Below are 57,280 nucleotides of genomic sequence, written 5' to 3'. Positions count from 1 at the left end.
GACGTTTTCGAGGAGGCTCGCGCAGGTGCCGCCCAAGCGCTCGCTTTCTGCGGCGAAAGCAACGGATGGTTGGTTGTGGAATGATCGCTTGTAGCAAGGATGCAACGAGTTGTTGCAAAACACGCCAAGCGCCAGGTGCCGTCAGGCGGCCTGCGTCCAGCGGGGAGAGTCCTCGAAGTCGCGGGCAAGCGGCTCGAGCAGCAGGATGATCAAGAGGTGTGCCAGCAAGTAGGGCTTGGCGGAGCGCGGATCGGTTCCAGGTGGCGTCTTGAGACCAATCAGACTCTTCAGTCGCTTGAAGCCAAGTTCGATGCGCCATCGCAGTCGATAGAGCGCGAGTACATCCTTGGTGGAGAACTCGTCCCGCGCGAGCGACGTGACCAGAATGACCCAATCCGCGGCTTCCAGAGTTTCTTTGGAGATGACGCGGTTTTCGTCTTGTGCGTCGCGCCGGGCTTTACGGCGCGAAGCCGCGACTGCACCGGCGGGCTTCTTGACTGCGACCAGACGCATAGCCAGAGGCGCACCGTCCTTGCGTTTGATCCAAATCCTCCGATCGATCAGTCCGTGCGCCTTCGCCGCACGCAATTGGGCCATCAGATCGAACGGAAGGCCTTTGGCATCAAGCCAACGTGCGTTCTTCCAGCCCGCTCGGATCAAAACGTCTGCCCCGGCGTCGCGCACAGCGGCGATGCGGTCAGGTTGTAGATAAGCGCGGTCAGCAATGCGGATCTCGTTCTTGACCACCGGTATCCGGTCAAACGTTTCGCCTTCTTGCTGATCTGTCAGCTCGAAGTGACCAAAGCGCTCATATGGCAGATCGAATGCACTATGAACGCGCCAAAGCTCACTGTTCCTGCGCGCAGCCGGTCCTGCCTGAGGCACTGTCGTCGCATCGATAATGCGGATCAGGCGGCCTCGGCTCGCTTTCGGGGCTGCCGCAGCGAGCAAGCCCTCCACCAGCACTGCAAACCAATCGCCACATTGACGCAGGCGATAGAACAACGCCACGCTGCTGAGGTCGGCAAGGCCAACAGAAGCGGCCCACGCGGCTGTCGATCTCAACCCTCTTTCACCCAGACAATAGGCCAGCATCAGCCGAAGTAACGACACCGCATCTGGAATTTGGCGCCGCCGCACGAAAGCCTTCGTCTGGCGCGCACTTATTTCAAGCTGCGCAGCCCCGCCGAGCTGCGTAACCACTCTCGTCCAGTCCTCGTTCAGAAGCGATTCGTCTGCCATCCCGCCTTGGAATCACGTGTGATTCCAACACTCAAGAACAAACTTAACGCCTATGGGCCCAACCGGGGGTGCCGGGTGCTGCAGCGAGGCTCCCAAAGGTTCCGGGCAGCCAGAAGCTGATGCCGCCTTCGTCGGCCGAAGCGGGAGGCCGACTGGCGAGCAGCGCAAAAGCGCACAGACAGCCGAGCGCGATTAGTTTTCCTTTTTGACTCCTTGTCATGCCTGTCCCCTCCGATAGCTCGCTTCTTCTGACGCGATGAGATCCGTCTGAGTCGCGGCCGTTATGATGGGCCTCCTTGCCTCGCAGACAAAAGCTGGCTGTAGCGTATCGACCGATGACACCGGTTCCGGCAGCCGCCACATGAACAGGCGGAAGGTCACCTTGTTCGGCGTCACGTCAATGATCGAGAAGCCGTTCTTCTCGGTATCACGTCGGGGTCAATGTTGTTTCGCTCATCGAGTCCTCCATCCGCAATAAATTTCACATCGCTTTCGGCTCAATCGCGTGCCATGGCGCGCGAGGCCGTAGCTCCGAGTTCCGAGCCGCCACGGGTTACGGCCGCAAATTGACGTAGCTCGGCGGAGTTCAAGTCAGCGCTTGCCGCTGCTGCCCTCCTGTAGCTTTGCGAGCACCTGATCGAGCGAAAAGCTGCCTGGCTTCTGCCGCGGCGGAAACTCGACATATGATTTCAGGTGCTGGGCAACCACGTCCTGCGCGGGGACAAGGGCAAAAGCACGTTCGAGCCGCCAGGTGACATATTCGCCCGAATCGAACTGAGCCCGCTCGAAAGGATCCGCGCGAAGGTCCGTGAGTTTGGGGAGCCGAAGCGGTACCAGCGGATCCTGCCACACATCGATTCCGTTCGCTCGCTGCTCCAGAAACAGGAGCTTCCAGCGGTCATAGCGAAGAGCGGCAAGGTTGCCGTCATCGGTCCAATAGAAGAACTCCTTACGCTTGGTTGGCCCGCTACCGGCCAGCAGAGCACGCTGATCATAGCCGTCCAGGTGGACCTTGAAGTTCTTGCCGGCAGCTTGGTACCCGGCGAGCAGCTTCTCCTTCACGTTCGGCTCACCCGCAGCAGCTACCAACGTCGGAACCCAGTCTTCATGGGACATGAGTTCGTTGATTTCAGTCCCAGGTTTGACAACGCCGGGCCAGCGGATCATGCCGGGAACGCGGTAGCCGCCCTCCCAGCTCGCGTTCTTTTCCCCGTGAAACGGAGTCGTGCCGCCGTCCGGCCACGAGAAGACTTCGGCACCATTGTCGGTCGTATAAAGTACGATCGTGTTGTCGGCGATGCCAAGATCTTCGAGCTGCTTGAGCAACTGACCGACCATGCCGTCGTGCTCGACCATCCCGTCAGCCTCAAGTCCCAAACTGGTCTTGCCACTGGACGACGGCTTGAGGTGGGTGAACACGTGCATGCGCGTCGAATTGAACCAGCATAGGAAGGGTTTGTTGGCCTGGCTGTTCTTCTCAATGAATGCCATCGCGGCGGACAAGAACTCCTCATCCACCGTCTCTTGGCGTTTTTTGGTGAGCCGACCGGTGTCTTCGATCTTCTGCTTGCCGACCCGGCCAAACCGCGGATCTTCAGTCGGGTCATCCGCGTCCGTCGCGTATGTGTGGAGAACGCCGCGCGGACCATACTTGGCGAGAAACGCCGGGTCCTTGGGATAGTCTGGGTTCTCCGGCTCGTCTTCAGCGTTCAGGTGGTAAAGGTTGCCGAAGAACTCGTCGAAGCCGTGTACCGTGGGCAGAAATTCGTTGCGATCACCGACGTGGTTCTTGCCGAACTGTCCGGTCGCATAGCCGAGCGGCTTAAGCAATTCGGCAAGCGTCGGGTCTTTTTCTGAGAGCCCCTCCTTGGCGGCGGGAAGGCCAACTTTGAGCAGTCCTGTTCGGAAGCAACTTTGCCCCGTGAGGAACGCAGCGCGACCCGCCGTGCATGATTGCTGAGCATACAGATCAGTAAAGATCGCTCCTTCTCTCGCAATGCGATCAATGTTGGGTGTGCGATAACCCATCATGCCGCGGCTATAGGCACTGATATTCCAGTAGCCGATGTCGTCGCCGAAGATGACGAGAATATTCGGCTTGCTGCCCGAAGGTGCAGCGGCAGGTGCCGGCGAAGGCGCGGCCTTCTGCGCCTGCGCCAGTGCGTCGGAGGCAAGAGTTGCCGCGACCAGGGCAGTTCCACTCAAAGCACCGTGCGGCGATCAAGCGAGTCTCGCTTTGACTTCGAGGCCATCGTCAACTCCCATTTTTCTGACTACGCATCTGAATCCGACGTGACTTGTTGATGTATCGACCGGTTCGGCATGGCGGGCCGCGGGCCGGTAGCGGCGGCAATAGTTCGGCGCGCAAAGATGCGAGCCGCCCTTCAAGACCTTGCGCGGGATTTTTACGTTGGGCAGGGTCGGGTCGTAGCTCGCATTTTCCTGCCCCGAGCGCGGATTGCGTGGAATGCAACAGGCTTTTTGCGCAACGGCCTCATGCCGGGCCGACCACCAATCCGAGGTCCACTCCCAGACGTTGCCGATCATGTCGTAAACGCCGTAGCCGTTCGGCGTAAACGCGTTCACCGGCGATGTGCGCTCAAAGCCGTCCTCGCAGAGATTTTGGACCGGGAAGTTTCCCTGCCAGACATTCGCCATGTGTCTGCCGCCTGGCGCGAGCGCATCGCCCCAGGCAAATTCCTTGCCTTCCAGCCCGCCGCGCGCGGCGAACTCCCACTCGGCCTCGGTCGGCAGATCCTTGCCTGCCCATATCGCGTAAGCGAGCGCATCTGCATAGGAGACGTGGACGACGGGATGATCGTCCAATTCCCTAAGATTGCTCTTGGGGCCGTAGGGATGGCGCCAGTTGGCGCCCTTCATGAAGCTCCACCACTGGCTCCAATCCCTGGAGTCGGTGATGCGCTGCGGTGGCGAGAATACCAGCGAGCCAGCGTAGAGCATCTTCTTCAGCGCACCGGGATAGTCCTTGGGATTCGGCACCGTCTGGGCCGTGGTCACGTAACCGGTCGCGTTGACGAATTCCTTGAACTGTCGATTTGTCACCGGCGTGCGGTCGATCCAGAAGCCGTCGACCGTGACGCGATGGCTGGGCGCCTCCTCCGGATAATGATGATCCGAGCCCATGCGGAACGTGCCGCCGGGAACCCACGCCAGGTCCTCGGTTGCGACATCATCTCCCTGCCGCTTGTTATGTTCGAGAGCTTTCCGGAGCATCTCAAGGCGCCCGAGCGCGTGAGGAGCCGACCCCGGTGCAAATTCGTGCGCCAAACGGAGGCTGGATTGATCTAGATCAAAGTTTCGAATGCATCAGAGTTTGCCCTCTCGATTGAGAGAAAGAGGACGAGGCGAAGAATCCGCTCCTAGCCATCGCGTCGTTCCGCCTCTGTGCGGGATTCAATCGCTACCAGGGCGTAACGGACATTTGGCAAGCCTACTGCTATCGGCCGCCGCCGCCCTGCGATCTTCCGACGCAGGCAGGTTCAAGAGAAATCCTGCGTCAGGGTGGTGGCGAGCCGTTCCAGCGCCCAATCGACCTGGTCGCTTGTGATCACCAGCGGCGGAGCGATGCGGATCGTTTGCTCATGAGTATCCTTGGCGAGGATGCCTTTGCTCTGAAGCGCCTCGCAGTAGCGGCGGGCGCGGCCGGCCTCGGGATGCAGCTCGACCGCCAGCATCAGGCCGCGCCCGCGCACCTCGCGAATCGTATTGGCACGAATGTCTTTCAGGCCTTCGAGAAAGCGCGCGCCCTGCTTGGCCGCGTTCTCGACCATGCCTTCCTCGACCAGCACGCGCAGCGCCGCGCGCGCCACTGCGCAGGCAAGCGGGTTGCCGCCGAACGTCGAGCCATGCTGCCCGGGTCTCAAGGTCCCGAGCACGTCGTTGTTCGAGAGCACGGCCGAGACCGGGTAGAAGCCGCCGGACAGCGCCTTGCCGAGCAGCGTCACGTCCGCCTCTATGCCCTCGTGCTGTTCAGCGAGCAGCTTGCCGGTGCGGCCGAGCCCGGTCTGGATCTCGTCGAGCACCAGCATCACGTTATTGGCGGTGCAGAGCTGGCGCACCTTCGTGAAATAGCCGGCTGGAGGAATGATGACACCGGCTTCGCCCTGGATCGGCTCGACCAGGAAGGCGACCGTATTTGGCGTGATTGCCTGCTCCAGCGCCGCGGCGTCGCCGAACGGGATGATCTTGAAGCCCGGCGCGAACGGCCCGAAATGTGCGCGGGTCTCGGGATCGGTCGAAAAGCCGACAATGGCCAGCGTGCGCCCGTGAAAATTGTTGGCGCAGACGATGATCTCGGCCTGGCCGTCCGGCACGCCCTTGACCTCATAGCCCCATTTGCGCACCGACTTGATCGCGCTTTCGACTGCCTCCGCGCCGCTGTTCATCGGCAGCACCTTGTGGGATCCGGTGAGTGCCGCGATCTCCTCGTAGAACAGGGCGAGCTGGTCGTTGTGGAAGGCCCGCGAGGTGAGCGTCAGCCGGCGCGCCTGTTCGACCATGGCGGCCAGGATCTTGGGGTGGCAGTGGCCCTGGCTGACCGCCGAATAGGCCGACAGGCAATCGAGATAACGGTTGCCTTCGGTATCCCAGACCCAGACACCTTCGCCGCGCGACAGAACGACCCCGATCGGCTCGTAATTGCGGGCCCCAAAGCGTGCTTCCGTTGCGATGAAATCAATGACCGACGAGCTCATTTGTCGTCACTCCATTGCCGCGCACGGGGCGTCAACCGACGGCACCAGCGGCCTTCAGCTTGATTTGGGTATCAACCTGCCGCCTTGGAAGCCTGCATTCACCAATGGCGTGGTGCGGCCCGATTTATCCTTGATGTCAGATAGTTCTGCCGAACCGCAGGGCCTCGTCCGTCGACCCGGCCTCTACTGTGCATGGGGTTGTTTTCGCAATTTTTGTTTTGAGGCTTCATCCGATCGAGCAGGGCACGCTCGAGAACCCACGAAACCGCACCCGTCCGCCCCGCACCGGCTGGCCGCTGACGGCATAGTTCGGGAAGCGCGCCAGGAAGCGCCAGATCGCGATCGCCCCTTCCAGCCGCGCCAGCGCCATGCCGGCGCATTGATGTGCGCCTGTGGCGAAGGCGAGGTGCCGGTTCGGCGTGCGCGCGATGTCGAAACGTTCAGGATCGGGAAACTGCGCGGGATCCCGGTTGGCTGCCCCGATGCACAGCGTCACCGATGTGCCCGCCTCGAGCATGACGCCGCCGAGCTCGACCTTCTCCGTGGTCATGCGGTTGCCGAGCTGGTTCGAGCTCTCGTAGCGCAGCATCTCCTCGACCGCGGTCTTGATCAGGTCGGGGTTCTCGATCAGCCGCTGCTTCTGGTCGGGATGGCGGTCCAGCGCGACGAGGCCATTGCCGATCAGATTGGTGGTGGTCTCGTGGCCGGCATTGAGCAGGAAGATGCAATTGTGCAGCAGCTCCTTCTCGGTCAGCCGCTCGCCGTTCTCCTCCCCCTGAATGAGTCGCGTCAGCACGTCGCGCTCGGGATTGCCTGGCTTTGCACGCCGCCGCGCGACCAGCGTTTCGAGATAGGCAAGGAAGTCCGTCACCGCCTTGTTGCCGCGCGCAGCCAGGTCAGGCGACACCACGGGTTCGAGCGCGCCGAGGATCGCCAGCGACCAATCGCGCAGCGGCCCGCGTTCGCCATGGGGAACGTCGAGCAGATTGCCAATCACCTCGATCGGAATCGAAGCGGCGAAATCCTCGATCAACTCGCAATCGCCCTTGGCCGCGATGGCATCGAGCAGACTGTCGACGAGCTTGATAAGATCGCTCTCCATCCCCGCGATCGCGCGTGGCGACAGTGCGCCCATGATCAGGCGGCGCACCCGGGTATGAGCGGGCGGGTCGTTGAAGACCAGGCTGGTGGTGTGGTGCTCGTAGAGCGGGGTGTCGCCGTATTTCGGCGCGAACTCGCGCTTCTTGTCCGAGCTGAACGACTTCGTGTTCTTGTAGGTGGTGACGAGATCGTCATAGCGGGTCAGGAACACCGTGCCGTTCGGCAGGCGCTTGACCGGCTCGTTCTCCCGCAGTGCACGATAAGTCGGATAGGGGTTGTCGTAGAATTCCGGCGTCAGCTTCTCGAGGTCGAAGCTTGCCGCCAGCGCCTTCGCATCTGCGTTCATCCCGTTATACTCGCCGGTTAAAGCCGTTATGCCGTTTTTGTTGTTCTGGTCGGCGCGCGCATGCGCCTACAGTCTTTGCACCTTGCTAGCCGACCGGACGGGAAAATGCACGCACGCGCTGACGCTGCCGACACGGCGCCGAACTGGCCCGACGATATCTTCGCGACCTTGCAACGCTTCGACGTGCGACAGGTGCCTTACGTGCCTGACGCCGGTCATTCGAAGCTGATCCAGCGCGTGCTGGATTCCTCCACCATGCGCGGCATTCCGCTGACGACCGAGGAGGAAGGCGTGGCGCTGCTCGCCGGCGCGTGGGCCGGCGGACAGCGTGGCGTGCTGCTGATGCAATCGAGCGGCGTCGGCAATTGCATCAACATGCTTTCGCTGATCCCGATCCTGCGCTTTCCGTTCCTCACGCTGGTGACCATGCGTGGCGAGTGGGGCGAGTTCAATCCCTGGCAGGTGCCCATGGGTTCGACCACGCAAGGCGTGTTCGAGCTCTCCGGCGTCCAGGTATTGCGCGCCTCGCACGCAGCCGAGGTGCCGGCGGTGTTAGAGGCCGCCGCAGCCCAGGCCTACAACGCGCTTACGCCCACCGCCGTCCTTCTGTCGCAGCGCCTGATCGGCGCCAAGGTTTTCACCAAATGAGCAAGGCCAATCTCCTCGACCGCCGACAGGTGGTCTCCACCCTGCTTGCGAACCGCAAAGACGTCGTTGCGATCGGCGGCCTCGGTGCCTCCACCAACGACATGTGCGCGGCCGGCGACCATGCCCGCAACTTCTATCTCTGGGGCGGCATGGGCGGTGCGGCGATGATCGGGCTGGGTCTGGCGCTAGCGCAGCCGAAACTGCCGGTGCTGGTCATCACCGGCGACGGCGAGATGCTGATGGGCTTGGGCAGCCTCGCCACCATCGGGCTGCAGAAGCCCGCCAATCTCTCGATCGCCGTGCTCGACAACGAGGCCTATGGCGAGACCGGCGGCCAGACCAGCCACACCTCGGCTGCCGCCGACCTCGTCGGCGTCGCCCGGGCCTGCGGCATCGATGACAGCCGGGCCGTCACGACCATGGCGGAGGTCGAGGCCTTCGCCAAAGCCATCCATGAGGTGTCGGGGGGCCCGCGATTTGCCAATGTGAAGATCGATAGCGCCAATCTGGAGCGAATTCTGCCGACCCGGGACGGGACCTACGTCGTCAATCGGATCCGCGCCGACCTGGGCTTCCAGCCGATTTAGGCGGTCCGCCCCATCCTTTGCATCCTCTGCATCCTTTGGCATCTGTCCTGCACGCGTGCCGTGCAGGCTGGATATTCTCCACTAGCTTCACACCGCATGCAGGTTGCGATGCAACATAGTGCTTGACTTCTGCGTGGGTGAGTGCTTACTCACCCAGCATGAGCTCATTGCGTATGACGAGCGACCTGAGGCGTCAATTGATCCTCGGCGCCGCAAAGCGCTGCTTTGCCCGACACGGCTATAACGGCACCACGACGAAGAGCGTGGCGGCCGCCGCTGCCATTTCCGAGGCGTTGCTGTTCAAGCATTTCCCGTCCAAGGCGGCGCTCTACGCCGAAATCCTCAGCGACGAATGCGAGGCGGATCCGGCTTTGATCGAGCTGCTCGAGCGGGAGCCGTCGACCGCCACCCTCGTCGAAGTGATCCGTGGCATGGTCGAGCATTTCCTCGAGATCGTCGAGGGGCCGGACCAGGAAGAGGCGCAGCGCCTGCGACTGATGGCCACGAGTCATTTGGATGATGGCGAATTCGCCCGTCTGCTATATGCCAAGATCGAGAAGCTGATCGGGGCTGTCTTCGTCGCCTCGCTCGAGCGTGCGGTCGCCAGCGGTGACGCGCGGCCATTCAGCGGCGATCCGCTCAACCTGTTCTGGTTTGCACATCACACGGTGATGACGGCTGCGCTGACCAGGCTGCCGGCCACGCCTTGCCTCGCGTACGGCAAGGCTGGCGACCTCGAGCGGCAGCTCTGTGAGTTTCTCCTGAGGGGTATCGGACTTAACGACGCCGCAATTGCTTCGCATCTGGGCCGCAATCAGGCCGCAGGTGCTGGCAAGGCCGCGATTGCAGAAAGTGCATGACATGAACATCGTAGCCGAACACAAGATTTCGGGCGAACCGATCGACAACAAGGCTCCCAAGCGTCCGGTCCGGCCGGTGCGCTGGTTCATCATCGTCGGCACGCTGCTGGCCGTGCTCGTCGGTGGCCTCGTCTGGTTCAATTACTTCCGCGGCCAGATGATCAAGCAGTTCTTCGCCAACAACAAGCCGCCGCCGACGGCCGTCAGCGCAGCCGAGGCGAAGTCCGAGGTGGTGCCGAACCTGCTCACTGCGGTCGGCAGCCTTGTCGCGGTGCACCAGGTCGACGTCAGCGCCGACGTCAACGGTCGCGTCACCGAGATCAAGTTCGAGCCGGGCACGCATGTCGAGGCCGGCACGCCGCTGGTGCAGCTGTTCGACACGCCCGAGCAGGGCGACCTAGCCAGTTACAAGGCGCAGGCGACCGTCGCGCAGCTCTCGCTCGACCGCGCCAAGCAGCTGGCCTCTCGCCAGTTCGGCCCGCAGGCGACCGTCGACCAGGCGCAGGCCGCTTACGACCAGGCGCAGGCGGGCATTGCCAAAACCGAGGCGCTGATCTCGCAGAAGTTGGTGCGCGCGCCGTTCTCCGGCGATCTCGGCATGCGCAAGGTCGAGGTCGGCCAGTATCTGACGGCCGGCACGGCGATCGTCTCGTTGACCGACCTGTCGGAGCTGTGGGCCAACTTCACGGTGACCGAAAAGGATTCCGGCAGTCTCAAGGTCGGCCAGACCGTGCGGCTCAAGGTCGACGCCTATCCTGGTCGCACCTTCGAGGGCAAGATCACCACGATCGAGCCGCAGATCGCAGCCGACACCCGCAACATCCGCGTGCAGGCGACGATCGCCAATCCGGAGAAGATCCTGAAGCCCGGCATGTTCGTGACCACCACGGTGGTGCTGCCGGACAAGCCGGCGGTGATCACCGTGCCTGAAACCGCGGTCGACTACACGCTCTACGGCGACTCCGTGTTCGTGATCACCGAGAAGAAGGAAGCGGACGGCAAGACCAGCCTCTCGGCGGTACGCACCTTCGTGCAGACCGGCAACCGGGTCGAAGGCCGCGTCGAAATCGTCAAGGGCTTGAAGGCGGGCGACAAGGTCGTCGCCGTCGGTCAGCTCAAGCTGCAATCGGGCGCGCCGGTGTCGATCTCGACTGACCCGACCCCGGCAATCCCGGCGCAGGCGCCGCGGTACTGACACCTAACATTCGCGTGATCCGGCCAAGCCGGATCACGCTTCTTGAGACATAGAAATCGAGATCGCCGCGATGGCCTTTACCGATATTTTCATCAAGCGCCCGGTCCTGTCGGTCGTCGTCAGCCTGCTGATCCTGCTGATCGGACTGCGCGCGGCCATGGTGCTGCCGATCCGGCAATATCCGAAACTGTCGAACACGGTCATCAACATCACGACCGTCTATCCCGGCGCGTCCGCGGACCTGATCCAGGGCTTCATCACCACGCCGATCGAGCAGGCGGTCGCCTCTGCCGAGGGCGTCGACTACATCACCTCGTCCTCGGTGCTCGGCACCTCGACGATTCAGGTCTACATCAAGCTGAATTTCGATCCGAACCAGGCGCTCACCGAGGTGCTGGCGAAGACGAATTCGGTGAAGTACCTGATCCCGAAGGAGTCGAACGATCCGATCGTCACCAAGACAACGGGTCAGACCACGGCCGTGATGTATCTCGGCTTTTCGTCCGAGGAGCTGTCGGGCTCGGCCATTTCCGACTATCTGACGCGCGTGGTGCAGCCGGTGCTGTCGACCGTCGACGGCGTCGCCTCGGCCGACATTTTGGGCGGCCAGACGTTTGCGATGCGGCTGTGGCTCGATCCCGTGAAGATGGCCGGCCGCAACGTGTCGCCGGCCGACGTTGCCGCTGCCATTCAGGCCAACAACTTCCAGTCTGCGGCGGGTCAGACCAAGGGCTATCTGATCGTCTCGAACGTCTCGACCAATACGGGCCTGACCAATGTCGATCAGTTCAAGAAGATGATCGTGAAGGCCAAGGACGGCGGCTTCGTGCGGATGGAAGACATCGCCACCGTCGAGCTCGCGGCCCAGAGCACGGATGCCAGCGTCGCCTTCAACGGCGAGCACGCGATCTTCATCGGCGTGCAGGCAACGCCGCAGGGCAACCCGCTGACGCTGGTCAAGGGCGTTCGCGCGCTGTTCCCCGAGCTGGAGCGCAATTTGCCGCCCTCGATGAAGATGAAGGTCGCCTATGACTCGACCAAATTCATCCAGTCCTCGATCGACGAGGTGGAGAAGACGCTTGGCGAAGCCGTGATCATCGTGATCGTGGTCATCTTCCTGTTCCTGGCCTCGCTTCGCTCGGTCATCATTCCCGTCGTCACCATCCCGCTGTCGATGATCGGCGTCTGCACACTCATGCTGGCGCTGGGTTTCAGCTTCAACCTGTTGACGCTGCTCGCGATGGTGCTCGCGATCGGCCTCGTGGTCGACGACGCCATCGTGGTGGTGGAGAACATCCACCGCCATCTGGAGGAGGGCAAGTCGCCGGTCCAGGCCTCGCTGCAAGGCGCGCGCGAAATCGTGGGACCGGTCATCTCGATGACCATCACGCTCGCGGCGGTGTACGCACCGATCGGGTTCCTCGGCGGCCTCACCGGTTCGCTGTTCCGCGAATTCGCTTTCACGCTCGCGGGCTCGGTGATCGTGTCGGGCGTGATCGCGCTGACGCTGTCGCCGATGATGTGCTCGGTGCTGCTGAAGAACACCGAAGAGGGGCGCTTCGCCAAGCTCGTGAACCGGGTGTTCGGCGCGATCACGCGCTGGTACGGGCGCAAGCTCGATCGCTCGCTCGACTACAAGGCCATCACCGGCCTGTTCGCGATCACGATCCTCGGCCTCGTCGGCTTCCTCTACATGCACACATCGAAGGAGCTGGCGCCTGAGGAAGACCAGGGCATCGTGTTCGCGGTGACCAAGGCGCCGAAATACGCCAACATCGACTATCTCGATTTCTATGGCGAGAAGCTCGACAAGGAATTCGCAAAGTTCCCCGAGACCGATCTGCGCTTCGTGCTGAACGGCATCAACGGTCCGCAGGGCGGTATCGCCGGCATGCTGCTCAAACCGTGGGACGAGCGCAAGCGCTCGTCGATCCAGCTGAAGCCGCTGGTGCAGGCCGAGCTCTCCAAGATCGAGGGCGTGCAGGCCTTCGCGTTCAACCTGCCGCCGCTGCCGGGCGGACCGGGCGGCCTGCCGATCCAAATGGTGATCAACTCCACGGCCGGGTTCCAGACGGTCTATGAACAGATGGAGAAGCTGAAGGACGCCGCGCGCAAGAGCGGCATGTTCATCGTCTCCGACAGCGATCTCAACTTCAACCAGCCGAACGTGAAGGTGACGATCGACCGCACCAAGGCGCAGGACCTCGGCGTCAACATGCAGAACCTCGGCTCGACGCTCGCGGTGCTGCTCGGCGGCAATTACATCAACCGCTTCAATCTCGAGGGCCGGTCCTACCAGGTGATCCCGCAGGTGCCGCGCGCCAAGCGGCTGTCGCCGGAATCGCTCGGCGGCTACTACGTGACGACCAATACCGGTCAGCAGCTTCCGCTGTCGACCGTGGTGTCCATCGAGACCAAGACCGACCCGAATTCGCTGACCCACTTCAACCAGCTCAATTCGGCGACGTTCTCGGCCGTGCCGATGCCCGGTGTGACCGTCGGCGCCGCGGTGGACTTCCTCGAAGGCGAGGCCAAGAAGCTGCCGCAGGGCTTCAGCCACGACTATCTGGCGGACAGCCGTCAATACGTGCAGGAAGGCAACCAACTCGCGATCACCTTCGGTTTCGCCCTGATCATCATCTTCCTGGTGCTGGCGGCGCAGTTCGAGAGTTTGCGCGATCCGCTGGTCATCATGATCTCGGTGCCGATGGCGATCGTCGGCGCGCTGATCCCGCTGTTCTTCGGCGTGGCGACCATGAACATCTACACCCAGGTCGGTCTGCTCACTCTGGTCGGCCTGATCACCAAGCACGGCATCCTGATGGTGGAGTTCGCCAACGAGCTCCAGGTCAATGAACGGCTCGACCGCCGCTCGGCCATCGAGATGTCGGCCCGCATCCGCCTGCGGCCGATCCTGATGACCACGGCCGCGATGGTGACCGGCCTGATCCCACTCCTGACTGCAACCGGCGCGGGCGCCGCCAGCCGATTCTCGATCGGCCTCGTGGTTGTCGCCGGCATGTCGATCGGCACGCTGTTCACGCTGTTCGTGCTGCCGGCAGTCTACGTGGTGCTGGCGACCGACCATCGCGCGGCGGCCGATTCCGAGCGGAACAAACAGGTCAACGAACTCGACCTTGGCACAAAGGTGTTGCGGCCGACCTGAGGCGCAACGCAAACCGGTCCCGAGGGCGGCAGCGGTCATCCGCTGCCGCCCTTTTCGTCGTGTCCCTGTATGGGCGGCATGCGGCTGCAGCCTCAGCCGCGGGACGGTTCCTTAGCCCGCTTGCGAGAGGGAGCGGTTCTTCTTGCTGAAGCGCGAGATTAGGGTGAGTCGTCATTCGCGCTTTAGGTTATTGTCTTGGACATGGTCTTTTCGGAGAACCGCTGCGCACTTTTCGGGGGCATGCTCTAGGCTCACCGCGGACGTGAACACCAAGGCAGGTGTAGTTTCCAAATCATGACGCTGCCGCGCATGATCGCGGCGGGCCGAACTACTGGAGGCAAGACTTGAACGTTTACATCCTGGTCGTCGACGACGAGCCGGACGTCGAAGCGCTGTTCCGGCAGCAGTTCCGGCGCGACCTGCGCGCCGGCCGCTTCCAGATGGAGTTCGCGCTCTCGGCCCCCGACGCGCTCAAGCGCGCCGCCGAGGTCCGCGATCCCTCGCTGATCCTGATCCTGTCGGACGTCAACATGCCCGGCATGAGCGGGCTCGACATGCTGCCGAAGGTGCGCGCCGCGCATCCGGACGTACCCGTCATCATGATTACGGCCTATGGCGACGCCGAGACGCGCCGAAAGGCGATCGAGCGCGGCGCCGTCGGCCTTCTTACCAAGCCGATCGACTTCGCGCTGCTGCGACAGGAGATCGACACGAGGCTCGAGCAAGCCGCATGACTGCGACCATCCTTTTCGTCGACGACGAGCCGGACCTCGAGGCGCTGATCCTGCAGAAATTCCGCAGGCAGATTCGCGATGGGCAGCTCGCGCTCATCTTCGCGCGCGACGGCCTGGAGGCGCTGGAATCGCTCGAGGAGAACCCGCATGTCGACATGGTGGTCTCCGACATCAACATGCCGCGGATGGACGGGCTGTCGCTGCTGGCAAAGCTCCAGGAGACCGAGGACAAGAAATCGACCGTCATCGTCTCCGCCTATGGCGACATGAGCAACATCCGCACAGCCATGAACCGCGGCGCGTTCGACTTCCTGACCAAGCCCATCGATTTCGCCGATCTGGAAGCGACGATCGATAAAACCATTCGCCACGTGGAGATGCTGCGAGAGGTGCGGCGCCGCCAGGTGGCGGCAGAGCGCGCCCATGCTGCGCTGTCGCGTCATTTTTCGCCTGAGCTCGCCAAGCGCCTGGCGGCCGGTGGCGAAGGTGAGGGGATCGAAGTGCAGTGGCGCAACGTCGCGACCATCTTCACGGATATCACCGGCTTCACCTCGCTCGTCGAAAGCGCGCCGCCCGAGACGCTGGGCGAGCTTCTCAACGAGTATGTCGGCGGGATGACCGAGATCGTCTTCGCGCACGAGGGGACCGTTGCCAAGATCATCGGCGATGCGATCCAGGTGCTGTTCAATGCGCCCGGCGATCAGCCGGACTATGCGACGCGCGCGGTTGCCTGCGCCCATGATCTCGACGCCTGGGCACAGGATTTTTGCGCGCGGCAGAAGGCCAAGAGTGTGAACATCGGCACGACGCGCATCGGCATTCACGCCGGGCCGGCGCTGGTCGGCAATTTCGGCGGCAACCGCTTCTTCGACTACACGGCCTATGGGGACTCCATCAACATCGCGGCGCGTCTCGAAGCAGCCAACAAACATCTGGGCACCCGCATTTGCGTCAGCGCCAGCGTGGCCGAAGCGGCCGAGAATTTTCAAGGGCGTCCCGTGGGCGACCTGATACTCCGTGGCCGCAGCGAACCGCTGCGCGCGTTCGAACCGCTGCCGCGGGCCAAGTTCGAAGCGCCGGAAACCGCGCTTTATTCCGAGGCTTTCGCCAAGATGGAGGCGGGCGATGCCGGTGCCATGCCGGCCTTTGCCGCACTGGTCGGCATGCACGCCGACGATCCGCTGGCCGGTTTTCACCTGAAGCGCCTGCTCAACGGCGCCAAGGGCACTCGCATGCAATTGGAATAGGAGTCCGTCATGACGCGCGAATTCTCCGCCGGCAACTACCGTTTCATTCCTTCCGTGTTCCAGTATTCCGCGGGCGCCGTCGCGGATGAGGGCTACGAGATCGAGCGCGTCCGCTTCGATCGCCTGGTGCCGCTCGCGGAAGGTTTTGCGCTGGCCGCAAAATTCATCCAGGAGGCGGGGCGTCCGCTGACGGCGTTCTGCGCCTGCGAGCTGCGCTCACCGGCGGCCTTCAGCGAGGAAGGCTTCCGCGCGTTCAACCTGCACTATGTGAAGACGCTGTCGGAATGGGGTATCTTCGATGGTACCAGCAATCCGGTTGCGCGCAGCAATGTCTGTCCGGAAATCGATCCACCATCCGAGCCGTCCTTCTATGCGTTCTCCTTCACGCGCCCGACGCGGTCAAACTTGCCGAGCTTCGTCATCGCCGGCGGCGCGGAGGCACGCGAGGGCAGCGGCACCTATGTCGAGCGCACGGTGCGCTACCGCGACCTCAGCCCCGAGGGGCTGCGGGAGAAGGTGCGCTTCACCACGACGTCGCAGATGGAAAACCGGATGGCGGCCTTCGGCTTCGGCTGGAAGGACACGACCGGCGTGCAGGCCTATTCCGTGCACGACTTCCACCATGCGCTGGTGGACGAACTGGTCCGCCGCGGCGCGCTCCGCTCCGGCCTGACCTGGCACTTTGCGCGGCCGCCGGTGGTCGATCTCGAATACGAGATGGATTGCCGCCGCGTGATGCGCGAGTTGGTGATCTAGCGCTGCCTCGGGTCGAGCGCGTCGCGCAGGCCGTCGCCGAGCAGGTTCAGCGACAGCACGACAAGGAAGATCGCGAGGCCCGGCCAGATCGCCATCCAAGGCGCCTGGGTCAGGAAGCGTTGTGCCGCATTGAGCATGCTGCCCCAGGACGGCGCCGGCGGCTGCTGGCCGAGACCAAGGAAGGAGAGGGCGGCTTCGGCAATGATGGCGGCGGCGATCGAGAGCGTCGCCTGCACCAGCAGCGACGGCAGGATGTTCGGCAGGATGTGCGAGAACGCGATCCGCCAGGGCGGGTTGCCGAGCGCTCGCGCGGCCTCGACATAGTCTTCCGCCTTGACGCTCAGCACCTGGCCGCGGGTCAGCCGGATGAAGATCGGAGTTGCGGAGATGCCGATCGCAATCATGGCATTGCCGAGGCTCGGGCCGAGGAAGGCGGCGAGCGCGATCGCCAAAATCAGGAACGGGCAGGCCAGCATGGCATCGGTGATGCGGCTGATCAGCGCATCGGTGAAGCCGCCGCGATAGCCGGCGAGCAGGCCCAGCGGCACGCCGATGCCGAGCGCGATCGCGACCGAGATGAGACCCGCGAGCAGCGAGGCGCGCGCGCCGTAGACGACGCGGCTCAGGATGTCGCGGCCGAGCTCGTCGGTGCCGAACCAGTGCGCCGCGGTCGGCGGCTTGCGTACCAGGCTCCAGCTCGTCGCGATGGGATCGTAGGGCACAACGATGGGCGCAAAGACGGCAAGCGCGATGAACATCGCGATCACGACAAGCCCGAACACGGCTGCCTTGCGCTTGAACAGCCGCCGCCGCGCGCGGCGCGCCGGGCTGTCCAGCTCATAGACTGGCGTGGTGGGGTTGGCTGGGAGCGTTGTGTCCGTCATCGCCTAGCCCCTCAGCCGCGGGTTGACGAGGATATAGGCGACGTCGGCGACGAGGTTCAGCGTGATGTAGACGGTGGCGGTCACCAGCACCACGCCCTGGACCACGGCGTAGTCACGGTTGAAGACGGCATCCACGATCAGCTTGCCGAAGCCGGGAATGGAGAAGATCTGCTCGGTCAGCACCGCGCCGGACAACAAGGTGCCGAGCTCGAGCGCGCCGAGCGTGATGATGGGCGTGAGCGCGTTGCGCATGGCGTGCTTGAGGATCACCACGCGCTCGGAAAGCCCTTTCGCGCGAGCCGTGCGGACGTAGTCGCTTTCCAGCACCTGGAGCATCGCGCTGCGGGTATGTCGCATCAGGATCGCGGAGATCGCGTTGCCGAGCACGAAGGCCGGCATGATGGTGGCGGCGAGACTCGCGCGCCAGTCCTCGGTGAGCGGCACATAGCCCGACGCCGGCAGCCAGCCGAGCTTGATCGAGAAGAGGAAGATCAGGAGGATTCCCAGCCAGAAATTCGGCGTCGAGATGCCCCAGAGGGCGAACAGATTGGCACCATAATCCCATGCCGTTCCCTTCTTCACGGCGGAGACGATGCCGGCGGAAATGCCGATGAAGAACGCGATCAGGATCGCCATCGAGCCGAGCTGCAGCGTCACCGGCAGCTTCTGCGCGATCAGCTCGCGCACCGGCATCTTGTTGCGCAGCGACTCGCCGAAATCGCCCGACAGAACGCCCTTGAGCCAGTAGACGTACTGCACGGGAATTGGCTGGTCCAGCCGGTGTTGCCGGCGGATTTGCTCGATCACGGCGGGATCGCGCTCCTCGCCGGCCATCACCAAAGCGGGGTCGCCGGGCAGCAATTGTTGCAGCGAGAAGATCAGCACCGACACGAAGAACAGTGTCGGCACGATCTGCGCAATCCGGCGAGCGAGGAAGTTCAGCATGATGCCCCACGTGTGCCGGGCGCCGCGCAACATGCCATGTTGCGCCGCTGAACCGGGACCCAGCGGCCGCGGTTCGCCGTCGCCATGGGCCCTGGCTCACCGGTGCAGCGCTTGTGCGCTGCGCCGCGTCCGGGACGCGCGCACATCGCCAGCTCCATCACTTGAACTTCAGCCCGACCACGCGCACCAGCCCGTCGGGCATCTGCCGGTAGCGCTCGAGCTTCTTCGTGTGCGCGATCAGGAGTTTGCGGTGATAGATGTAGATGATCGGCAAGTCGTCGAGCAGGATTTTCGCCAGCTTCTCGTAGATCGCCTTCCGCTCCTCGACATTGGACGTCATGCGTCCGTCTTCCATGAGCTTGTCGGCGTCCGGGTTCGAATACACGCCGTCGTTCTGCGGCGCCTTGCTGCGCATGAAGATGTAGGAATTGCCGTCGGGATCGATGCGGCCGCTCCAGTTGATCTGGAATATCTGGAACTCACCGGCCTGCGCCTGCTTGAACGTGGTCGCGAACTCGACGGCGCGGATCTTGATGTCGAAGCCCGCTTCCGCAGCCATCGACTGGATGACCTGTGCGACGGCCTCGTTCTCCGCCCCCTTGGGAATCATGTAGTCCACCGTCACAGGCGTGGTCACGCCGGCTTCCTTCAACAGTGCCTTTGCCTTCGCGATGTCGCGACCGTGGACCGGAAATGCCTTCTGATAATATGGATGCGTTGGGCTGACCCATTGATTGCCGGGCGTGAATTCGCCGTTGAAGACCACCTGATTGAGCGCTTCGCGGTCGATCGACAGATCGAGTGCCTGGCGGACCTTGGCCGACTGGCTCAGCGGTCCCTTGCTCTTGTCGTTGCCGATGTTGACGGTGAGGCCGTAATAGCCGAGCTCGGGCGCGGTCGACAGCACGAGCCGGGAATCGGCGCGCACGTCCTTGATGTCGGTGGCGAGCACGCGCTCGATCAGATCAAGCGCACCGGATTTCAGATTGGCGAGGCGCACCGTCGCGTCGACGATCGGCAGGAAGACGACGCGGTCGATATGAATGTTGTCCTTGTTCCAATAGTCGGCGAATTTCTCGAAGACCATGCGGTCCTGCTGGACGCGCTCGACGAATTTGTACGGGCCCGCGCAGACCGGATGCAGGCCGAACTTGTCGCCGGCTTCCTTCGCCGCTTTGGGCGACACCATCATGCCGGACCGATCGGTGAGCTGGGCGATCAGGGGCGAGTAGGGAGTCTTGAGCACCAGCTTGATCGTGAGGGGATCGACCACCTCGACATGGTCGACGCTGGCAAGCTCCGACTTGCGGAACGAGGTCGGCAGCGTCATGTGCCGCTCGAGCGAGAATTTTGCGGCCTCCGCATCCAGCGGCTCGCCGTCGTGGAATTTGACCCCCGGGCGGAGCTTGATCGTCATCTCCTTGCCGTCGGCCGAGGTCTCATGGGAGAGCGCGAGCTGCGGCACGATGTTCAGCTTCTCGTCGATGTCGAACAGCTTGTCGCAGACCGCGGAGAACACGATGCGACCGACATAGGTGCGGCCGACACTCGGATCGAGGATGTCGGGGTCCTCGGCGATGCCGATGCGAAGCGTTGTCTGCGCCTGGGCCGTGCCCACGAGCGACGTCAGCAAAGCCGACGCCAGGATTGTCAAACGCATGAAGCTCATCGCTCTCAACCTCTGTTCTATGGCTGCCGGGTCTCGTCCTCTACGAACTAACCCCGCCGCTGCGTGCTGCTTCCGGGCCGCTGCTGAACGCGGCGACCAATTTTTCCAGAACCGGCGAGAAGCCGCCGTCGGACGGGACGATCGCCGCGGAAGACGGCAGTTCCGACGTTCGGTGGCAGGCCGTTGCATGTCCGGTGCCATCCGGTACGAGCTGCGGCATTTGAGTGCGGCAACGCTCGATCACATAGGGGCAGCGGGTGTGAAAGCGGCATCCCGTCGGCGGATTGAGCGCGCTGGGAATCTCCCCCTGCAGCACAATCCGGCTGCTCTTTGCCCGCGGTTTGGGCACGGGGATCGCGGACAGCAGTGCGCGGCTGTAGGGATGGCGCGGCGCGGCGAACAATGCGTCCGCCTCCGCGGTCTCGACGATCTGACCGAGATTCATCACCGCGACATGGTCGGCGATGTGCTTGACCACGGCGAGATCATGCGAGACGAAGATGTAGGCGAGACCAAGCCGGTCCTGCAGCGTGCGCAGCAGGTTGAGAATCTGCGAGCGGATCGAGACGTCGAGTGCCGAGACCGGCTCGTCGCAGATAATGAGCTTGGGTTCAACGGCGAGGGCGCGGGCAATCGCGATGCGCTGCCGTTGACCGCCGGAGAATTCATGCGGATAGCGCCGCGCCAGCCGCGGCTCCAGCCCGACCAGCCGCAGCAGCTCGGCGACCCGCGCGGCCCGCCGCGCCGCTGGAACGAGATCGTGCAGTACCAGCGGCTCGGTCAGGATCTGGCCGACGGTCATGCGTGGATTGAGCGAGGCGTAAGGATCCTGGAAGATGATCTGCGCTTCGCGGCGGAAGGCGCGCAAGCCGCCCGCGTCGAGCGAGAGCAGATCGCGGCCGCCGAAGCGAATCTTGCCGGCATCCGGCTCGATCAGCCGCAGCACCAGCCGGCTGACGGTCGACTTGCCGCAACCGGATTCGCCGACGAGCGCCAGCGTCTTGCCGGCTTCCAGCGAGAAGGACACGCCATCGACCGCTTTGACATGCGCCAGTGCCCGGCCGAACAGCGAGCGCTCGGCGACGAAATGCTTGACCAGGCTCTCGACCTCGAGCAGCGCGGTCATCGCGTCTGCTCCTTGCGGACCCAGGTCTCGTGTCCCGGGCGCGGCGCAACACGCCTGGAGATGCGAAGCATCGTCCAGTGTGTTGCGACGCTGAACCGGTACCCAGCCTGCCGCGACGTGGGCCCCGGTTCAGCAGCGCACCACGGCGCTTCGCTTGTGCTGCGCTGCGCCCGGCGCACGAGAGGAGAGAGCCGCGCCATCACGACACCAACGGTTCGAGCGGCGCGCGGATGCAGCGCGAGAGATGGCCCGGGCTGATCTCCACGAGCGGCGGCGGCGCCTTGGTGCAGGCGTCCAGCATGAAGGGACAACGCGCGGCGAAGCGGCAACCGGCGGGCGGCTGGGCCATGTTCGGCACCATGCCCTCGATCGTTGCCAGCTGCTCGGCGCGATGGTCGAGCCGCGGGATCGAGCCGAGCAGGCCGACCGTGTAGGGATGCTGCGGCGCGGAGAACAATTCATCCACCGGTGCGCGTTCGACGATCTCGCCGGCATACATCACCGCGACCTCGTCGCAGACCTCGGCGACGACGCCGAGATCGTGGGTGATCAGGATGATCGCAGCACCGCTTGCCGCCTTCAGCTCGCGCATCAGCTCCAGGATCTGGGCCTGCAGGGTGACGTCGAGCGCGGTGGTGGGCTCGTCGGCGATGAGGAGGCGAGGGTCGCAGGCGAGTGCCATCGCGATCATCACGCGTTGGCGCATGCCGCCGGAGAGCTTGTGCGGATATTCGTCGATGCGCCGCTCGGGCGAAGGGATGTGGACCCGGCGCAGCAGCTCGATTGCCCGCTCGCGTGCGCTCTTCCGCGACCCGCCACGATGACGCAAAATGGTCTCGATGATCTGGTCGCCGATCGTGAAGCTCGGATTGAGCGAGGTCATCGGCTCCTGGAAGATCATCGCCAGCCGATTGCCGCGCAGGTCGCGCAGCGTCTCGTCGGGCGTCGTCAGCAGGTCGAAGCCGTCAAAGCGGATCGCGCCTGATATCTCGGCGCTCTGTTTCGGCAGCAGGCCCATGATCGCGAGCGACGTCACGCTCTTGCCGCAGCCGGATTCGCCGACGAGACCGAGCGTCGCGCCATTGGCGACGCTGAGATCGACGCCGTCCACCGCGTGAGTGACGCGGCCGTCGTCGCCATGAAAGCGAATGCGCAGATCGCTGATCTCGATGAGAGGGCTGGCGCTCATGATCCTCTCGCGCGCGCCGCAGCGATGCTGGCGTCGATGACACTGCGATCGGTATTGCCCCCGGGATTCCGGCGCGTCGGCAGCGAGTCGCGAAAATGCACCCAGAGCTCGTGGCTGACGCGCTCGAGCCGTTCGAGCTCGCCGAGCGGATCGGGATGGTCGTCGGCGCGAATGTCGAGGGCCGGCCATTCCTCCTCGCGATGGATCACGAGCGCGGCCGATTGCTTGCCGCGCTTGTCGCCGCCGGCGGATTCGCCCGCGCGCATCGCCGCGAGCAGGCGGCGCGGGAAGGGCAGGCTGTCATTGGCGATATAGGTCTTCGCGGTCTCGTCCAGGACATCGCCGCCGGCGAGCATGTTGCCGGCGATCGAAAAGCCGCTGCCGGCGATATGGCCGCACCAGTCGATGCAGTCGCGCCCGGTGTGAGCCGCGATCTCGCCGCTCGCATCCATGATGTGGATTTGGCGGCTTTCGCGGCCGTCGTCGGTCGTCAGGAGCGTGGCGAGCACGTCGTGTGCGTTGAGGCCCTCGCGCAAGAGCTTGACGCCATCAATGCCGTAGTAGGGATTGACGAAGGCCTGCGTCGCGATCGCGCCGAGGCCGGCGGCGATGTAGGGCACACGCGCGCCGACCGCGAAGAACCGGGTCGCAACGGCGATGCCGAACTGGCCGGTGGCAGGATCGCGCGCGATGATCGACCAGGTCATGTGTTGCCTTCAGCGTCCCGCGGCGTAGCCCTGCATGCCGCGCGGATTGGCGGCAGCGCGGCGGCGGACCCCGACGCGCGAGGCCGCGGTGAGGCGGCCTTCCGACCAATCGGGGCCGACCTCGACGATATGCCCGCGCTCGCGCAGATTCTCGATCGTCGCCTTCGGCACGCGATTCTCGACCACGAGCACGCCGGGGCGCGCGGTGCGCGGCCAGAACGAGATCGGGAAATGCTCGGAATGCCAGGCCGGTGCGTCGATGGCTTCCTGAAGATTGAGGTTGCAATGGACGTGGCGCAGGAAGAACTGCGTGATCCACTGGTCCTGCTGATCGCCGCCGGGCGAACCCCAGGCGAGATAGGGCTCGCCGTCGCGTAGCGCCATGCTCGGCGACAGTGTCGTGCGCGGCCGCTTGCCCGGCGCGAGCGCGGCGGGATGGCCTTCCTCCAGCCAGAACATCTGGGCGCGGCTGCCCAGGCAAAAGCCGAGCTCGGGAATGATCGGCGAGGATTGCAGCCACCCGCCGGACGGTGTTGACGAGACCATATTGCCGGCCTTGTCGATGATGTCGAAATGCACGGTGTCGCCGCGCACCTCGCCAAAACGTCCCACGGTGGGCTCGCCGGCGCCGAGCGCGCCGACGGCCTCGCGTTGGCCTTCGGCACGGCGCAGCTTGATCTCGCCGCCAAAGCCCTCGACAGAGCCGGGCCGGAAATCGAGCGAAGCCTTGTCGGTGACGAGCTTGCGCCGCTCGTCGTTATAGGCATCAGACAATAGCGTTCCGATCGGAATCTCGGTGAACTTGGGATCGCCGTAGAACTTTTCGCGGTCGGCGAAGGCGAGCTTGGCGCATTCGATCTGGAGGTGGATGAACTCCGGTCCGGTCGGATCGAGCCCGTCGAGGGCAAAGCCCTTGAGCAGCGCGAGCTGCTGCAGGGTCACCGGCCCCTGGCTCCAGACGCCGGCCTTGCAGACGGTGTAGCGGCCATAGTCGTAGGTGAGCGGGGCCTCGATCGTCGGCTGCCAGCGTGCCATGTCGTCGGCGGAAAGCACGCCGCGATGCGGGGAGCCACTGACGTCCATCACCTCCTGGGTGCGGCAGAACTTGTCGATGGCTTCTGCGACAAAACCTTGCGACCAGGCTTTTCGCGCACGCTCGATCTCGGCGTCGCGGCCACCGCCGCCGCTCTCGGCTTCGCTGAGGATGCGGGCGTAGGTCGCAGCCAGCGTCTTGTTGGTGAAGAGAGTGCCGGGCTTCGGCACCTCGCCGTTCGGAAGGTACACCGCAGCCGAGGTCGGCCAGTGCTTGCGGAACAGCTGCTCGACGGTCTGGATCGTGGCGCAGGCGCGCTCGACCAGCGGATAGCCATCGCGCGCATAGGAGATCGCGGGCTCCAGCACGTCGCGCACCCGCATGGTGCCGTAGTCGCGCAGCAGCATCATCCAGGATTCGAACGTGCCGGGGACGCAGGCGGCGAGCAGGCCGGTGCCCGGCACCATGTCGAGACCCTCGCTCTTGTAATGCGCGATGGTGGCGCGTGCCGGTGCGGGGCCCTGGCCGCAGATCACCTCGGTGCGGCCACGCTTCACGTCGTGCACGATGATAGGCACATCGCCGCCGGGGCCGTTCAGATGCGGCTCGACCACCTGAAGCGTGAAGGCGGTCGCGACACCGGCATCGAAGGCGTTGCCGCCCTTTTCCAGAATGCCCATGCCGACGGCCGTCGCGATCCAGTGCGTGGTGGCGACGACCCCGAACGTGCCCTCGATCTCGGGCCTCGTCGTGAACGGATCGGGATTGATATTGCTGCCCATGGGACTTTCACCACCTTATTTTCGGCGCGCGCAATTGATCACAGCCGATGCGTCGCCGCCAATGCGCAGGTTGCATGGCACGCGCGCGTCACGCCGTGACCGGCGCGGTGTTGACCGCGTGGCAGGCAACGCCGTCGATCAGTTCCGGCGTCTCCTTGCGACAGAGATCGAACGCCAGCGGACAGCGCGGATTGAAGGCACAGCCGGAGGGCGGATTGATCGGGTTCGGAATCTCGCCCTTGACCGGAATGCGCTGGCGGCCAGACATCGCGAGGTCAGGCACGGCTCCCAGCAGCATCTTGGTGTAGGGCATGCGCGGGCGGGAAAACAGCTCGCGTCCCTCCGCGATCTCGACGATGCGGCCGAGATACATCACGCCGACGCGGCTCGCCATGTGGCGGACTACGGCGAGGTTGTGGCTGATGAACATGTAAGTCAGGCCGAACTTGTCCTGGAGGTCGCGCATCAGATTCAGGATCTGCGCCTGCACGGAGACGTCGAGGGCCGAAGTCGGCTCGTCACAGACGATGAACTCGGCATCCGATGCGAGCGCGCGTGCGATCGCGATGCGTTGGCGCTGACCGCCGGAGAATTCGTGCGGATATTTCAGCCGGTCGTCGGGGTGCAGGCCGACGAGGCTGAGCAGCTCGCCGACGCGGGCCTCGATGTCGCGCTCGCCCTGGATCAGGTCGAAGGCGCGGATCGGCTCGGAGATGATGGCGTCCACACGGAAGCGCGGGTTCAGGCTCGCATAGGGGTCCTGAAAGATCATCTGGATGCGACGGCGCAGCTTTCGCCGCGCTGGGGCCTGCCGCGGATCGGTCATGGAGATGCCGTCGATCAGGACGTCGCCGGAGCTCGGCGGCAACAGGCCGACGACCATACGCGCCACCGTGGTCTTGCCGGAGCCGGACTCGCCGACCAGAGCAAACGTCTCGCCCTTCCGGATATCGAAGGTGACGTGATCGACCGCCTTCAGATATTCGAGCTGCCCGCCTTCCAGCACACGGTTGAGCCACGGTTTCGAGACATCGAAGACACGGCGCAGATTCTTGGCCTGGACGAAGGGAACGCTCATGCCGCGCTCTCCGCCGGCACGGTGTCATAGAGATGACAGGCGACCGATTGCGCGCCGCGCGGCAGCGGCTCCGGCCGTTCGACACGGCAACGATCGAAAGCGAAGGCGCAGCGCGGATTGAACGAGCAGCCGCGCGGGATGGCCGACAGCCGCGGCATGGAGCCGGGAATCTGCACGAGGCGCTTGTCGTCTCCGGCGAGCGTCGGGATCGCGCCCATCAAACCTTTGGCGTAGGGATGCAGCGGGTTCTTCACGACGTCCTGCACCGGGCCGATCTCGGCGACGCGGCCGGCGTACATCACCGCCACCCGATCCGACGTCTCCGCGATCACGCCCATGTCGTGGGTCACCAGCATCACGGCGGTGCCGTGGTCGCGGCCGAGACGCTTGATCAGGGAGATGATCTGCGCCTGCACGGAGACGTCGAGTGCGGTGGTCGGCTCGTCCGCGATGATCAGCTCGGGCTCGGCGCAGATCGCGAGCGCGATCACCACGCGCTGGCGCATGCCGCCGGAAAACTCGTGGGGATAGCCGTCGATGCGCTTTTCCGGCGCGGGAATTCCAACCTCGGCCAAGAGGTCGATGGCGCGGCGCCGCGCGGCCGCTTCGGATAGATTGAGATGGGTCCGGATCGTCTCCACGATCTGGTCGCCGACCTTGTACAGCGGATTGAGCGAGGTCAGGGGATCCTGGAAGATCATTCCGATCCGCTTGCCCCTGACGCGGCGCATCTCCTCGGGCGGCAGATTGTCGATACGCAGGCCCGCCAGACGAACCTCGCCGCCGGCGATACGCCCGGGTGGATCGATAAGGCCGATGACCGAGAGGCCGGTCACGGATTTGCCCGCCCCGGATTCGCCGACCACGCCGAGCACCTCGCCCTTGGCGATATCGAAGGAGACGTCGTTGATGGCGCGCAGCGTGCCGCGGCGGGAGGCGAACTCAACCTGGAGATTGCGCACGGAAAGGACGGGTTCGGTCATGGGCGAGGCATACTCATCGAAGCTTCGGGTTGAGCGCGTCGCGCAGCCAGTCGCCGAGCAGATTGATCGACAGGATCAGCGCCGCGAGCGCGAGCCCTGGAAAGGCGACGATCCACCATTCGCCTGCGAAAAGATAGCCGTTGCCGATGCGGATCAGCGTGCCGAGCGAGGGCATGGTCTCGGGCATGCCGGAGCCGAGGAACGACAGCGTTGCCTCGGTGATGATGGCAAGAGCGAGGTTGATGGTGGCGATCACGAGGATTGGGCCCGTGGTGTTCGGCAGCACGTGGCGCAGCATGATCACGGGTGCGGGCAGGCCAATCAATTGGGCGGCGGCGACGTAATCTTTGTTCTTCTCGACCAGGACCGAGCCACGCACTGTGCGCGCATACTGCACCCAAAAGCTCAGACCGATCGCAAAGACCAGGACCGCCAGCATGCTCATCTCGTCGAGCTTGTTGCCAAAGACCGACTTGGCGATGCCGTTGATCAAAAGCGCAATGAGGATAGCCGGGAAGGAGAGCTGCACGTCGGCGATGCGCATGATCAATCCATCAACGGCTCCGCCGAAATAGCCGGCCGTCAGTCCAAGCAGGATGCCGATCGCACCGGAGAGCACGACGCCGAGCACGCCGACGAGAAGCGAGATGCGCAAGCCGTAAAGAATTGCGGATAGGACGTCACGGCCCTGCTCGTCGGTGCCGAGCAGGAAGGGGCTCTGACCGTCGGCGGTCCAGAGCGGGGAGATGCGAGAATTCATCAACTGAAGCTGCGCCGGGTCGAATGGATTTTGCGCCGACAGCACCGAGGCGAAGATCGCGAGCAGAAAGAACAGCAGCGTCACGCCGGCCGCGATCATGGTGACCTTGGAGCGGCGGAACGAATAGAACAGGTCGCTGTCGAGCGCACGCCTGAACCGGCCAGGCGCGGCCGCAGCCCGCTTCTCAGTCGTATGTGGAACGACGGCTTCGCTCATGTCAGTGCGCCCGGCTAACCGTCGAGCGCAGCCGCGGATCGACGATGGTGTAGAGAATATCAACCACGAGATTGATGGTGACGAAGATCAGGGACACCATCATCAGATAAGCCGCCATGATCGGGATATCGACGTTCTGAACGGCCTGCACGAACAGGAGCCCCATGCCCGGCCACTGGAAAACGGTCTCGGTGATGATCGCGAAAGCAATGACCGATCCAAACTGCAGGCCGGCCACGGTGATCACGGGAACCAGCGTGTTGCGCAGCGCGTGGCCGAAATGGATCGCGCGCGTGGTCAGCCCGCGGGCGCGGGCGAATCGGATGTAGTCGGTCCGCATCACTTCCAGCATCTCGGCGCGCACCAGCCGCATGATCAGCGTCATCTGGAATAGTCCCAGCGTGATCGAGGGCATGATCAGGGCTTTCAACCCGGAGAGTGTCAGCAGGCCCGTCGTCCACCAGCCGATATGCACGACATCGCCGCGACCGAACGAGGGCAGCCAGCCGAGTGTCACCGAGAAGAGATAGATCATCAGAATGCCGATCAGGAAGGTCGGCAACGAGATGCCGATCAGTGAGACGGCCTGGAATACGTGCGCGAGCCAACTGTCGCGGCGCAGTGCCGAATAAACTCCCATCATGATGCCGCTGATCATCGCGAAAATGGTAGCGCAGATCGCGAGTTCCAGCGTTGCAGGCATCCGCTCCATCAACAGATTGGTGACCGGCAGACGGAATTGGTAGGATACGCCGAACTTGAACTGTGCGGCGTTGCCGACATAGCGGCCGAACTGCACGATCACGGGATCGTCGAGTCCGAGAGACTTGCGGATCGCGGCGCGTTCGGCGCCCGACGTATCCATTCCGACCATCTGGTTCACGGGATCGCCGGCAAAGCGGAACATCGAGAACGCGATGATCCCGACGGCGATCATGACGCCTATGGCCTGAATGGCCCGGCGCAGTGTGAAAGCGAGCATCTGTTCCTTTCACATGTCTTCAGCAGCACGCATCATCGCGTTAGCCCGAAACGGCAAGTCCCGGAAGCCAAATCCCGTAATGGCTTCCGGGACTTCACAACTTGTCGACACCTACTCTTCCTGCTTGGTCGCCCAGTAGAGCATGACCATGTTGTCCGCACGCTGGGTCAGCTTCACTTTCTTCGACACCCCCCAGGCGAGCGCCTGCTGGTGCAGCGGGATATAGGCCCAATCCTTCATCGAGAGTTCGAAGGCCTGCTTGATCAGGAGATCGCGCTTGGACGAGTCGGATTCAACGAGGACCTTGTCGGCGAGCTCGTCGAACTGCTTGTTGCAATAGCCGGCGAGATTGGCTTCGCCGCGGTTCGGATCCTTCGGATCGTCCCGGCAGCCCATGATGTCGTGCAGCACGTTCTGGGAATCGAGCGTATCCGGAGTCCAACCCAGCATGAACAGCGAGGTCTTGTAGCCGCCGGGCTTCAGCACCTTGGCGAAATACTGGGCCTTGGGTTGCGCCAGCAGGTCCACCTTGATGTTGATGCGGGCGAGCATTCCGACGATGGCCTGACAGATCGCGGCGTCATTGACGTAGCGATCGTTCGGGCAGTCCATCGTCACTTCGAAACCGTCCGCATAACCGGCGTCTGCCAGAAGCTTCTTGGCGGCGTCGGGATCGAACTTCGGCCGGGCGAAATCCTTCGAGGGAAAGATCTCTGGTGCGACCATCAATGCGGACGGCGTGGAGAGCCCGCGCATGACGCGATTCTTGATCAGGTCGACGTCGATTGCCCGGTAGACGGCTTCGCGGACGCGAACGTCCTTGAACGGGTTCTTGCCCTTGACGTTGGAGTACAGGAGCTCGTCGCGCGCCTGATCCATGCCAACGAAGATGGTGCGGAGCTCAGGTCCCGTCAGCGCAGTGGCGTTGGGGCTCGCTTTAACGCGCTCGATGTCTTGGACTGGAACCGGCTCGATCACGTCGACCTCACCCGACAGTAGGGCTGCGACACGCGTGGCCGGGTTTGCAATCGGCGTGAAGATGATCTCCTTCAGATTATGCTCCGGCTTGCGCCACCAGTTCGGGTTGACCTTGAAGACGGTCTTCACGCCCGGCTGATGGCTCTCGATGATGAAGGGGCCGGTGCCGTTTTCATGAAGCGAGGCGTAGCTCGGGGTCGTTGCGGCGGCGGGCGTCGGTGCCACCGCATCGTTCGCCTCTGCCCATTTCTTGTCCATGATGTACCAGGTCGCCCACAGCGCCGTCAGGATGGGATTGGGCGAGGTCAAGATGAAATCGACGGTGTAATCGTCGATCTTGACGACCTTGGCATCGGCGGGAATGCGGCTCTGGAAATTCGAGCCCTTTGCCCGGACGCGCTCGGCCGAGAACACCACGTCGTCAGCGGTGAAGGGGTCGCCGTTGTGGAACTTCACACCTTTGCGCAGGTGAAAGCGCCAGCGCGTCGGCTCTGGCGTCTCCCAGCTTTCGGCGAGCGCTGGGATGATCTTCAGGTCCTTGCCGCGGGCAACCAGGCCCTCATAGACATGGCCGAGATGGGCACTGGTGGTGGATTCGTTCAGCGTGTAGGGATCGAGCGACTTGAGCTCACCCTGATTGGCGTAGCGCAGCGTCTGGCTCGACGCTGGCGAAACTGCCAACGCAAGCACACCGGCGAGCGTCGCCGCAAAAAGACTTCGTCCGACTGACATTCTTGACCCTCTCCACTTGCCCGCACCGTGATTTTTGATTGTTCGGCGGGGCCGATCGATCCATGTTGCCCAGAGTTCTCGACCCGTGCAAGCGCCATTCCAGCAAGGAACGCGCCAACTTGCACCGCTGTGCAGCAATGCTGCCCGGCAATCCAGGGAGGCCGCCGCCGCCAACGACATCTTTGACCTGTGAAGTCTCGGGAAGAAGGGAGACTGGCCCTGCCGGCCCTCTGCGTTTCGGCCGTCCGCCTGCGGCCTCGACCGGGCGATTTGATTGACCATATCGGTCGATTGCCGAAGCGGCCCCCCGCGGCTTCCCCTCAGGTCGCTTGCGTTGCACGCCGCGTCGCGGTGATACTTGGGCAGGCCGCTCGAATCTCATCAGGAGGGGACATGAAAGTTAACATCGAAATAGACTGCACTCCCCTCGAGGCCCGCCAGTTCTTCGGATTGCCGGATGTCTCGCCGATGCAGATTGCCGTCATGGACAAGCTGCAGCAGCAGGTCTTGAGCAATATCGACAAGGTCTCGCCGGAATCGCTGATCCAGAGCTGGTTCACCTTCGATCCCAAAATCGCAGAGCGGTTTCAGGACATGTTCGTTGCGATGGCCGGCCTCGGTAGCACGCGCAGCGGCGACAAGAAGAAATAGTGCGAGCCGGACGGAACGGGGAGCAGGATCCAGGCCGGCTTCGGCCGCCAGCTCTCGGCCTCCTGCTGGCCGAAGCCCGTGGACTGTTCGAGTTCAACGCGAGCCTGCTGCTCTCGCCGCTCCTGATGCGCGCACCGAGGGGCGACGGCCATCCGGTGCTGGCGCTGCCCGGCTTCCTCGCCAGCGATCTCTCGATGGTGCCGCTGCGGCGTTATCTCAGCGAGCTCGGTTATGAGGCACATGCCTGGCGGATGGGCCGCAATCTCGGCGGGCTCGGACGGATGCGGGATTCGCTGCGCGCCCGCTTGACCGAAATCCATGCCGCCTCGGGACGCAAGGTCAGCCTGATCGGATGGAGCCTCGGGGGCGTCTATGCCCGCGATCTCGCGCTTTGGGCGCCCGATAAGGTCCGCTACGTCATCACGCTCGGCAGCCCCTTTGCCAACGATGTGCGGGCGACCAACGCCACGCGGCTCTACGAGGCGCTGTCCGGCGAGAGGGTGGAGGATTTTGCGGAAGCGCGTGAGGCGATTGCCGGCGATCTGCCGGTGCCGGCGACATCCATCTTTTCGCGGGCCGACGGCGTCGTGAACTGGCGGACCTGTCTGCTCGGCCCATCCGAGCGAGCCGAGAACATCGAGGTGCATCTGGCGAGCCATGTCGGGCTCGGCGTGAACCCCGCGGTGCTGTGGGCCGTGGCGGACCGCCTGGCGCAACCGGAGGGAGAGTTCTGGCCATTTGACCGGGCAGGGCCGTTTGCCATTGCATATGCCCCTCCGGACCGGGCAGTATCGGCCTGACGAGAAGCGCCGCCAAGGCGCCCGTCACATCTTGTGGGAGGGAATTATGGCTGACGGTAAGAAGTTGTCGTCGCTGGACGCATCGTTTCTCTATCTGGAAACGCCTGAGATGCCGATGCATGTCGGGAGCATGGCGATCTTTCGCCTGCCCGACGACTACAAGGGCGACTTCTTCGAAGACTTCAAGGCGATGATCGTCTCTCGCCTGCACATCGCGCCGATCCTCAAGGCGCGGCTGAAGAAGGCGCCGCTCGACATCGACCATCCCTCCTGGGTGGAGGACGATCAGTTCGACATCGACCGTCACATCTTCCGTGCCAGCCTGCCGCAGCCGCGCGACCGCGCCACGCTCGAGCGCATCGTCGGTTGGATGCATGCCAAGCTCCTCAACCGCGCTCGTCCGCTCTGGGAGTTCTACGTGTTCGAGGGCATGAAGGACAACGAGGTCGGCCTCTATTCCAAGATGCACCACGCCGCGATCGATGGCGGTGCCGGCGCAGCGCTGACCAACATGATCTACGACATCTCGCCGATCCCACGAAAGGTGGAGCCGCCGACGGGCGGAGCCAAGCCCGGGCAGGAGCCGCGCGACATCGCCGCCAACCTGCTCGATTCCTATCAGCAGCTGTTCAGCCAGCCGCTCGAGGCTTCGCAAGCGGCGAAGAACCTGCAACTGCCCCGCACGGGCAAGAGCGACATCGGCTCGATCCTGTTCGATAATGCGATGTACCAGATCGAGAGCGCCGTGCGTTTCGCCGGCAACATCCCGACCGTGCTCAAGAGCGTGTCAGACGTGCTCGGCAAGATCGCCGATCCGAAGTCGCGCGAGAGTCTCGCCAGCATGGTGTCACCGCCGACCATGCTCAACAGGACCATCTCGTCCGAGCGCAGCTTTGCCGGCGTGTCGATCTCGCTGTCGCGGGCGAAGGCGCTGGCCAAGCAGGCCGGCGGCAAGCTCAACGATGTGGTGCTGGCGCTCGCCTCCGGCGTGGTCCGCCGCTACCTCCTGCAATATGGCACGCTTCCGGCGAAATCCCTGACCGCCGCCGTGCCGATCTCGCTGCGCGAGGAAGGCAACACCGAGGCCAACAACCAGGTGTTCGGCATGATCTGTTCGATCGCGACCAACATCGCCGATCCCAAGGCGCGGCTGGAGGCGATCATCGCGCAATCGACCAAGTCCAAGGAGATGTCGCATCCGTTGCGCGCCTTGATGCCGCAGGTCTCCAACATCTCGATGCTGGGCGCGCCGATCATGGTGCAGATCCTGGCGCTGCTCTACAGCCGCTCGAATCTCTCCGACGTGCTGCCGCCGGCCGCCAACATCACCGTGTCCAACGTGCCCGGGCCGCGGCAGACGCTCTATGCCGCGGGTGCCGAGCTACTGCACATCTTCCCGGTGTCGATCGCGACGCATGGGCAGGCGCTCAACATCACGGTGCAGAGCTATCGCGACCAGCTTGATTTCGGCTTCATCGTCGGTGCCAACATCATCCCGCATGTGCAGGTGATGTGCGACATGTTGCCGGAGGAGTTCGCCGCACTGGAGGCCGCCTTTGCGCCACCGGCAACTGACGTCAAAGGCGCCGCGGAATAGGAAATTCGCCATGATCGAGATGCCGCCGCTGAAGTTCGTGCAGACGAACGGAATCCGTATGGGCTATTACGAGGCCGGCCCGCAGAGCGACAAGCCGCCGATGGTGCTGTGCCATGGCTGGCCCGAGCTTGCCTTCTCCTGGCGCCACCAGATCAAGGCGCTGAGCGAAGCCGGCATCCGCGTGATCGCGCCCGACCAGCGCGGCTATGGCGCGTCAGACCGGCCCGAGCCGGTCGAGGCCTACGACATCGAACATCTGACGGGTGACCTGGTCGGCCTGCTGGATCATCTGAAAATCGACAAGGCGATCTTCGTCGGTCACGATTGGGGCGGCTTCGTCGTCTGGCAAATGCCGTTGCGGCACATCGACCGGGTCGCCGGCGTGGTCGGCATCAACACGCCCCACACCAATCGTGCCTGGGCCGATCCGATCGAGCTGCTGCGTGCGCGCTTCGGCGACAAGATGTACATCGTGCAATTCCAGGATCCCGCACGGGAGCCGGACAGGATCTTCGGCAGCCGCGTCGAACAGACCTTCGATGCATTCATGCGTAAGCCGGTGCCGCGGCCGGCCGACGCTCCCCCGGAGGAGGTGGTTGCGGGTGTCGGCGCTTCGCCGCGGCTCAATCTGGCATTTCCCCAGATGATTGCCGGTTATGACGCGAAGCATGATCCGCGTGCGCCGATTCTGTCGCCGGAAGAGAAGAAAGTCTTCGTCGATACTTTCACCAGAACCGGCTTCACCGGAGGCATCAACTGGTACCGCAACATGTCGCGCAACTGGAGGCGTGCCGAAGGGCTCGATCATACGGTCCGCGTACCGTCGCTGATGATCATGGCCGAGAATGACGCGGTGTTGCCGCCGTCCTCCGCTGATGGCATGGAGAAGCTGATTCCCGACCTCGAGAAATATCTGGTGAAAGACAGCGGCCATTGGACGCAGCAGGAGAAGCCGGAAGAGGTCAGCGCCAAGCTGATCGAATGGCGTAGAAGGCGGTTTGGTTAGCTCGTCATTGCGAGCGACTCGTCCGCCGTAGCTCGAAGAGCGAAGGCGGAAGCGAAGCAATCCAGGAAGGTGTCCGCGGAGACACTCTGGATTGTTTCGTCGCAAGAGCTCCTCGCAATGACGAGGGTTATTGAGGGGGAAGCGCTTTTCATGTCATCCAAGAACCGTCTGGACCCGATCCCGCAGCCGCCGACCAAGCCGGTGGTCGGCAACATGCTGTCGCTGGACTCGACGGCTCCGGTGCAGCACCTGACGCGGCTCGCCAAGGAGCTCGGACCGATCTTCTGGCTCGACATGATGGGCTCGCCGATCGTCATCGTCTCCGGCCACGATCTCGTCGACGAACTGTCGGACGAGAAGCGCTTCGACAAGACGGTACGCGGCGCGCTGCGGCGCGTGCGTGCGGTTGGCGGTGACGGCCTGTTCACGGCCGACACGCGTGAGCCGAACTGGAGCAAGGCGCACAACATCCTGCTCCAGCCGTTCGGCAACCGCGCCATGCAGTCCTATCACGGAAGCATGGTCGACATCGCCGAGCAGCTCGTCCAGAAATGGGAGCGGCTCAATGCCGACGAGGAGATCGACGTCGTTCATGACATGACGGCGCTGACGCTGGATACGATCGGGCTGTGCGGCTTCGACTACCGCTTCAATTCGTTCTACCGGCGCGACTACCATCCTTTCGTCGAGTCGCTGGTGCGTTCGCTCGAAACCATCATGATGACGCGCGGCCTGCCGTTCGAGCAGTTCTGGATGCAGAAGCGGCGCAAGACGCTGGCCGAGGACGTCGCCTTCATGAACAAGATGGTCGACGAGATCATCGCCGAGCGCCGCAAGAACGCGGAAGGCGCCGACGACAAGAAGGACATGCTCGCCGCAATGATGACCGGCGTCGACCGCTCCACCGGCGAACAGCTCGACGACGTCAACATTCGCTACCAGATCAACACGTTTTTGATCGCGGGTCACGAGACGACCAGCGGCCTGTTGTCCTACACGCTCTATGCACTGCTCAAGCATCCGGACATTCTCAAGAAGGCCTATGACGAAGTCGACCGCGTCTTCGGCCCCGATGTCAACGCGAAGCCCACCTACCAGCAGGTGACGCAGCTCACCTACATCACCCAGATCCTCAAGGAGGCGTTGCGGCTGTGGCCGCCGGCGCCTGCCTATGGCATCTCGCCGCTTGCGGACGAGACCATTGGCGGCGGCAAGTACAAGCTCCGGAAGGGCACGTTCGTCACCATCCTAGTGACGGCGCTGCACCGTGATCCCTCGGTTTGGGGGCCGACCCCGGATGCCTTCGATCCCGAGAACTTCAGCCGCGAGGCCGAAGCGAAGCGGCCGATCAATGCCTGGAAGCCGTTCGGCAACGGGCAGCGCGCCTGCATTGGCCGTGGGTTCGCCATGCACGAGGCGGCGCTGGCGCTCGGCATGATCCTGCAGCGCTTCAAGCTGATCGACCACCAGCGCTACCAGATGCATCTGAAGGAAACCCTGACCATGAAGCCGGAGGGCTTCAAGATCAAGGTGCGTCCGCGCGCGGATCGCGAGCGCGGCGCCTTTGGCGGGCCCATTGCGGCTTCATCCTCAGCGCCCAAGACGCAGCGCAAGCCCACCACGCGGCCCGGCCACAACACGCCGATGCTGGTGCTCTACGGCTCCAATCTCGGTACCGCCGAGGAGCTTGCGACGCGCATGGCCGATCTTGCCGAGATCAACGGTTTTGCCGTGCATCTCGGCGCGCTCGACGATTACGTCGGTAAGTTGCCGCAGGAGGGCGGTGTGCTCATCATTTGCGCCTCCTATAATGGCGCGCCGCCCGACAATGCGACGCAGTTCGTCAAATGGCTCGGTGACGACCTGCCGAAGGATGCGTTCGCCGGCGTGCGCTACGCCGTGTTCGGTTGCGGTAACAGCGACTGGGCGGCGACCTATCAGTCGGTGCCGCGCTATATCGACGAGCAATTGTCGGCGCATGGTGCACGCGCGGTCTATCCGCGCGGCGAAGGCGATGCGCGCAGCGATCTCGACGGCCAGTTCCAGAAATGGTTCCCCGCGGCCGCGCAAGTCGCGACCAAGGAATTCGGCATCGACTGGAATTTCACCCGCACGGCGGAGGACGATCCGCTTTACGCGATCGAGCCCGTGGCGGTGACCGCCGTCAACACCATCGTCGCCCAGGGCGGCGCGGTGGCGATGAAGGTGCTGGCCAATGACGAGCTGCAGAACAAGAGCGGGCCCAATCCGTCGGAGCGCTCGACGCGCCACATCGAGGTGCAGCTGCCGTCTAACATGAGCTATCGCGTCGGAGATCATTTGAGCGTGGTCCCGCGCAACGATCCGACGCTGGTGGATTCCGTTGCCCGCCGCTTCGGCTTCCTGCCGGCCGACCAGATCAGGCTTCGGGTCGCCGAAGGCCGGCGCGCGCAGTTGCCGGTCGGCGAGGCCGTGTCGGTCGGCCGCCTGCTCAGCGAATTCGTGGAGCTTCAGCAGGTGGCGACCCGCAAGCAGATCCAGATCATGGCCGAGCACACCCGCTGCCCGGTCACCAAGCCGAAGCTGCTGGGCTTCGTCGGCGAGGAATCCGAGCCGCTCGAGCGCTATCGCACCGAGATCCTGTCCAGGCGAAAATCGGTATTCGACCTGCTCCTCGAATATCCCGCCTGCGAATTGCCGTTTCACGCCTATCTGGAAATGCTCTCGCTGCTGGCGCCGCGCTATTACTCGATCTCGTCGTCCCCCTCGGTCGACCCGGCGCGATGCAGCATCACGGTCGGCGTGGTCGAGGGACCGGCCGCCTCCGGGCGCGGTGTCTACAAGGGCATCTGCTCGAACTATCTGGCCAACCGCCGCGCCGGCGATACGATCTACGCCACCGTGCGCGAGACCAAGGCAGGCTTCCGGCTGCCCGATGATCCATCCGTGCCGATCATCATGATCGGCCCCGGCACCGGACTCGCACCGTTCCGTGGCTTCCTGCAGGAGCGCGCGGCGCGCAAGGCCAGGGGCGCCACGCTCGGCCCGGCCATGCTGTTCTTCGGCTGCCGCCACCCCGACCAGGATTTTCTCTACGCCGAGGAGCTGAAGGCATTGGCGGCGAGCGGTATCACCGAGCTGTTCACGGCGTTCTCGCGCGCGGACGGACCGAAGACTTATGTGCAACACATGCTCGCCGCGCAGAAGGACAAGGTCTGGCCGCTGATCGAGCAGGGCGCGATCATCTATGTCTGCGGCGATGGCGGCAAGATGGAGCCCGACGTGAAGGCGGCGCTGGTCGCGATCCACCGCGAGAAGAGCGGCAGCGATGCCGCCGCCGGTGCCCGGTGGATCGAGGAGATGGGCACGAAGGACCGCTATGTGCTCGACGTGTGGGCGGGCGGGTAGCCCGAGGCGCGTTCTTGTAGTCCGGACGGAGCGCAGCGAAATCCGGGGCGCAAATCGTGCTAAAGCTCGCGCATGATTCCCTGGGAAAAACTCGACACCGCCAAAATCCCCGGCTCCGACGAGGAGCTCCGCCTGATGCGGCGGGGCAAAGAGTTCTCCATCAAGCTCGGCAGCAACGAGCTGATGAACAGCCGTCTTTCGGGCTCGGAAGCGGCGCTGGCAACGCTCGCGGCGAAGCAGATCGAGAAGGTCGCAAAGCCCGTCATCCTGATCGGCGGCCTCGGCATGGGCTTTACGCTGCGCGCGGCGCTCTCCGTGCTCGGACCCAAGGCGACGATCATCGTCTCCGAACTCGTGCCGGCGGTGGTCGCCTGGGCGCGAGGTCCGATGGCGGAGGTCTTCGGCGACAGCCTCGATGACGTCCGGGTGACTGTCCGGGAAATCGACGTGGGCGAGATCATTCGGGCGCAGCGGTCGGCCTTCGACGCCATTCTCCTCGACGTCGACAACGGACCCGAGGGGCTGACCCGGAAGGGCAATGACGCGCTCTATGATGTGAGCGGATTGGTGGCGGCCAGGGCAGCGCTGCGGCGAGGCGGTGTGCTCGCCGTCTGGTCGTCGGGACCCAATCCGGCGTTCACCAAGCGCCTTCGCAGCGCCGATTTCGACGTCAGCGAGGTCAATGTCCGCGCCACCGGCAGGGGCGGTGGCGCACGCCATGTGATCTGGATCGCACGGAAGATCTAAGCCGCCTGCGCCGCTGCGCCATGCGCGTGCTTGTCGATGGCGTCGATGATCTCCGGCCAGAAGCGCATCGGCAAAGCATGGCCCATACCCTCGATCATCAACAGCTTCGCGTTCGGGATTGAAGCCGCCGTGTCCTTGCCGCCTTCGGGATGGACCAGCGGATCGACGGTGCCGTGAATGACGAGCGTCGGGGTCTTCACGGCGTGCAGCCGCTCCTTGCGGCTGCCGGAGGCAAGCACGGCGCGAAGCTGGCGGCCGACGCCGGCCGGATTGAGCCCGCGCGCGAACACGCGCTCGGCGCGGCCAGGATCGAGCGCTTCCTCTTCCGGGAAAGACCCGGCGCGCAGCAGCTTCCAGGTCTGACCGAAGCGGACGATGAACTCTTCCTTGCTGCGCGGCGGCGGCGCCATCAGCATGGCCGCGGCCTCGCGCGTCGGCGGCGGTATGCGCGGATTGCCCGTGGTCGACATGATCGAGGTCAGTGAGCGCACGCGGTGCGGAAACGACAGCGTCACCTCCTGCGCGATCATGCCGCCCATGGATGCCCCGACCAGATGCGCCGACTTGATGCCGAGCGCATCCATCAGGCCGACCGTGTCCTTGGCCATGTCGATCAGCTTGTAGGTGGCGGCCACGGGGATCCGCAAGAAGCGCAGCTTCAGCAACTCGAAGGGCGTCAGCCGCTTGCCGCCCGTGAGGTGGCTCGACTTGCCGATGTCGCGATTGTCGAAGCGGATCACGCGGAAGCCGCGCGCGGCGAGCTGCTCGCAGAACGCATCGTCCCAATGGATCATCTGCGCCCCAAGGCCCATGATCAGCAGCAGCGGCTCGGCATTGTCGTGGCCGAAGATCTCATAGCAGATGTCGATGCCGTTGGCGCGGACGGTCTGGGGCGGATGATGGGCGGTCACGGATCCCTCCTGCTGATCGATGCTGTATCGCACGATTTCGTTCCGCGAAGAAGCCGCATGCGCGACGCTGCGCCCACTGCTTGCCGGTTGACCGGCACCTCGCAACGGTGTGGTATGGCGGGAAAAGAGGGGCGCAAAGCCCTCCACATTGGGAGGACGCTGATGACCGACAAGATCACCGATCCGGTCGCCTTGTGGCAGAAGATGGTTGGCGAGATGGAGAAGGGTTTCAACTCCTTCGCGACCAAGGCGATGGAGACGCCCGAATTCTCGCAAGCCATGAACCGCGCCGGCGGAGTTGCTGCAGGTGCTCAGAAGCAATTCGGCGATCTCATGGAGAAATACCTGCTCTCCATGAACCTGCCGAGCCGCGAGCAGATGACCGGTATCGCGGAGCGGCTCCAGTCGATCGAAGGCCAACTCGGCGAGATCAAGTCGATGTTGAGCCAGATGTCGGCCAACTCGGGTGCGCAGCAGGTCGGCGCCGCTCCGCGACCGCCGCGTACGAAACGTCCGCCGCCCGAAGGCGGAGACCAAAAATGAACGCGCCGACGGGACTTGATTTCGCTGCGATACCGGAGCGGATCCAATCCGAAGTGCAGCGCGCTATCATGCGGAGCATCAAGGGCGTCGAATATTTCTCGACCTCGGGCCCGTCGCTCGGCTCGACGCCCAAGGACGTGCTGCAGTCGCGCGGCACGATGAGCCTTTATCACTACCGCCCGATGTCGGACGAGATCTACCGCGTGCCGGTGCTGATCGTGATGGCGACGACCAACCGCGGCTACATCCTCGATCTCGTGCCCGGTCAGAGCTTCATCGAGTTCCTGCTCAGGCGTGGCTACGACGTCTACATGCTGGACTGGAGCGCGCCGCGGCCGGAGGAGAAGAGCCTGCGCATGGAGGACTATGTCCTCGATTTCATCCCGGACTGCATCCGCCGCGTGCAAGCCGATTCCGGCGAGCAGGACGTTTCCGTCATCGGCTATTGCTTCGGCGGTGTGCTGTCCTTGCTCTACGGCTCGATCCATCAGGACGGGCCGATGAAGAACCTGATCTGCTTCACCACGCCGATCGACTTCCGCGAGATGAAGCTGTTCTCGAATTTCTCCGACCGCCGCTATTTCGACGTCGACCATCTCGTCGACAGCGTCGGCAACGTGCCGCCGGAGATGATCCTGTCCTCGTTCGAGATGCTGCGGCCGGCCTCGCGCACGGTGAGCCAGATCCAGCTCTGGGAGAACATCTGGGACGACGAGTTCGTGAAGTCTTACCGCATGTTCGACCGCTGGGCGACCGATACGCTGCCGCTCGCCGGCGAGTACTTCCGCGCCATCACCAAGGACTTGATGTGGGACAACAAGCTGTTCAACGACACCATGTCGGTGGGCGGTCGTGCCGCGAAGCTCGACAATATCACGGTGCCGATCCTGCATGCGGTCGCCGAGCACGATCACATCGTGCCCTATGACGCCGCCAAGCATCTGATCGCCAAGGTCGGCTCGGCGGACAAGGAAGAGGTGATCCTGAAGGGCGGTCACGTCTCGCTCGTCGCCGGCGCCAACGCGGTGAAGCGGCTGTGGCCGAAATTGGATTCCTGGCTTGGGAAGAGATCGACATGAGTGAGCAGCGTTCCTATCCGCGTCACGTCAAGACCGACGCCGGCGATATCGAGATCCGTCTGATGTCGCCCGCGGACGAAGCCGCGGTACTGGCCTTCGGCAGGGGCCTGCCCACCCACGACCTGCTGTTCCTGCCGCGCAACATCAGCGAGCCCAAGGTGTTGGCCGCTTGGGTCAAGGAGATCGAGCGCGGTGCGATCCAGAGCCTGCTCGCGGTGAGAGAGGGCAGGGTTGTCGGCTGCGGCACGCTGGTGCGCGACCCGCACTCTTGGTCACCCCATGTCGGTGAGATCCGCATGGTGATTTCGCCCGAGGTCCGCGGCAAGGGTGTTGGCAAGGCGCTGTCGCAGGAGACCTTTGCCCTCGCGCTCGGGGCGGGCCTGGAAAAGCTCTCGGTTCAGATGACGGTCGACCAGCAGGCGGCGATTGCCCTGTTCGAGAGCCTCGGGTTCAAGGCGGAGGCACTGCTGCGGGATCATGTCCGGGATGTCGACGGCAAGACCCACGACATCGTCGTGCTCGGCCACAACGTCGCGCAGGTCCAGGCCCAGATGGAGGCCTACGGGCTGCCAGGCGCTGTCCAGCACTGAGAGGGCCGTCCAGCACGAGCCTCGGGGAAATCCTTGGGAACCCAGCTGGTGAGGGAGGCATCATGATGCCTCAAGTTAAGGCTGTTCACGATTTCGTGATATCGCGCTGCAACATGAATATTGCATCGCACAATTAACTCTGCCATATAAGCCGTGCCCCGGGCCAATGCGGACGGGGTGAGCCCATAGCTCAGACCAATGAGGATGGAGAGAACCCCATGACCACTGAAACCAATACCGCTTTCGAGGGCTTCAAGGACGCTTTCAAGAACATCCAGAACCTGGAAGTTCCCGAGGCCGCCCGCGAATTCGTCAAGAAGACTGCCAACACCGCCAAGGACCGTGCCGCCGAAGTGTTCGCTGGCTCCGAGCGCGTGACCGCCGCCGTCGAGAATGCCGTGACCGAGACCGTCACTGAAGCCGGCAAGATCAGCCGCAACATCCAGCAGGCGATCTATGAGGATGCCGAGGCGTTCTTCTCGGGCATCGACAAGCTCGCGTCCGCCAAGTCGATCAGCGAGGCCGTCGAGATCCAGTCGAGCCTGCTCCGCGCCCGCGGTGAAGCGTTCGTCTCGCGCGCCAAGGCGACCGCCGACTATCTCGGCAAGCTCGCCGCCAACGGTGCGAAGTCCGCTCAGGACAACTTTGCCAAGGTCTACAGCAAGACCGCCTGATCCGGCACTGTGAGTACAAACTGAAATTTGAGGCCCGCTTCGGCGGGCCTTTGTTTTAGTTTTGGTTTGCGTTTCCCGGACGCTGTGCAGCGCGCCCTGGCGATGCGAAGCATCGTCCAGACCGGCGTGGTGCACTGCTGATCGGGGTCCATCGTCTTGCTGGGTCCCGGCTTGGGGCGCATCGCTTCGCGCTGCACCTCGTCCGGGACACGCGGAGATCGGGACGCTAAGTTTGCGTCATGAAGATTCAATCCGCCTTCTCCTTCGACACCCCCGGCGATGCCGAACGCGCGGCCGAGCTGCGCCGCGTGAAAGCGCTGGCGACGCTGGTGCTCGCCTCGACGCTTCTGCTCTTCATCGTCGCGAAATGGCTGCTGCCGGTGCATCCCGTGTTCGGGTTCATCGCGGCCTTCGCGGAGGCCGCCACCATCGGCGGACTCGCAGACTGGTACGCCGTGGTCGCCCTGTTCAAGCGGCCGCTCGGCCTGCCGATCCCGCACACCGCCATCATTCAGAGCAATCAGGCCCGCATTGCCGACAAGCTCGGCGAATTCATCCAGGTGCATTTCCTGGAGGCCGGTCCCGTCGAGGCCAAGCTGAGGGAGATCGATTTCGGCTCCTTCGTTGCCGACTGGCTGCGTGACCGCAAGCGCAGTGACGACCTCGCGCGCTTCGCGCTGCGCCTCCTGCCTGAGGCCGTCTCCGCGACCGAGACCTCGAGGCTGATGACGTTCATCATCCGCCGCCTGTCCTCGCAGCTCCAGGCGATCGACCTTGCGCCACTTGCGGCCGGCACTTTGCGCGGCTTCGTCGCGGAGGGCCGGCACCAGATCCTGTTCGACGATCTCTTGCGCGTGATGCACGAGACGCTGAATCAGAAAGAGATGATGGCGATGATCCGCGAGAAGGTCCGGGCGGAGCTGCCGACCCTGCTGCGGCTCTATCGCGCCGACAAGTTTCTGGTGAACAAGATCGTGGCTTCCGCCACCGCCTTCTTCAATGAGGTGCGCAGCGATCCCAAGCATCCGTTCCGCGGCGAGTTCGACCGCATGGTGCTGAGCTTCGTCGACCGCCTCGGCACCGACCAGGCCTATATCGACCGTATCGCCGGGCTGAAGCGGGATCTGCTCGCGCGTCCCGAGCTTGCCGATCTCGCCCGCACCGTCTGGGCCAACACCCGCGCCTTCATCGAGCGCAGTGCGAGCGGTGAGACGCAGGTGTTGCAACATCATCTCGCCGGCATGTTCGTCGCCGCGGGCGAGGCGCTCGCCGGCGATGCCGAGCTGCGCGGCGAGATCAACCAGGGCCTGGTGACGGTGCTGCGCAGCTTCGTCGCCGACCAGAAGAGCGGCGTGTCCACCTTCATCTCCGACCAGGTCAAGGCGTGGAACATGTCGCAGCTGATTTCGCTGATCGAAATCAACATCGGCCGCGACCTGCAATACATCCGGTTCAATGGTTCGCTGATCGGTGGGCTCGCCGGGCTTGCGCTTTACTCCCTGGAAGTTCTGCTTCGATTGTTGTGACTTTTGCGTCACGGCCGTTAGCATTAACGTGCGGGCCTATTGTCGCCTCGCATCTCTCCCGCTTGAATGTCGGGAACCGGCCGCCTAGCTGATTCATGTTGCGCTGCGGAACGTTCAAGAAGCCGGCGTATTGGAATTCGTGCCCATTTGCCGGCATCGCGGCCGGCGGCTCTCGAGTCTCCCAGGGGAAACATTGATGACCGCAACTGCCCAGACGCTGCGCCCGCCATCCCGCACCCTGATGTTTCTGGAGGGGCGGGCGATCCACGAGTTCGGCGCATTCCTCGGCGCGCTGCCGCTCCTGAGCCTCGCGCCGCGCGGCGACGGACATCCGGTGCTGGTGCTGCCTGGCCTCGTGGCTTCCGATGCGTCGACGCGCGCGCTGCGCGCGTTTCTGGCGAGCAAGGGCTATGCGGTGAGCGGCTGGCGTCAGGGCCGCAATTACGGCCTGCGTCCGGGCGTTCAGCACGCGATGGTGGATCTGGTCCAGGAGCTCAGCGACAAGCACGGCCGCAAGATCAGCCTGGTGGGCTGGAGCCTCGGCGGCGTCTATGCGCGCCAGCTCGCCAAGATGATGCCGGAGCGCGTGCGCCAGGTGATCACGCTCGGCAGCCCCTTCGCGGGCGATCCGCGCTCGACCAACGCTTGGCGCGTCTATGAATGGGCGAGCGGCCGCAAGGCCGACGAAGTCGATCCGCAGTTCGGAGGCGAGCTCGCCGTTCCGCCGCCGGTGCCGACCACCGCCATCTTCAGCCGCACCGACGGCGTCTGCGCCTGGCAGGGCTGCATGGAAAAGACTGGCGCGCAGACAGAGAGCATCGAGGTCGAGAGCAGCCATTGCGGCATGGGCCATCATCCGGCCGTGGTTTATGCGGTCGCCGATCGCCTCGCACAGAAGGAAGGTCAGTGGCGCCCCTTCGACCGCAGCGGCTGGCGCAGCCTCGCCTATCCCGATCCGCACAGGTAGCTTCTTCGCCTCTCCCCGCGCACGGCCGCGCACGGGGAGACGGAGAACTGGCGCGCCTCGCGCGGCATTGTCGCACCCGCACCAAACGCGCTATGCCTCGCGCATGGCGCATCCGCTCTCCCGCATCATCGACCAGCTCAAGCGCGAGCCGTCGCGCACCGGCTCCATCGTCATCACCGTGTTCGGCGATGCCATCGTGCCACGCGGCGGCTCCGTATGGCTCGGTACGCTGCTCGAATTCTTCGAAGGCCTGGACATCGATAGCGGCGTCGTCCGCACGGCGGTGTCGCGCCTCGCGGCCGACGGCTGGCTGACGCGCGAGAAGGTCGGCCGCAACAGTTTTTATCGCTTGGCCGACAAGGGCCGGCAGACGTTTGAAGCGGCCACGCGCCACATCTACGATCCGCCGCCGTCCGACTGGACCGGGCGCTTCGAGCTGCTGCTGATCGGCAATGGCGAGGACCGCGACGCCTCGCGCGAGGCACTACGCAATGCCGGCTTCGGCAGTCCGCTGCCGGGTGTATGGGTCGCACCGTCGGGCGTGCCGGTGCCGGATGAGGCTGGGGGCGCCATCCGTCTCGAAGTCTCGGCGGAGGACGACAGCGGACGTCGCCTGCTGAGCGCGAGCTGGCCGCTCGATCGTACCGCGGATGCCTACCTGAAATTCATGAAGACGTTCGAGCCGCTGCGCGCCCAGATCGCGCGCGGTACGGTTCTTTCCGAGGCCGACGCTTTCACCGCACGGATCCTGCTGATCCACTACTACCGCCGCGTCGTGCTGCGCGACCCGCTGTTGCCCGAAAGCCTGCTACCGCCGGATTGGCCCGGCCGGGCGGCTCGCAAACTCTGCGGCGAGATTTATCGTGCGCTCCTCGTTCCGTCGGAACAATGGCTCGACGGCCATGGAACCAACGAGAGGGGGGCATTACCACCCGCGAGAAAGGCGCTGGAACGGAGGTTCGGCACCTGATCTTTATGTTACAAAAATATCTTGCATGAACTAACTTCTGTTATATATTGTTCCCCAACAAACGGGAGGATGCGCATGTATACTCAGGCGCTGAACACGGCCGAGACCGACGATCGCGGTCTTGAGGACGCCGCCAGGGCTGCGCAGTTCCAGGCACGCATCGATGCCGAGGAGCGCATCGAGCCGAACGACTGGATGCCGGCGGCCTATCGCAAGACGCTGACGCGCCAGATTTCTCAGCACGCGCACTCGGAAATCGTGGGTATGCTGCCCGAGGGCAACTGGATCCCCCGCGCGCCGACGCTGCGCCGCAAGGCCGCGCTGCTCGCCAAGGTGCAGGACGAGTGTGGGCACGGGCTCTATCTTTACGCCGCCGCCGAAACGCTCGGCTCCTCGCGTGAAGAGCTGGTCGACGCGATGCTCGCGGGAAAAGCCAAATATTCCTCGATCTTCAACTATCCGACGCTGACCTGGGCGGACATCGGCACGATCGGCTGGCTGGTCGACGGCGCCGCGATCATGAACCAGATTCCGCTGTGCCGCTGTTCCTACGGCCCCTATGCGCGCGCGATGATACGCGTCTGCAAGGAGGAGTCGTTCCACCAGCGCCAGGGCTACGAGATCATGCTGACGCTCTGCCGCGGCTCCGACGAGCAGAGGGCGATGGCGCAGGATGCGCTGAATCGCTGGTGGTGGCCGGTGCTGATGATGTTCGGTCCGCCCGATGCCACGAGCCAGCACAGCGACGCCTCGACGAAATGGAAGATCAAACGCTTCTCCAACGACGAGCTGCGCCAGAAATTCGTCGATGCGACCGTGCCGCAGGCGCAGTATCTCGGCCTCACCATTCCCGACGCCGGCATGACGCAGGATGCCGACGGGCACTGGCGCTACAGCGAGATCGACTGGACCGAATTCAAGCAGGTGCTTGCGGGCAACGGCCCTTGCAACCGCGACCGCATGGCCGCACGCCGCAAGGCGCATGAGGAGGGTGCCTGGGTGCGCGAGGCGGCAGCCAGCTATGCCGCCAAGCGCGCGCAGCGTCAGACCGCGCAAGCCGCGGAGTAGGGAGATCAATATGGCCACGCCGAACACGCCGCTGTGGGAAGTCTTCATTCGCAGCCGCAACGGGCTCGCGCACAAGCATGTCGGCTCGCTCCATGCGAGCGATGCCACCATGGCGCTGCAAGCCGCTCGCGACATCTACACCCGGCGCGGCGAGGGCCTGTCGATCTGGGTCGTGCCCTCGACCGCGATCACCGCGAGCGATCCGGCCGAGAAGGGCATGATGTTTGAGCCGGCGGAGTCCAAGATCTACCGGCATCCGACGTTCTATGAGGTGCCGGAAGAAGTGGGGCACATGTGATGGCAGTCGCCAACATCCAGGTCTCCGAAACGCCACTGGTGCTCTACGCACTGCGCCGCGCCGACGATGCGCTGATCCTCGGCCACAGGCTGTCGGAATGGTGCGGACACGCGCCGATGCTGGAAGAGGACATGGCGCTGTCCAACATTGCGCTCGACCTCATCGGCCAGGCGCGGGAGCTCTACGGCTATGCCGCGAAGGTCGAGGGCAAGGACAACGACGAGGACAAGCTCGCCTATTTGCGCGACGTACGGCAGTATCGGAACCTGCTGCTGGTCGAGCAGCCCAATGGAGACTTTGCCCAAACCCTTGTGCGCCAATTCTTCTATTCCGCCTTCGCCGATCCCTACTGGCGCGCGATGATGAATTCGCGCGATGCAACGCTGGCGGCGATTGCCGCCAAATCGGAAAAGGAGAGCGCCTATCATTTGCGCCATGCCTCGGAATGGATCATCCGGCTCGGCGACGGCACGGCCGAGAGCCACGCCCGCGCACAAGGAGCGATCGAACACCTCTGGGCCTTCACCGGCGAGATGTTCGCCGTTGACGACGGCGAGCGCAGCCTGATTGACGCCGGCATCGCCGTCGATCCCGCGACCTTGCGCGGTCGCTGGTTGAAGACGCTGTCGGATGTCGCCAATGAGGCCACGCTTGCACTGCCGCAGAACGACTGGATGCAGCAAGGTGGCCGCTCCGGCCGCCACAGTGAGCATCTGGGCCATCTCTTGTCCGAGCTGCAATCAATGCAGCGCACCTTCCCGGGGCTGACATGGTGACGGTGCTCGACAGCGAGCTGCGCCAGCGCGCCTGGGACGCCGTCGCGAGCGTGGTCGATCCCGAAATCCCGGTGTTGACCATCGCCGATCTCGGCGTGCTGCGTGATGTCGTTCTCGACGGTGACCAAGTGGAGGTCGCGATCACGCCGACCTATTCGGGTTGCCCGGCGATGAACATGGTCGCGCTCGAAATCGAGCTTGCGCTGGAGCGCGCCGGCTTCCATCAGCCCAAGGTGCGCACCGTGTTGTCCCCGGCCTGGACCACGGACTGGATGAGCGAGGAAGGCCGCCGCAAGCTGCGCGCCTATGGCATCGCGCCGCCACAAGCCTCGAGCTCACGCCGTGCGCTATTCGGCGAGCAGGCGGTCGCATGTCCGCAATGCGGCTCTGATAAAACCGAGCTGCTGTCCGAGTTCGGCTCGACCTCCTGCAAGGCGCTGTGGCGCTGCATGTCCTGCCGCGAACCGTTCGATTACTTCAAGTGTCATTGAGGCGCACGATGCCAGTCCCATCGTCATTGCGAGCGCAGCGAAGCAATCCAGACTACCCCTGCGGAAGCAGTCTGGATTGCTTCGTCGCAAGGGCTCCTCGCAATGGCGGCGGTGACACCAAGCCAGGGTATTTCTGATGCCATCAGCCGCACCGCGCTTCCACCGCCTGACCGTCAACGATCTCCGCCGCGAGGCGTCCGACGCCATCTCGATGACGTTTGCCATTCCCGGCGAGCTCGCCGGCGACTACGCGTTCACGCCCGGCCAGTACCTCACGCTTCGCACCACGCTCGACGGCGAAGAAGTGCGCCGCTCCTATTCCATCTGCTCCGGCCCTGACGACGGCGAGATCCGCATCGCCGTGAAGAAGATCGATGGCGGCGCGTTTTCGAGCTGGGCCGCGGACGAATTGAAGTGCGGCGATGAGCTCGACGTGATGACGCCGACCGGGCGTTTTGGTGTGGTCCCGCCTGCAGATCGCGCGCGCATCCATGTCGGCTTCGCCGCCGGCTCCGGCATCACGCCGATCCTGTCGATCGTGAAGGGCGTGCTCGCACGCGAGCCCGACAGCCGCTTTTTCCTGTTCTACGGCAACCGCACCACCGACAACATCATGTTTCTCGAGGCGCTCGAGGAGCTGAAGGATCGGTTCATCGATCGTCTCTCGATCTTCCACGTCATCTCCGGCGAGGAGCAGGACATTCCGATCCTGCATGGCCGGCTCGATGGCGACAAGGTGAGGGTGCTGCTCCGCTCGCTGGTGTCGGCGGAAAGCGTCGATCATGTCTTCATCTGCGGTCCCCTTGGTATGAGCGAGGAGATCGAGGCGACCTGCCGCGATCTCGGCGTCGCGGATGAGCGCATCCACGTCGAGCGCTTCGTCTCCGAATTCGGCGGCAAGCCGCGGCCGAAGAAGGTGCTTGCGCCAGACGCGCCGCCGAAGGCGATCGCCTCGCTGATCATCGACGGCAAGCGTCGCGACGTGCCGGTCGCCGAGGATGAGGCGATCCTCGATGCCGCGCTGCGCGCCGGTGTCGATCTGCCCTTCGCCTGCAAGGGCGGCATGTGCTCGACCTGCCGCGCCAAGCTGGTCGAGGGCGAGGCGCCGATGGACATCAACTATTCGCTGGAACCGTGGGAGCTCAAGGCCGGCTTCGTCCTGACTTGCCAAGCCAAGCCATCGTCGGAGCGGGTCGTGGTCGATTATGATCATGTCTGATCGGCAGATCAGACCCGATGAATGCAAATGCGTCGCATTATTTGACAGCTTGCGGCAACCAGCAGAACATCATGAGCAAACGTCTGGCCCCGGGAGAAGCGCGTGAACGTCAAAGCCGCCCTGTCGCCTGAGGATATTGCCCGCGCCTGTGCCGAGGCGATGTGGGCCGAGGACGATGCCTCCAAGGGCCTCGGCATGGAGATCGTCGAAATCGGCCCGGGCTTTGCGACGCTCGCCATGACGGTACGGCCGGACATGGTCAATGGCCAGCGCATCGCCCATGGCGGCTTCATCTTCACGCTGGCCGATTCCGCCTTTGCGTTTGCCTGCAACTCGCACAATGAGCGCGTGGTGGCCGCGCAAGGCCAGATCACCTTCATCAAGCCCGGCAGGCTTGGCGACCGACTCGTCGCTAAGGCGCGGGAGATCACCCGCGGCGGCCGCTCCGGCATCTACGACGTGCGTGTCACCGTGGGCGACACCGTTATCGCGGAATTCCGCGGGCATTCGCGTGTCATTCCCGGCACGTGGCTGCCGCAGCAAGACAAATAAAATGAACAAACCAATGTGGGGAAACGAGGATGGCTCTGACGAAACTCAAGGAAGGTGCCAGCACTTATAGTGCCGAGATGGACGCGCAGGAGCGTGCCTCGCGCGACGAGATCATGGCGTTGCAGACGCAGCGACTGGCCTGGTCGCTGAAGCATGCCTACGACAATGTCGCGCATTATCGCAAAGCCTTCGACAAGGCCGGCGTGCATCCGTCCGATTTTCACGAGCTGTCCGATCTCGCAAAATTTCCGTTCACGGTGAAGACGGACCTGCGCGACAACTATCCCTTCAACATGTTCGCCGTACCGCGCGAAAAGCTGGTGCGTGTGCATGCCTCCTCCGGCACCACGGGCAAGCCGATCGTGGTCGGCTATACCCAACGCGACATCGACACCTGGTCCGAGGTGATGGCGCGCTCGATCCGTGCGGCGGGCGGCCGCACCGGCATGGTCATCCACAACGCCTATGGCTACGGCCTCTTCACCGGCGGGTTAGGGGTGCACTACGGCGCGGAAAGGCTCGGCTGCACGGTGGTGCCGATCTCCGGCGGCATGACCGAGCGGCAGGTGCAGCTCATCAACGATTTCAGGCCCGATATCATCACGGTGACGCCGAGCTACATGCTGGCGATTCTCGACGAGTTCAAACGCCAGAAGCTCGATCCCCGCCAGTGCTCGCTCAAGATCGGCATCTTTGGCGCCGAGCCCTGGACCAACGCGATGCGCGCCGAGATCGAGGATGCCTTCGACATGGATGCGACCGACATCTACGGCCTCTCAGAGGTGATCGGCCCCGGCGTCGCACAGGAGTGCATCGAGACCAAGGACGGCCTGCACATCTGGGAGGATCATTTCTATCCCGAAGTGATCGATCCCCAGACCGGTGCGGTGCTGCCGGACGGCGAGAAGGGCGAGCTCGTGTTCACCTCGCTCACCAAGGAAGCCTTTCCTGTGATCCGCTATCGCACGCGCGATCTGACGCGGCTGCTACCGGGGACAGCGCGGCCGGGCATGCGGCGGATGGAGAAGGTGACGGGCCGCTCGGACGACATGATCATCCTGCGCGGCGTCAACCTGTTCCCGACCCAGATCGAGGAAGTGCTGCTCGCGACCGACTGGTGCTGCGGCCACTTCATCCTCGAGCTCACCCGAGAAGGCCGCATGGACGAGCTCACCATCATCGCCGAGGCGCGGCCCGAAAGCTGGGACGGAAGGGGTCTCGTCGATCAAGCGGATCGGATCTCGACCCATATCAAGAACACCATCGGCATCAGTTCGAGGGTTCAGGTGGTCGCGCCGGCCACGCTGGAGCGCTCGCTGGGCAAGGCCAAACGGCTCTACGACAAGCGGCCCAAGGACTGACGGATTGACTTGACCGGCGCCAGAGGCGACAAGGCCCGCGAGAAATCGCGGGTCTTTTCATGTCACCAGCCGATGCCAGGACGGTCGAAGCGCGCTGCGTGCGCCTCAACGCCAAAGCTGAAAGCGCCGCTGTGCTTGCCCCTGTGGTCGAGCGTCAGACGCTTGCGCGCGGGCCGAACGATCTTCTGGTCGAGGTGAAGGCCGCTGCGGTCAATCCGTCCGACGTCAAGGCTGCGACCGGGCTGATGCCCTATGCCGTGTTCCCCCGGACCCCCGGCCGTGACTATGCCGGCGTGGTGATCGACGGGCCCGCCGGGACGATCGGCCGCGAGGTGTTCGGCTCTTCCGGCGATCTCGGCATCCGCCGCGACGGCACCCACGCCAGCCATCTCGTGGTCGAGGCCGATGCGGTCGTGGAGAAACCCAGGGCGGTGTCGTGGGAAGAGGCCGCCGGCGTCGGCGTGCCCTTCGTCACCGCGATGGAAGGTTTTCGCCGCGCAGGTGTGCCGAAGAGCGGCGAGACCGTGCTGGTGTTCGGCGTCAACGGCAAGGTCGGCCAGGCCGCGGTGCAGATCGCGACCTGGCAGGGCGCGCGCGTCATCGGAGTGGTGCGCAAGGCGGAACCCTATGAAGGTCACGCCCGTGCGCCCATCGAGGTGATTGACGCCTCCGCCTCCGACGTCGCCGCGCGCGTGCGCGAATCGACCGGCGGCAAGGGCGCCGACATCGTCTTCAATACGGTCGGCGATCCCTATTTCCAAGCGGCGCACAAGTCACTCGCCTTGCGCGGCCGCCAGATCCTGATCGCCGCGATCGACCGCATCGTGCAGTTCAACATCCTCGAATTCTACCGGGGACAGCACACTTATGTCGGCATCGACACGCTCGGCCTGTCCTCCGCCGCCACGGGCGCGGTGCTGCGCGACCTCGGGCCCGGCTTTGCGAGCGGCCATCTGAAACCGTTCCCGATCAAGACGAATGCGGTCTATCCACTGGAGCGCGCGAAAGAAGCGTATGTTGCGGTCGCCGGCTCGTCGCGAGATCGCGTGATCCTGAAGCCATAACACACCGTCATTGCGAGCGTACCGAAGCAAATCCAGAAATGCACCCGCGGAGACAGGCTGGATTGCTTCGCTGCGCTCGCAACGACGGAGAACGTCGAGAGATCTGAGAACAATCGATGGAAGCTGCCCAGCTCGTCATCCTCGCCGGCCTCCTCATCGGCCTCGTCTACGGTGTCGCCGGCCTGCTCAGCGGCTTCTGCCTGATGAGCAGTATGCGCGGCTTTCTGACGGATGGCGACGGGCGGCTGGTGCGGACCTACGCGCTGGCGATCGCTGTCGCGATCGTCGCGAGCCAGTTCCTCGCCGGCAACGGCTTGGTCGATCTCGGTAAGTCGATCTATTTGCAGCAATCCTTTTCCGCCCCAGTGCTCTTCCTTGGTGGCCTGCTGTTCGGCTACGGCATGGTGCTGTCGAATGGCTGCGGCTCGCGGGCCCTGGTGCTGCTCGGCCGCGGCAATCTCCGCTCCTTCGTCGTCGTGATCGTTCTTGCGATTGCCGCGCAGATGACGCTCAAAGGCCTGATCGCGCCGGCGCGTATCGCGCTGGTCCAGGCTTCGCAAATGACGGTCAGCGCAAATTCGCTGCCGTCCTTGCTGAGGATGATCGGTGTCACGGAATCGCTGTCGCGCGCGCTTGCCGCCGCCGCGACCGTCATCGCGCTCGTCCTGTTCGCCTTCGCGCACCCGGCGTTCCGCCGTTCGCCGGGGCAGATCGCGGCAGGTGTCATTGTGGGCCTGCTCGTTGCCGCCGGCTGGTACGTCACCGGCTATCTCGGCGCCGACGACTTCAATCCGGTCCCAGTGACCTCGCTCACCTTCGTCGCGCCGATCGCTGATAGCCTGCAATACGCCATGCTCTCGACCGGGCTGACGCCGAACTTTGGCGTTGCGACGGTTGCCGGCGTCTTCGCCGGTAGTCTGGTGACGGCGCTCGCTACCGGCCGCTTCAAGCTCGAAGGCTACTCCTCACCACGCCACATGCTGCGCTCGGGCACCGGGGCTGCGCTGATGGGGATCGGCGGCGTGATGGCGTTCGGCTGCTCGATCGGTCAGGGGCTCACGGGCGTCTCGACGCTCGCTCTTGGCTCCTTCGTCGCGGTTGCCGGCATCCTGCTCGGCACCGCGGCGGGCCTGCGCGGAAGCTTGCGCGTTCAGCCGCTCGCAGTGGCCTGACTGCGCAACAACCGATCGCCTAGCGTCGCAAGACCGATGCCGGTGACGATCAGTCCGGCCGCGACCGCAAGGCTCGCGTCGATCGGCTCACTCAGGAGGATCGCGGCGCTGGCGATGCCGACCAGCGGCGTTCCTGTGGTGCCCAGCGCCGTCGTCAGCGCCGAGATGCTCTTGTTGACCATTGACATCGCCCAATAGGCCAGCGCCGTCCCGATCAGGCCGGAATACAGGAACAGCAGGGCGAGCCTCCACGACCATTCCACGTGCGGCAGGCCGTCCGTGACCAGCGCCGATCCTGTCAGCACGATCGTCGCGACCAGCACCTGCCAGATCAGGAGCTGGAGCGGCGACGCGATCCAGCGGTGCGCGCGGATATAGATGATGTTGGCGGCCCACGAGATCGCGGCCAGGATGACCATGCCGGCGCCGAGCACGACGTTCGCATTGGCCCAGTCAATGGACGTAGGGTTCAGGATCACGGCAAGGCCGATCAGCCCGAGCAGGGCGCCGGCGAGCTTTGGCGCGGTCAGCGTATCCTTCCCCAGTAGCGGCGCGGCGATCGCGACCCAAAGCGGCGTGGTGTAACCGAGCACGATGGCCTTGCTCGCGGGCAGGAAGCGCACACCAGCCGCAACCAGGACCGAGAACAGCGTCATGTGCAACAGCGCCACGCTCAAGACGACAGGAATGTCGCGCCGCTCCGGGATGACCAGATTGTTGCTGAGGCCAAGGATCACGAACAATCCAGCCAGCGCGATCCAGCTCCGGATCGCCGACGTCCATAGGGGTGGAAGGAATTGGACGAGCTGCTTCGTCACCGACCAGTTCACGCCCCAGGCCAGCACGACGATGAGGAACAGGCCGACGGCGGCGCGAGGCGACAGCGAATTCATCTGGAGGTCCTTGAAGCAATCCGGCTCGGCGCATAGCATCTCATCTGGCACTTGAAAAAGGACCAGATGGGAGAAAAACAAGGTGCCAGTTTCGGAAGAAGTGATCCCGGCTCTGATCGACTTGAAACGGTCGGACGACGAGGGGCTGATGGCGCAGCTGACGAGCCAGCTTAGAGAGCTGATCCGAGCGGCCGCCTCGGTAAAGGCCGCATGCTGCCATCCAGCCGTCGGCTCGCGCGCGATCTCGGCGTCTCCCGGAACACCGTCACTTATGCGTTCGAGCAGCTTGCTGCCGAAGGATATGTCGAGGCCTCGCACGGCCGCCGTCCGGTGGTCGCGTTCGACGGCCACGAGCATATCGAACGGACCGGCACCGCTACGTCGAGCGTACGTTCTGCCAGGCCGCGGCTCTCCCCCTGGGCTTCGGGGCTGAAGCAGACCGACTGGCCGATGTCCTATCAGGCGCAGCTGAAGCCGTTGCGTCCGGGGCACGCCGATTTCAGGGAGTTTCCGAACGAGGTCTGGGCGCGCTGTCTGCGCCGCAGTGCCGTAGGTGCGGCCAAGCGCGGGCTCGGATCAGTGAATCGAACACGCCTGTGCGAGGCGCTGGCGCATTATCTCGTCACCAGCAGAGGCGTTCGCGCCACGGCGGAGCAGATCATGATCCTGCCGAGCGCGCAGGCCGCACTAACCTTGATCGCGGCAGCGCTGATTTCGCCCGGCGACGACGTCTGGGTCGAGGATCCCGGTTATCCCGGTGCCGCGGCCGCCTTCCGGGCCTCCGGCGCGCGCGTCACCGGTATCGGTCTGGACGAGCAGGGCATGCAACCGATGCGGGGCCGTGCGGCGCCAAAGCTGATCTTCATGACACCCTCGCATCAGCATCCGACCGGGCGGCTGATGTCGCTGGCGCGCCGTACCGAATTTCTCGGCCTGAGCAGGCCCGGCAAGACCTGGATTGTCGAGGACGATTACGACGGCGAATTCCATTATGACAGCCGGCCGGTGCCGGCCTTGCAAGGGCTCGATGCCCACGGTCGCGTGTTCTATGTCGGCACCTTCTCGAAGGTGATGACGTCGGATATCCGGCTCGGCTATCTCGTCGCGCCCCCGGCGTTGGTCAGCACGCTGGAGATCGCGCAGCGGCACATCGGGCTGATCGCGTCCAGCCACATTCAGGAGGCGCTGGCCGAATTCATCGCCGACGGCCATTTCCTCGCGCATTTGCGCCGGATGCGCCGGCTCTATCGCGCGCGCCGCGATCACCTTGTCGAGGAACTGGAGCGACAGCTGGGCGGGATGCTCTCGGTCGAAGTGCCTCCTGGCGGCATCCAGCTCATTGCCCGTCTCCAGCGCGGTCGCACTGATCGGGCGGCGGTAAAGCGGTTGGTCGCGGCGGGCGTCGAAACGCGCGCATTGTCCAGCCTGGCGCTCGGTCAGCCGCGCGATCACGGCCTGCTGCTCGGCTTCGCGGCCTGGCGCGAAAGCGAGATCAGCGCGGCCGTGCGGACGATGGCGTCGTGCTTGTAGCGATGGCGTGCTAGTCCGCGGCCTTCGTCACGATGCGGATCTCCGATGTCAGCGTGCGGTGCACCGGGCACTTGTCGGCGATCTCCATCAGCTTCTTGCGCTGCTCGGCATCGAGCGCGCCATCCATCGCGATGTCGCGTTCGATCTGGTCGAGCATGCCCTCGCGTGTCTCGCACTCGGCACAATCCTTGGCGTAGATCTTCGAATGTTTCAGCGTAACCGTGACGCGGTCGAGCGGCAGCGATTTGCGGTCGGCATAAAGGCGCATGGTCATGGAGGTGCAGGCGCCGAGGCCGGCGAGCAGGAAATCATAGGGGCCGGGGCCGGCATCCTCGCCGCCGGCCGCGACCGGCTCGTCCGCCACCAGATGATGCGGGCCGATGGTGATGATCTGGTTGAACTTGCTCTTGCGCGTCTCCTGCACCACAACCCGGCGCGGCGCCTCAGGGAGATCGACCACCTTGGCGGGCTTTGCGATCTCGATATAGCGGCTCGCCCAGGCGGCGATGACGTCGGCCGCGTAGAGCGCGTCAGTGGGCTTCGTCAGCAGATGATCGGCATGATCTAGCGAGACGAAGCTCTTGGGATGCCTAGCTGCAACGAAGATCTTCGTCGCGTTGTCGATACTGACGGTATCGTCGACCGGCGAGTGCATCACCAGCAGCGCCTTGTGCAGGCCGGTGACGTCCTTCATCAGCTCGTGCTCGACGATGTCGTCGAGGAATTCACGCCTGATCCGGAATGGGC

General features: G+C 64.1%; 50 protein-coding genes and 2 pseudogenes (1 of these 52 cut by a window edge). 31 read left to right on the top strand and 21 right to left on the bottom strand.

Annotation, left to right across the window (positions count from 1 at the left end):
- Nucleotides 1–141: 141 nt before the first annotated feature.
- The 6 genes and pseudogenes from BRAD3257_RS26610 to BRAD3257_RS26585 form a co-directional block, all read right to left on the bottom strand.
- Entirely contained in the window at nt 142–1,242 is a 1,101-nt protein-coding gene (locus BRAD3257_RS26610) for an IS4 family transposase (RefSeq protein ID WP_122401899.1), read from the bottom strand.
- A 55-nt stretch (nt 1,243–1,297) separates the two neighbouring features.
- Nucleotides 1,298–1,462: pseudogene (locus BRAD3257_RS41155) on the bottom strand (phenol degradation protein meta); the annotation flags it as partial.
- A 371-nt stretch (nt 1,463–1,833) separates the two neighbouring features.
- The gene (locus BRAD3257_RS26600; protein WP_122404337.1) at nt 1,834–3,447 is read right to left on the bottom strand and encodes an arylsulfatase; all 1,614 of its coding nucleotides are present in this window, start codon (nt 3,445–3,447) and stop codon (nt 1,834–1,836) included.
- A 15-nt stretch (nt 3,448–3,462) separates the two neighbouring features.
- Nucleotides 3,463–4,476 carry a formylglycine-generating enzyme family protein gene (locus BRAD3257_RS26595; RefSeq protein ID WP_122404336.1) on the bottom strand — a complete coding sequence of 338 codons (1,014 nt, stop codon included), beginning with the start codon at nt 4,474–4,476 and terminating at the stop codon, nt 3,463–3,465.
- Nucleotides 4,477–4,742: 266 nt separating this feature from the next.
- A complete protein-coding gene (gene rocD / locus BRAD3257_RS26590) occupies nt 4,743–5,957 on the bottom strand; it encodes an ornithine--oxo-acid transaminase (protein ID WP_122404335.1) in 1,215 nt (404 codons plus the stop codon).
- Between the two features lie 226 nt (nt 5,958–6,183).
- Entirely contained in the window at nt 6,184–7,404 is a 1,221-nt protein-coding gene (locus BRAD3257_RS26585; protein WP_122404334.1) for a cytochrome P450, read from the bottom strand.
- A 105-nt stretch (nt 7,405–7,509) separates the two neighbouring features.
- On the opposite strand from BRAD3257_RS26585, the gene BRAD3257_RS26580 reads away from it, so the two are divergent.
- The 8 genes from BRAD3257_RS26580 to cnbZ all read left to right on the top strand — a co-directional run bounded on the left by BRAD3257_RS26580 (nt 7,510) and on the right by cnbZ (nt 16,597).
- Nucleotides 7,510–8,052 (top strand): phosphonopyruvate decarboxylase, encoded by a 543-nt coding sequence (locus tag BRAD3257_RS26580; protein ID WP_162500376.1) that lies wholly within the window; start codon nt 7,510–7,512, stop codon nt 8,050–8,052.
- Nucleotides 8,049–8,639 (top strand): thiamine pyrophosphate-dependent enzyme, encoded by a 591-nt coding sequence (locus BRAD3257_RS26575; RefSeq protein WP_122404332.1) that lies wholly within the window; start codon nt 8,049–8,051, stop codon nt 8,637–8,639. The genes BRAD3257_RS26580 and BRAD3257_RS26575 overlap by 4 nt, the downstream gene beginning before the upstream one ends.
- Before the next feature lie 158 nt (nt 8,640–8,797).
- A complete protein-coding gene (locus BRAD3257_RS26570) occupies nt 8,798–9,499 on the top strand; it encodes a TetR/AcrR family transcriptional regulator (RefSeq protein WP_122404331.1) in 702 nt (233 codons plus the stop codon).
- Between the two features lies 1 nt (nt 9,500).
- The gene (locus BRAD3257_RS26565) at nt 9,501–10,694 is read left to right on the top strand and encodes an efflux RND transporter periplasmic adaptor subunit (RefSeq protein ID WP_122404330.1); all 1,194 of its coding nucleotides are present in this window, start codon (nt 9,501–9,503) and stop codon (nt 10,692–10,694) included.
- A gap of 70 nt (nt 10,695–10,764) precedes the next feature.
- Entirely contained in the window at nt 10,765–13,860 is a 3,096-nt protein-coding gene (locus tag BRAD3257_RS26560; RefSeq protein WP_122404329.1) for a MexW/MexI family multidrug efflux RND transporter permease subunit, read from the top strand.
- 344 nt (nt 13,861–14,204) lie between these two features.
- On the top strand, nt 14,205–14,594 hold the full coding sequence (locus BRAD3257_RS26555) for a response regulator (RefSeq protein WP_122404328.1): 390 nt from the start codon (nt 14,205–14,207) through the stop codon (nt 14,592–14,594).
- The gene (locus tag BRAD3257_RS26550; RefSeq protein WP_122404327.1) at nt 14,591–15,841 is read left to right on the top strand and encodes an adenylate/guanylate cyclase domain-containing protein; all 1,251 of its coding nucleotides are present in this window, start codon (nt 14,591–14,593) and stop codon (nt 15,839–15,841) included. Before BRAD3257_RS26555 ends, BRAD3257_RS26550 begins: the two co-directional genes overlap by 4 nt.
- Nucleotides 15,842–15,850: 9 nt before the next feature.
- A complete protein-coding gene (gene cnbZ, locus BRAD3257_RS26545; RefSeq protein ID WP_122404326.1) occupies nt 15,851–16,597 on the top strand; it encodes a 2-amino-5-chloromuconate deaminase CnbZ in 747 nt (248 codons plus the stop codon).
- Here the strand turns inward: cnbZ and BRAD3257_RS26540 are convergent.
- From BRAD3257_RS26540 to BRAD3257_RS26485, 12 genes are all read right to left on the bottom strand, one after another.
- Nucleotides 16,594–17,481, bottom strand: a complete 888-nt coding sequence (locus BRAD3257_RS26540; RefSeq protein WP_122404325.1) for an ABC transporter permease — start codon at nt 17,479–17,481, stop codon at nt 16,594–16,596. The two genes, cnbZ and BRAD3257_RS26540, sit on opposite strands and share 4 nt — an antisense overlap.
- A gap of 3 nt (nt 17,482–17,484) precedes the next feature.
- Nucleotides 17,485–18,426, bottom strand: a complete 942-nt coding sequence (locus tag BRAD3257_RS26535) for an ABC transporter permease (protein ID WP_122406767.1) — start codon at nt 18,424–18,426, stop codon at nt 17,485–17,487.
- A gap of 157 nt (nt 18,427–18,583) precedes the next feature.
- On the bottom strand, nt 18,584–20,095 hold the full coding sequence (locus BRAD3257_RS26530; protein ID WP_162500375.1) for an ABC transporter substrate-binding protein: 1,512 nt from the start codon (nt 20,093–20,095) through the stop codon (nt 18,584–18,586).
- 40 nt (nt 20,096–20,135) lie between these two features.
- Nucleotides 20,136–21,221: an ABC transporter ATP-binding protein gene (locus BRAD3257_RS26525; protein ID WP_122406765.1), complete on the bottom strand. Its 1,086-nt coding sequence runs from the start codon at nt 21,219–21,221 to the stop codon at nt 20,136–20,138.
- Between the two features lie 199 nt (nt 21,222–21,420).
- A complete protein-coding gene (locus BRAD3257_RS26520; RefSeq protein WP_122404324.1) occupies nt 21,421–22,410 on the bottom strand; it encodes an ABC transporter ATP-binding protein in 990 nt (329 codons plus the stop codon).
- The gene (locus BRAD3257_RS26515; protein WP_122404323.1) at nt 22,407–23,117 is read right to left on the bottom strand and encodes a DUF1028 domain-containing protein; all 711 of its coding nucleotides are present in this window, start codon (nt 23,115–23,117) and stop codon (nt 22,407–22,409) included. The genes BRAD3257_RS26520 and BRAD3257_RS26515 overlap by 4 nt, the downstream gene beginning before the upstream one ends.
- 9 nt (nt 23,118–23,126) lie before the next feature.
- On the bottom strand, nt 23,127–24,932 hold the full coding sequence (locus BRAD3257_RS26510) for a gamma-glutamyltransferase family protein (protein ID WP_122404322.1): 1,806 nt from the start codon (nt 24,930–24,932) through the stop codon (nt 23,127–23,129).
- Between the two features lie 88 nt (nt 24,933–25,020).
- Nucleotides 25,021–26,010 (bottom strand): ABC transporter ATP-binding protein, encoded by a 990-nt coding sequence (locus tag BRAD3257_RS26505; RefSeq protein ID WP_122404321.1) that lies wholly within the window; start codon nt 26,008–26,010, stop codon nt 25,021–25,023.
- The gene (locus BRAD3257_RS26500; protein WP_122404320.1) at nt 26,007–26,993 is read right to left on the bottom strand and encodes an ABC transporter ATP-binding protein; all 987 of its coding nucleotides are present in this window, start codon (nt 26,991–26,993) and stop codon (nt 26,007–26,009) included. Before BRAD3257_RS26500 ends, BRAD3257_RS26505 begins: the two co-directional genes overlap by 4 nt.
- Nucleotides 26,994–27,006: 13 nt before the next feature.
- Nucleotides 27,007–27,969 carry an ABC transporter permease gene (locus BRAD3257_RS26495; RefSeq protein WP_122404319.1) on the bottom strand — a complete coding sequence of 321 codons (963 nt, stop codon included), beginning with the start codon at nt 27,967–27,969 and terminating at the stop codon, nt 27,007–27,009.
- A 1-nt stretch (nt 27,970) separates the two neighbouring features.
- Nucleotides 27,971–28,951 (bottom strand): ABC transporter permease, encoded by a 981-nt coding sequence (locus BRAD3257_RS26490; protein ID WP_122404318.1) that lies wholly within the window; start codon nt 28,949–28,951, stop codon nt 27,971–27,973.
- Between the two features lie 111 nt (nt 28,952–29,062).
- Nucleotides 29,063–30,661: an ABC transporter substrate-binding protein gene (locus tag BRAD3257_RS26485; protein ID WP_122404317.1), complete on the bottom strand. Its 1,599-nt coding sequence runs from the start codon at nt 30,659–30,661 to the stop codon at nt 29,063–29,065.
- 393 nt (nt 30,662–31,054) lie between these two features.
- Here BRAD3257_RS26485 and BRAD3257_RS26480 point away from each other — a divergent pair, with 393 nt between their 5' ends.
- From BRAD3257_RS26480 to BRAD3257_RS26455, 6 genes are all read left to right on the top strand, one after another.
- Complete coding sequence (locus BRAD3257_RS26480; RefSeq protein ID WP_122404316.1) at nt 31,055–31,312, top strand: DUF6489 family protein; 258 nt, start codon at nt 31,055–31,057, stop codon at nt 31,310–31,312.
- A complete protein-coding gene (locus tag BRAD3257_RS26475) occupies nt 31,312–32,112 on the top strand; it encodes an esterase/lipase family protein (protein ID WP_122404315.1) in 801 nt (266 codons plus the stop codon). Before BRAD3257_RS26480 ends, BRAD3257_RS26475 begins: the two co-directional genes overlap by 1 nt.
- 46 nt (nt 32,113–32,158) lie before the next feature.
- Nucleotides 32,159–33,709: a wax ester/triacylglycerol synthase family O-acyltransferase gene (locus BRAD3257_RS26470; RefSeq protein WP_122404314.1), complete on the top strand. Its 1,551-nt coding sequence runs from the start codon at nt 32,159–32,161 to the stop codon at nt 33,707–33,709.
- 10 nt (nt 33,710–33,719) lie between these two features.
- Nucleotides 33,720–34,715 carry an alpha/beta fold hydrolase gene (locus tag BRAD3257_RS26465; protein ID WP_162500374.1) on the top strand — a complete coding sequence of 332 codons (996 nt, stop codon included), beginning with the start codon at nt 33,720–33,722 and terminating at the stop codon, nt 34,713–34,715.
- A 150-nt stretch (nt 34,716–34,865) separates the two neighbouring features.
- Nucleotides 34,866–38,102 carry a bifunctional cytochrome P450/NADPH--P450 reductase gene (locus BRAD3257_RS26460; protein WP_122404312.1) on the top strand — a complete coding sequence of 1,079 codons (3,237 nt, stop codon included), beginning with the start codon at nt 34,866–34,868 and terminating at the stop codon, nt 38,100–38,102.
- A 72-nt stretch (nt 38,103–38,174) separates the two neighbouring features.
- Complete coding sequence (locus tag BRAD3257_RS26455; protein WP_122404311.1) at nt 38,175–38,849, top strand: polyamine aminopropyltransferase; 675 nt, start codon at nt 38,175–38,177, stop codon at nt 38,847–38,849.
- On the opposite strand, the gene BRAD3257_RS26450 is transcribed toward BRAD3257_RS26455, so the two are convergent.
- Nucleotides 38,846–39,760 (bottom strand): alpha/beta fold hydrolase, encoded by a 915-nt coding sequence (locus BRAD3257_RS26450; protein ID WP_122406764.1) that lies wholly within the window; start codon nt 39,758–39,760, stop codon nt 38,846–38,848. The genes BRAD3257_RS26455 and BRAD3257_RS26450 overlap by 4 nt on opposite strands.
- Nucleotides 39,761–39,922: 162 nt before the next feature.
- Between BRAD3257_RS26450 and BRAD3257_RS26445 the strand changes: the two genes are divergently transcribed.
- The 16 genes from BRAD3257_RS26445 (at nt 39,923) to BRAD3257_RS26370 (ending at nt 54,110) form a co-directional block, all read left to right on the top strand.
- Nucleotides 39,923–40,303, top strand: coding sequence for a hypothetical protein (locus BRAD3257_RS26445; protein WP_122404310.1), 381 nt, complete (start codon nt 39,923–39,925; stop codon nt 40,301–40,303).
- Complete coding sequence (locus BRAD3257_RS26440) at nt 40,300–41,382, top strand: alpha/beta fold hydrolase (RefSeq protein WP_122404309.1); 1,083 nt, start codon at nt 40,300–40,302, stop codon at nt 41,380–41,382. Before BRAD3257_RS26445 ends, BRAD3257_RS26440 begins: the two co-directional genes overlap by 4 nt.
- On the top strand, nt 41,379–41,972 hold the full coding sequence (locus BRAD3257_RS26435) for a GNAT family N-acetyltransferase (protein WP_162500373.1): 594 nt from the start codon (nt 41,379–41,381) through the stop codon (nt 41,970–41,972). The genes BRAD3257_RS26440 and BRAD3257_RS26435 overlap by 4 nt, the downstream gene beginning before the upstream one ends.
- Nucleotides 41,973–42,190: 218 nt before the next feature.
- On the top strand, nt 42,191–42,646 hold the full coding sequence (locus BRAD3257_RS26430; RefSeq protein ID WP_122404307.1) for a phasin: 456 nt from the start codon (nt 42,191–42,193) through the stop codon (nt 42,644–42,646).
- Nucleotides 42,647–42,885: 239 nt separating this feature from the next.
- Nucleotides 42,886–44,172, top strand: a complete 1,287-nt coding sequence (locus tag BRAD3257_RS26425) for a DUF445 domain-containing protein (RefSeq protein WP_122404306.1) — start codon at nt 42,886–42,888, stop codon at nt 44,170–44,172.
- 196 nt (nt 44,173–44,368) lie between these two features.
- Entirely contained in the window at nt 44,369–45,139 is a 771-nt protein-coding gene (locus tag BRAD3257_RS26420) for an esterase/lipase family protein (protein WP_122404305.1), read from the top strand.
- Between the two features lie 103 nt (nt 45,140–45,242).
- Nucleotides 45,243–46,109 (top strand): phenylacetic acid degradation operon negative regulatory protein PaaX, encoded by an 867-nt coding sequence (paaX, locus tag BRAD3257_RS26415; protein WP_122404304.1) that lies wholly within the window; start codon nt 45,243–45,245, stop codon nt 46,107–46,109.
- Between the two features lie 75 nt (nt 46,110–46,184).
- On the top strand, nt 46,185–47,177 hold the full coding sequence (gene paaA, locus BRAD3257_RS26410; protein WP_162500372.1) for a 1,2-phenylacetyl-CoA epoxidase subunit PaaA: 993 nt from the start codon (nt 46,185–46,187) through the stop codon (nt 47,175–47,177).
- Between the two features lie 10 nt (nt 47,178–47,187).
- A complete protein-coding gene (gene paaB, locus BRAD3257_RS26405; protein ID WP_008136594.1) occupies nt 47,188–47,475 on the top strand; it encodes a 1,2-phenylacetyl-CoA epoxidase subunit PaaB in 288 nt (95 codons plus the stop codon).
- Nucleotides 47,475–48,251, top strand: a complete 777-nt coding sequence (gene paaC / locus BRAD3257_RS26400; RefSeq protein ID WP_162500371.1) for a 1,2-phenylacetyl-CoA epoxidase subunit PaaC — start codon at nt 47,475–47,477, stop codon at nt 48,249–48,251. The genes paaB and paaC overlap by 1 nt, the downstream gene beginning before the upstream one ends.
- A complete protein-coding gene (gene paaD / locus BRAD3257_RS26395; protein ID WP_122404301.1) occupies nt 48,245–48,742 on the top strand; it encodes a 1,2-phenylacetyl-CoA epoxidase subunit PaaD in 498 nt (165 codons plus the stop codon). The genes paaC and paaD overlap by 7 nt, the downstream gene beginning before the upstream one ends.
- Before the next feature lie 136 nt (nt 48,743–48,878).
- On the top strand, nt 48,879–49,961 hold the full coding sequence (gene paaE / locus BRAD3257_RS26390) for a 1,2-phenylacetyl-CoA epoxidase subunit PaaE (RefSeq protein ID WP_122404300.1): 1,083 nt from the start codon (nt 48,879–48,881) through the stop codon (nt 49,959–49,961).
- Nucleotides 49,962–50,063: 102 nt separating this feature from the next.
- Nucleotides 50,064–50,513 carry a hydroxyphenylacetyl-CoA thioesterase PaaI gene (gene paaI / locus BRAD3257_RS26385; RefSeq protein WP_122404299.1) on the top strand — a complete coding sequence of 150 codons (450 nt, stop codon included), beginning with the start codon at nt 50,064–50,066 and terminating at the stop codon, nt 50,511–50,513.
- Between the two features lie 29 nt (nt 50,514–50,542).
- On the top strand, nt 50,543–51,874 hold the full coding sequence (gene paaK / locus BRAD3257_RS26380) for a phenylacetate--CoA ligase PaaK (RefSeq protein WP_122404298.1): 1,332 nt from the start codon (nt 50,543–50,545) through the stop codon (nt 51,872–51,874).
- A gap of 59 nt (nt 51,875–51,933) precedes the next feature.
- Nucleotides 51,934–52,938, top strand: a complete 1,005-nt coding sequence (locus BRAD3257_RS26375; RefSeq protein ID WP_122404297.1) for a quinone oxidoreductase family protein — start codon at nt 51,934–51,936, stop codon at nt 52,936–52,938.
- A 116-nt stretch (nt 52,939–53,054) separates the two neighbouring features.
- The gene (locus tag BRAD3257_RS26370; protein WP_122404296.1) at nt 53,055–54,110 is read left to right on the top strand and encodes a YeeE/YedE family protein; all 1,056 of its coding nucleotides are present in this window, start codon (nt 53,055–53,057) and stop codon (nt 54,108–54,110) included.
- Here BRAD3257_RS26370 and BRAD3257_RS26365 read toward each other — a convergent pair.
- Complete coding sequence (locus tag BRAD3257_RS26365; RefSeq protein ID WP_122406763.1) at nt 54,089–55,003, bottom strand: DMT family transporter; 915 nt, start codon at nt 55,001–55,003, stop codon at nt 54,089–54,091. The two genes, BRAD3257_RS26370 and BRAD3257_RS26365, sit on opposite strands and share 22 nt — an antisense overlap.
- Before the next feature lie 100 nt (nt 55,004–55,103).
- Between BRAD3257_RS26365 and pdxR the strand changes: the two are divergent.
- Nucleotides 55,104–56,533, top strand: a pseudogene (gene pdxR, locus BRAD3257_RS26360) (MocR-like pyridoxine biosynthesis transcription factor PdxR).
- 10 nt (nt 56,534–56,543) lie between these two features.
- On the opposite strand, the gene BRAD3257_RS26355 reads toward pdxR, so the two are convergent.
- Nucleotides 56,544–57,280, bottom strand: the 3' portion of a protein-coding gene (locus BRAD3257_RS26355; protein ID WP_122404295.1) for a bifunctional alpha/beta hydrolase/OsmC family protein. It continues 487 nt past the right edge of the window; 737 of the gene's 1,224 nt are visible here — the last part of the coding sequence; its start codon lies off the right edge, out of view; its stop codon occupies nt 56,544–56,546.

This window comes from Bradyrhizobium vignae (assembly GCF_900324035.1).
GTDB classification, from domain to species: domain Bacteria; phylum Pseudomonadota; class Alphaproteobacteria; order Rhizobiales; family Xanthobacteraceae; genus Bradyrhizobium; species Bradyrhizobium vignae.
Note: the sequence above shows the minus strand (reverse complement) of the source record. Positions and strands in the feature narration are given on the sequence as shown.

Excerpts from the sequence above, each read along its gene's own strand:
- BRAD3257_RS26610 (WP_122401899.1), bottom strand. The coding sequence starts at position 1,242 with ATGGCAGACGAATCGCTTCTGAACGAGGACTGGACGAGAGTGGTTACG.
- BRAD3257_RS26595 (WP_122404336.1), bottom strand. The coding sequence starts at position 4,476 with ATGCTCCGGAAAGCTCTCGAACATAACAAGCGGCAGGGAGATGATGTC.
- rocD (WP_122404335.1), bottom strand. The coding sequence starts at position 5,957 with ATGAGCTCGTCGGTCATTGATTTCATCGCAACGGAAGCACGCTTTGGG.
- BRAD3257_RS26585 (WP_122404334.1), bottom strand. The coding sequence starts at position 7,404 with ATGAACGCAGATGCGAAGGCGCTGGCGGCAAGCTTCGACCTCGAGAAG.
- BRAD3257_RS26580 (WP_162500376.1), top strand. The coding sequence starts at position 7,510 with ATGCACGCACGCGCTGACGCTGCCGACACGGCGCCGAACTGGCCCGAC.
- BRAD3257_RS26575 (WP_122404332.1), top strand. The coding sequence starts at position 8,049 with ATGAGCAAGGCCAATCTCCTCGACCGCCGACAGGTGGTCTCCACCCTG.
- BRAD3257_RS26570 (WP_122404331.1), top strand. The coding sequence starts at position 8,798 with ATGAGCTCATTGCGTATGACGAGCGACCTGAGGCGTCAATTGATCCTC.
- BRAD3257_RS26565 (WP_122404330.1), top strand. The coding sequence starts at position 9,501 with ATGAACATCGTAGCCGAACACAAGATTTCGGGCGAACCGATCGACAAC.
- BRAD3257_RS26560 (WP_122404329.1), top strand. The coding sequence starts at position 10,765 with ATGGCCTTTACCGATATTTTCATCAAGCGCCCGGTCCTGTCGGTCGTC.
- BRAD3257_RS26550 (WP_122404327.1), top strand. The coding sequence starts at position 14,591 with ATGACTGCGACCATCCTTTTCGTCGACGACGAGCCGGACCTCGAGGCG.
- cnbZ (WP_122404326.1), top strand. The coding sequence starts at position 15,851 with ATGACGCGCGAATTCTCCGCCGGCAACTACCGTTTCATTCCTTCCGTG.
- BRAD3257_RS26540 (WP_122404325.1), bottom strand. The coding sequence starts at position 17,481 with ATGACGGACACAACGCTCCCAGCCAACCCCACCACGCCAGTCTATGAG.
- BRAD3257_RS26535 (WP_122406767.1), bottom strand. The coding sequence starts at position 18,426 with ATGCTGAACTTCCTCGCTCGCCGGATTGCGCAGATCGTGCCGACACTG.
- BRAD3257_RS26530 (WP_162500375.1), bottom strand. The coding sequence starts at position 20,095 with ATGAGCTTCATGCGTTTGACAATCCTGGCGTCGGCTTTGCTGACGTCG.
- BRAD3257_RS26525 (WP_122406765.1), bottom strand. The coding sequence starts at position 21,221 with ATGACCGCGCTGCTCGAGGTCGAGAGCCTGGTCAAGCATTTCGTCGCC.
- BRAD3257_RS26520 (WP_122404324.1), bottom strand. The coding sequence starts at position 22,410 with ATGAGCGCCAGCCCTCTCATCGAGATCAGCGATCTGCGCATTCGCTTT.
- BRAD3257_RS26515 (WP_122404323.1), bottom strand. The coding sequence starts at position 23,117 with ATGACCTGGTCGATCATCGCGCGCGATCCTGCCACCGGCCAGTTCGGC.
- BRAD3257_RS26510 (WP_122404322.1), bottom strand. The coding sequence starts at position 24,932 with ATGGGCAGCAATATCAATCCCGATCCGTTCACGACGAGGCCCGAGATC.
- BRAD3257_RS26505 (WP_122404321.1), bottom strand. The coding sequence starts at position 26,010 with ATGAGCGTTCCCTTCGTCCAGGCCAAGAATCTGCGCCGTGTCTTCGAT.
- BRAD3257_RS26500 (WP_122404320.1), bottom strand. The coding sequence starts at position 26,993 with ATGACCGAACCCGTCCTTTCCGTGCGCAATCTCCAGGTTGAGTTCGCC.
- BRAD3257_RS26495 (WP_122404319.1), bottom strand. The coding sequence starts at position 27,969 with ATGAGCGAAGCCGTCGTTCCACATACGACTGAGAAGCGGGCTGCGGCC.
- BRAD3257_RS26490 (WP_122404318.1), bottom strand. The coding sequence starts at position 28,951 with ATGCTCGCTTTCACACTGCGCCGGGCCATTCAGGCCATAGGCGTCATG.
- BRAD3257_RS26485 (WP_122404317.1), bottom strand. The coding sequence starts at position 30,661 with ATGTCAGTCGGACGAAGTCTTTTTGCGGCGACGCTCGCCGGTGTGCTT.
- BRAD3257_RS26480 (WP_122404316.1), top strand. The coding sequence starts at position 31,055 with ATGAAAGTTAACATCGAAATAGACTGCACTCCCCTCGAGGCCCGCCAG.
- BRAD3257_RS26470 (WP_122404314.1), top strand. The coding sequence starts at position 32,159 with ATGGCTGACGGTAAGAAGTTGTCGTCGCTGGACGCATCGTTTCTCTAT.
- BRAD3257_RS26465 (WP_162500374.1), top strand. The coding sequence starts at position 33,720 with ATGATCGAGATGCCGCCGCTGAAGTTCGTGCAGACGAACGGAATCCGT.
- BRAD3257_RS26460 (WP_122404312.1), top strand. The coding sequence starts at position 34,866 with ATGTCATCCAAGAACCGTCTGGACCCGATCCCGCAGCCGCCGACCAAG.
- BRAD3257_RS26455 (WP_122404311.1), top strand. The coding sequence starts at position 38,175 with ATGATTCCCTGGGAAAAACTCGACACCGCCAAAATCCCCGGCTCCGAC.
- BRAD3257_RS26445 (WP_122404310.1), top strand. The coding sequence starts at position 39,923 with ATGACCGACAAGATCACCGATCCGGTCGCCTTGTGGCAGAAGATGGTT.
- BRAD3257_RS26440 (WP_122404309.1), top strand. The coding sequence starts at position 40,300 with ATGAACGCGCCGACGGGACTTGATTTCGCTGCGATACCGGAGCGGATC.
- BRAD3257_RS26435 (WP_162500373.1), top strand. The coding sequence starts at position 41,379 with ATGAGTGAGCAGCGTTCCTATCCGCGTCACGTCAAGACCGACGCCGGC.
- BRAD3257_RS26430 (WP_122404307.1), top strand. The coding sequence starts at position 42,191 with ATGACCACTGAAACCAATACCGCTTTCGAGGGCTTCAAGGACGCTTTC.
- BRAD3257_RS26425 (WP_122404306.1), top strand. The coding sequence starts at position 42,886 with ATGAAGATTCAATCCGCCTTCTCCTTCGACACCCCCGGCGATGCCGAA.
- BRAD3257_RS26420 (WP_122404305.1), top strand. The coding sequence starts at position 44,369 with ATGACCGCAACTGCCCAGACGCTGCGCCCGCCATCCCGCACCCTGATG.
- paaX (WP_122404304.1), top strand. The coding sequence starts at position 45,243 with ATGGCGCATCCGCTCTCCCGCATCATCGACCAGCTCAAGCGCGAGCCG.
- paaA (WP_162500372.1), top strand. The coding sequence starts at position 46,185 with ATGTATACTCAGGCGCTGAACACGGCCGAGACCGACGATCGCGGTCTT.
- paaB (WP_008136594.1), top strand. The coding sequence starts at position 47,188 with ATGGCCACGCCGAACACGCCGCTGTGGGAAGTCTTCATTCGCAGCCGC.
- paaC (WP_162500371.1), top strand. The coding sequence starts at position 47,475 with ATGGCAGTCGCCAACATCCAGGTCTCCGAAACGCCACTGGTGCTCTAC.
- paaD (WP_122404301.1), top strand. The coding sequence starts at position 48,245 with ATGGTGACGGTGCTCGACAGCGAGCTGCGCCAGCGCGCCTGGGACGCC.
- paaE (WP_122404300.1), top strand. The coding sequence starts at position 48,879 with ATGCCATCAGCCGCACCGCGCTTCCACCGCCTGACCGTCAACGATCTC.
- paaK (WP_122404298.1), top strand. The coding sequence starts at position 50,543 with ATGGCTCTGACGAAACTCAAGGAAGGTGCCAGCACTTATAGTGCCGAG.
- BRAD3257_RS26375 (WP_122404297.1), top strand. The coding sequence starts at position 51,934 with ATGTCACCAGCCGATGCCAGGACGGTCGAAGCGCGCTGCGTGCGCCTC.
- BRAD3257_RS26370 (WP_122404296.1), top strand. The coding sequence starts at position 53,055 with ATGGAAGCTGCCCAGCTCGTCATCCTCGCCGGCCTCCTCATCGGCCTC.
- BRAD3257_RS26365 (WP_122406763.1), bottom strand. The coding sequence starts at position 55,003 with ATGAATTCGCTGTCGCCTCGCGCCGCCGTCGGCCTGTTCCTCATCGTC.